Source organism: Neobacillus terrisolis (genome assembly GCF_051233475.1).
GTDB lineage: Bacteria > Bacillota > Bacilli > Bacillales > Cytobacillaceae > Bacillus_BU.
In genome coordinates this window covers 57,672-115,342 of sequence record NZ_JBKFGH010000024.1, presented here as the reverse complement: position 1 = coordinate 115,342, position 57,671 = coordinate 57,672, and the positions used below count along the sequence as shown (strand labels likewise).

61 protein-coding genes and 3 riboswitches (2 of these 64 cut by a window edge) are annotated in these 57,671 nt (G+C 38.5%); of the genes, 45 read left to right on the top strand and 16 right to left on the bottom strand.

The window, feature by feature from the left end:
- The 3 genes from ACI48O_RS15675 to ACI48O_RS15665 form a co-directional block, all read left to right on the top strand.
- On the top strand, nucleotides 1-4 hold the end of the coding sequence (locus ACI48O_RS15675) for a molecular chaperone GrpE (RefSeq protein ID WP_435562773.1). 353 nt of this gene lie to the left of the window's left edge; 4 of the gene's 357 nt are visible here — the last part of the coding sequence; the start codon falls outside the window, past its left edge; the stop codon is at nucleotides 2-4.
- 655 nt (nucleotides 5-659) lie between these two features.
- Entirely contained in the window at nucleotides 660-1,400 is a 741-nt protein-coding gene (locus ACI48O_RS15670) for a sulfite exporter TauE/SafE family protein (protein WP_435562772.1), read from the top strand.
- A gap of 311 nt (nucleotides 1,401-1,711) precedes the next feature.
- Entirely contained in the window at nucleotides 1,712-2,074 is a 363-nt protein-coding gene (locus ACI48O_RS15665) for a hypothetical protein (RefSeq protein WP_435562771.1), read from the top strand.
- A gap of 98 nt (nucleotides 2,075-2,172) precedes the next feature.
- Here the strand turns inward: ACI48O_RS15665 and ACI48O_RS15660 are convergent, their stop codons facing one another.
- Entirely contained in the window at nucleotides 2,173-2,514 is a 342-nt protein-coding gene (locus tag ACI48O_RS15660) for a hypothetical protein (protein ID WP_435562770.1), read from the bottom strand.
- 259 nt (nucleotides 2,515-2,773) lie between these two features.
- Between ACI48O_RS15660 and ACI48O_RS15655 the strand changes: the two genes are divergently transcribed.
- The gene (locus ACI48O_RS15655) at nucleotides 2,774-3,370 is read left to right on the top strand and encodes a hypothetical protein (RefSeq protein ID WP_435562769.1); all 597 of its coding nucleotides are present in this window, start codon (nucleotides 2,774-2,776) and stop codon (nucleotides 3,368-3,370) included.
- A 61-nt stretch (nucleotides 3,371-3,431) separates the two neighbouring features.
- Here the strand turns inward: ACI48O_RS15655 and ACI48O_RS15650 are convergent, their stop codons facing one another.
- The 9 genes from ACI48O_RS15650 to ACI48O_RS15610 form a co-directional block, all read right to left on the bottom strand.
- Nucleotides 3,432-5,462 carry a penicillin-binding transpeptidase domain-containing protein gene (locus tag ACI48O_RS15650; protein WP_435562768.1) on the bottom strand — a complete coding sequence of 677 codons (2,031 nt, stop codon included), beginning with the start codon at nucleotides 5,460-5,462 and terminating at the stop codon, nucleotides 3,432-3,434.
- A gap of 247 nt (nucleotides 5,463-5,709) precedes the next feature.
- Nucleotides 5,710-5,853 carry a hypothetical protein gene (locus ACI48O_RS15645; RefSeq protein WP_435562767.1) on the bottom strand — a complete coding sequence of 48 codons (144 nt, stop codon included), beginning with the start codon at nucleotides 5,851-5,853 and terminating at the stop codon, nucleotides 5,710-5,712.
- A 37-nt stretch (nucleotides 5,854-5,890) separates the two neighbouring features.
- A riboswitch (cyclic di-GMP riboswitch) is annotated at nucleotides 5,891-5,978 on the bottom strand.
- Between the two features lie 380 nt (nucleotides 5,979-6,358).
- Nucleotides 6,359-6,898, bottom strand: a complete 540-nt coding sequence (locus tag ACI48O_RS15640) for a hypothetical protein (RefSeq protein ID WP_435562766.1) — start codon at nucleotides 6,896-6,898, stop codon at nucleotides 6,359-6,361.
- The gene (locus ACI48O_RS15635) at nucleotides 6,882-7,259 is read right to left on the bottom strand and encodes a hypothetical protein (protein WP_435562765.1); all 378 of its coding nucleotides are present in this window, start codon (nucleotides 7,257-7,259) and stop codon (nucleotides 6,882-6,884) included. The genes ACI48O_RS15640 and ACI48O_RS15635 overlap by 17 nt, the downstream gene beginning before the upstream one ends.
- Nucleotides 7,260-8,030: 771 nt before the next feature.
- Entirely contained in the window at nucleotides 8,031-8,828 is a 798-nt protein-coding gene (locus ACI48O_RS15630) for an energy-coupling factor transporter transmembrane component T family protein (protein ID WP_435562764.1), read from the bottom strand.
- Nucleotides 8,791-9,369, bottom strand: coding sequence for a Gx transporter family protein (locus ACI48O_RS15625; protein ID WP_435562763.1), 579 nt, complete (start codon nucleotides 9,367-9,369; stop codon nucleotides 8,791-8,793). The genes ACI48O_RS15630 and ACI48O_RS15625 overlap by 38 nt, the downstream gene beginning before the upstream one ends.
- A 29-nt stretch (nucleotides 9,370-9,398) precedes the next feature.
- Complete coding sequence (locus ACI48O_RS15620) at nucleotides 9,399-9,773, bottom strand: NusG domain II-containing protein (protein WP_435562762.1); 375 nt, start codon at nucleotides 9,771-9,773, stop codon at nucleotides 9,399-9,401.
- A 121-nt stretch (nucleotides 9,774-9,894) separates the two neighbouring features.
- Nucleotides 9,895-11,463 carry an FAD-dependent oxidoreductase gene (locus tag ACI48O_RS15615; RefSeq protein WP_435562761.1) on the bottom strand — a complete coding sequence of 523 codons (1,569 nt, stop codon included), beginning with the start codon at nucleotides 11,461-11,463 and terminating at the stop codon, nucleotides 9,895-9,897.
- 127 nt (nucleotides 11,464-11,590) lie between these two features.
- The gene (locus ACI48O_RS15610) at nucleotides 11,591-12,148 is read right to left on the bottom strand and encodes a cytochrome c3 family protein (protein ID WP_435562760.1); all 558 of its coding nucleotides are present in this window, start codon (nucleotides 12,146-12,148) and stop codon (nucleotides 11,591-11,593) included.
- A gap of 494 nt (nucleotides 12,149-12,642) precedes the next feature.
- Between ACI48O_RS15610 and ACI48O_RS15605 the strand changes: the two genes are divergently transcribed.
- Entirely contained in the window at nucleotides 12,643-14,187 is a 1,545-nt protein-coding gene (locus ACI48O_RS15605) for a PucR family transcriptional regulator (RefSeq protein ID WP_435562759.1), read from the top strand.
- Between the two features lie 42 nt (nucleotides 14,188-14,229).
- Here the strand turns inward: ACI48O_RS15605 and ACI48O_RS15600 are convergent, their stop codons facing one another.
- From ACI48O_RS15600 to motA, 3 genes are all read right to left on the bottom strand, one after another.
- On the bottom strand, nucleotides 14,230-15,525 hold the full coding sequence (locus ACI48O_RS15600) for an MFS transporter (protein WP_435562758.1): 1,296 nt from the start codon (nucleotides 15,523-15,525) through the stop codon (nucleotides 14,230-14,232).
- Nucleotides 15,526-15,843: 318 nt separating this feature from the next.
- A complete protein-coding gene (locus ACI48O_RS15595) occupies nucleotides 15,844-16,563 on the bottom strand; it encodes a flagellar motor protein MotB (protein ID WP_435562757.1) in 720 nt (239 codons plus the stop codon).
- Nucleotides 16,541-17,338, bottom strand: a complete 798-nt coding sequence (gene motA, locus ACI48O_RS15590) for a flagellar motor stator protein MotA (RefSeq protein WP_435562796.1) — start codon at nucleotides 17,336-17,338, stop codon at nucleotides 16,541-16,543. The genes ACI48O_RS15595 and motA overlap by 23 nt, the downstream gene beginning before the upstream one ends.
- 96 nt (nucleotides 17,339-17,434) lie before the next feature.
- Here motA and ACI48O_RS15585 point away from each other — a divergent pair, with 96 nt between their 5' ends.
- The 4 genes from ACI48O_RS15585 to ACI48O_RS15570 all read left to right on the top strand — a co-directional run bounded on the left by ACI48O_RS15585 (nucleotide 17,435) and on the right by ACI48O_RS15570 (nucleotide 20,149).
- Nucleotides 17,435-17,878, top strand: a complete 444-nt coding sequence (locus tag ACI48O_RS15585; protein ID WP_435562756.1) for a YaaR family protein — start codon at nucleotides 17,435-17,437, stop codon at nucleotides 17,876-17,878.
- Nucleotides 17,879-17,918: 40 nt separating this feature from the next.
- A complete protein-coding gene (locus ACI48O_RS15580) occupies nucleotides 17,919-18,332 on the top strand; it encodes a flagellar basal body-associated FliL family protein (RefSeq protein WP_435562755.1) in 414 nt (137 codons plus the stop codon).
- A 174-nt stretch (nucleotides 18,333-18,506) separates the two neighbouring features.
- Nucleotides 18,507-19,352 (top strand): flagellar hook-basal body protein, encoded by an 846-nt coding sequence (locus ACI48O_RS15575; RefSeq protein ID WP_435562754.1) that lies wholly within the window; start codon nucleotides 18,507-18,509, stop codon nucleotides 19,350-19,352.
- A gap of 14 nt (nucleotides 19,353-19,366) precedes the next feature.
- Complete coding sequence (locus tag ACI48O_RS15570; RefSeq protein ID WP_435562753.1) at nucleotides 19,367-20,149, top strand: flagellar hook-basal body protein; 783 nt, start codon at nucleotides 19,367-19,369, stop codon at nucleotides 20,147-20,149.
- Nucleotides 20,150-20,200: 51 nt separating this feature from the next.
- Here ACI48O_RS15570 and ACI48O_RS15565 read toward each other — a convergent pair whose 3' ends face one another.
- Nucleotides 20,201-20,647: a PilZ domain-containing protein gene (locus ACI48O_RS15565; protein ID WP_435562752.1), complete on the bottom strand. Its 447-nt coding sequence runs from the start codon at nucleotides 20,645-20,647 to the stop codon at nucleotides 20,201-20,203.
- Nucleotides 20,648-20,802: 155 nt separating this feature from the next.
- On the opposite strand from ACI48O_RS15565, the gene flgM reads away from it, so the two are divergent.
- The 7 genes from flgM to ACI48O_RS15530 all read left to right on the top strand — a co-directional run bounded on the left by flgM (nucleotide 20,803) and on the right by ACI48O_RS15530 (nucleotide 30,978).
- Complete coding sequence (gene flgM, locus ACI48O_RS15560) at nucleotides 20,803-21,066, top strand: flagellar biosynthesis anti-sigma factor FlgM (protein ID WP_435562751.1); 264 nt, start codon at nucleotides 20,803-20,805, stop codon at nucleotides 21,064-21,066.
- Entirely contained in the window at nucleotides 21,063-21,545 is a 483-nt protein-coding gene (locus ACI48O_RS15555) for a flagellar protein FlgN (protein WP_435562750.1), read from the top strand. The genes flgM and ACI48O_RS15555 overlap by 4 nt, the downstream gene beginning before the upstream one ends.
- Before the next feature lie 48 nt (nucleotides 21,546-21,593).
- Nucleotides 21,594-23,036: a flagellar hook-associated protein FlgK gene (flgK, locus tag ACI48O_RS15550; protein WP_435562749.1), complete on the top strand. Its 1,443-nt coding sequence runs from the start codon at nucleotides 21,594-21,596 to the stop codon at nucleotides 23,034-23,036.
- Between the two features lie 17 nt (nucleotides 23,037-23,053).
- Nucleotides 23,054-23,932 carry a flagellar hook-associated protein FlgL gene (gene flgL / locus ACI48O_RS15545; RefSeq protein WP_435562748.1) on the top strand — a complete coding sequence of 293 codons (879 nt, stop codon included), beginning with the start codon at nucleotides 23,054-23,056 and terminating at the stop codon, nucleotides 23,930-23,932.
- Between the two features lie 519 nt (nucleotides 23,933-24,451).
- Nucleotides 24,452-25,099: a C39 family peptidase gene (locus ACI48O_RS15540; RefSeq protein ID WP_435562795.1), complete on the top strand. Its 648-nt coding sequence runs from the start codon at nucleotides 24,452-24,454 to the stop codon at nucleotides 25,097-25,099.
- An 802-nt stretch (nucleotides 25,100-25,901) separates the two neighbouring features.
- Nucleotides 25,902-27,506 (top strand): flagellin N-terminal helical domain-containing protein, encoded by a 1,605-nt coding sequence (locus tag ACI48O_RS15535; RefSeq protein ID WP_435562747.1) that lies wholly within the window; start codon nucleotides 25,902-25,904, stop codon nucleotides 27,504-27,506.
- 121 nt (nucleotides 27,507-27,627) lie between these two features.
- Nucleotides 27,628-27,710: riboswitch (cyclic di-GMP riboswitch) on the top strand.
- Between the two features lie 52 nt (nucleotides 27,711-27,762).
- Nucleotides 27,763-30,978, top strand: a complete 3,216-nt coding sequence (locus tag ACI48O_RS15530) for an OmpL47-type beta-barrel domain-containing protein (RefSeq protein WP_435562746.1) — start codon at nucleotides 27,763-27,765, stop codon at nucleotides 30,976-30,978.
- 81 nt (nucleotides 30,979-31,059) lie between these two features.
- Here ACI48O_RS15530 and ACI48O_RS15525 read toward each other — a convergent pair whose 3' ends face one another.
- Nucleotides 31,060-31,731 (bottom strand): glucosaminidase domain-containing protein, encoded by a 672-nt coding sequence (locus ACI48O_RS15525; protein WP_435562745.1) that lies wholly within the window; start codon nucleotides 31,729-31,731, stop codon nucleotides 31,060-31,062.
- A 155-nt stretch (nucleotides 31,732-31,886) separates the two neighbouring features.
- On the opposite strand from ACI48O_RS15525, the gene ACI48O_RS15520 reads away from it, so the two are divergent.
- The 28 genes from ACI48O_RS15520 to ACI48O_RS15385 all read left to right on the top strand — a co-directional run bounded on the left by ACI48O_RS15520 (nucleotide 31,887) and on the right by ACI48O_RS15385 (nucleotide 54,823).
- Nucleotides 31,887-33,002, top strand: a complete 1,116-nt coding sequence (locus ACI48O_RS15520) for a flagellar hook-length control protein FliK (RefSeq protein WP_435562744.1) — start codon at nucleotides 31,887-31,889, stop codon at nucleotides 33,000-33,002.
- A gap of 17 nt (nucleotides 33,003-33,019) precedes the next feature.
- Nucleotides 33,020-33,442: a flagellar hook assembly protein FlgD gene (gene flgD, locus ACI48O_RS15515; protein ID WP_435562743.1), complete on the top strand. Its 423-nt coding sequence runs from the start codon at nucleotides 33,020-33,022 to the stop codon at nucleotides 33,440-33,442.
- A gap of 35 nt (nucleotides 33,443-33,477) precedes the next feature.
- Nucleotides 33,478-34,308: a flagellar hook-basal body complex protein gene (locus ACI48O_RS15510; protein ID WP_435562742.1), complete on the top strand. Its 831-nt coding sequence runs from the start codon at nucleotides 33,478-33,480 to the stop codon at nucleotides 34,306-34,308.
- A 60-nt stretch (nucleotides 34,309-34,368) separates the two neighbouring features.
- A complete protein-coding gene (fliM, locus tag ACI48O_RS15505; RefSeq protein WP_435562741.1) occupies nucleotides 34,369-35,304 on the top strand; it encodes a flagellar motor switch protein FliM in 936 nt (311 codons plus the stop codon).
- Nucleotides 35,297-35,668 (top strand): flagellar motor switch protein FliN, encoded by a 372-nt coding sequence (gene fliN / locus ACI48O_RS15500; protein WP_435562740.1) that lies wholly within the window; start codon nucleotides 35,297-35,299, stop codon nucleotides 35,666-35,668. Before fliM ends, fliN (ACI48O_RS15500) begins: the two co-directional genes overlap by 8 nt.
- 136 nt (nucleotides 35,669-35,804) lie before the next feature.
- On the top strand, nucleotides 35,805-37,367 hold the full coding sequence (gene fliD, locus ACI48O_RS15495; RefSeq protein ID WP_435562739.1) for a flagellar filament capping protein FliD: 1,563 nt from the start codon (nucleotides 35,805-35,807) through the stop codon (nucleotides 37,365-37,367).
- A gap of 2 nt (nucleotides 37,368-37,369) precedes the next feature.
- The gene (locus ACI48O_RS15490; protein ID WP_435562738.1) at nucleotides 37,370-37,726 is read left to right on the top strand and encodes a hypothetical protein; all 357 of its coding nucleotides are present in this window, start codon (nucleotides 37,370-37,372) and stop codon (nucleotides 37,724-37,726) included.
- 18 nt (nucleotides 37,727-37,744) lie between these two features.
- A complete protein-coding gene (gene fliS, locus ACI48O_RS15485; RefSeq protein ID WP_435562737.1) occupies nucleotides 37,745-38,122 on the top strand; it encodes a flagellar export chaperone FliS in 378 nt (125 codons plus the stop codon).
- 157 nt (nucleotides 38,123-38,279) lie between these two features.
- A riboswitch (cyclic di-GMP riboswitch) is annotated at nucleotides 38,280-38,373 on the top strand.
- Nucleotides 38,374-38,472: 99 nt separating this feature from the next.
- Nucleotides 38,473-38,856, top strand: a complete 384-nt coding sequence (flgB, locus tag ACI48O_RS15480) for a flagellar basal body rod protein FlgB (protein ID WP_435562736.1) — start codon at nucleotides 38,473-38,475, stop codon at nucleotides 38,854-38,856.
- Between the two features lie 10 nt (nucleotides 38,857-38,866).
- Nucleotides 38,867-39,307: a flagellar basal body rod protein FlgC gene (gene flgC / locus ACI48O_RS15475; RefSeq protein WP_435562735.1), complete on the top strand. Its 441-nt coding sequence runs from the start codon at nucleotides 38,867-38,869 to the stop codon at nucleotides 39,305-39,307.
- A gap of 13 nt (nucleotides 39,308-39,320) precedes the next feature.
- The gene (gene fliE / locus ACI48O_RS15470) at nucleotides 39,321-39,620 is read left to right on the top strand and encodes a flagellar hook-basal body complex protein FliE (protein WP_435562734.1); all 300 of its coding nucleotides are present in this window, start codon (nucleotides 39,321-39,323) and stop codon (nucleotides 39,618-39,620) included.
- 36 nt (nucleotides 39,621-39,656) lie between these two features.
- Complete coding sequence (gene fliF, locus ACI48O_RS15465; protein ID WP_435562733.1) at nucleotides 39,657-41,264, top strand: flagellar basal-body MS-ring/collar protein FliF; 1,608 nt, start codon at nucleotides 39,657-39,659, stop codon at nucleotides 41,262-41,264.
- 1 nt (nucleotide 41,265) lies between these two features.
- Complete coding sequence (gene fliG / locus ACI48O_RS15460; RefSeq protein WP_435562732.1) at nucleotides 41,266-42,267, top strand: flagellar motor switch protein FliG; 1,002 nt, start codon at nucleotides 41,266-41,268, stop codon at nucleotides 42,265-42,267.
- A complete protein-coding gene (locus ACI48O_RS15455) occupies nucleotides 42,254-43,042 on the top strand; it encodes a FliH/SctL family protein (RefSeq protein WP_435562731.1) in 789 nt (262 codons plus the stop codon). Before fliG ends, ACI48O_RS15455 begins: the two co-directional genes overlap by 14 nt.
- Complete coding sequence (gene fliI / locus ACI48O_RS15450) at nucleotides 43,023-44,345, top strand: flagellar protein export ATPase FliI (protein ID WP_435562730.1); 1,323 nt, start codon at nucleotides 43,023-43,025, stop codon at nucleotides 44,343-44,345. Before ACI48O_RS15455 ends, fliI begins: the two co-directional genes overlap by 20 nt.
- Nucleotides 44,345-44,788 carry a flagellar export protein FliJ gene (fliJ, locus tag ACI48O_RS15445; protein ID WP_435562729.1) on the top strand — a complete coding sequence of 148 codons (444 nt, stop codon included), beginning with the start codon at nucleotides 44,345-44,347 and terminating at the stop codon, nucleotides 44,786-44,788. Before fliI ends, fliJ begins: the two co-directional genes overlap by 1 nt.
- A 21-nt stretch (nucleotides 44,789-44,809) precedes the next feature.
- Complete coding sequence (locus ACI48O_RS15440) at nucleotides 44,810-45,376, top strand: MotE family protein (protein ID WP_435562728.1); 567 nt, start codon at nucleotides 44,810-44,812, stop codon at nucleotides 45,374-45,376.
- A 16-nt stretch (nucleotides 45,377-45,392) separates the two neighbouring features.
- On the top strand, nucleotides 45,393-45,734 hold the full coding sequence (fliN, locus tag ACI48O_RS15435; RefSeq protein WP_435562727.1) for a flagellar motor switch protein FliN: 342 nt from the start codon (nucleotides 45,393-45,395) through the stop codon (nucleotides 45,732-45,734).
- A gap of 12 nt (nucleotides 45,735-45,746) precedes the next feature.
- The gene (locus ACI48O_RS15430) at nucleotides 45,747-46,373 is read left to right on the top strand and encodes a flagellar biosynthetic protein FliO (protein WP_435562726.1); all 627 of its coding nucleotides are present in this window, start codon (nucleotides 45,747-45,749) and stop codon (nucleotides 46,371-46,373) included.
- 13 nt (nucleotides 46,374-46,386) lie between these two features.
- On the top strand, nucleotides 46,387-47,136 hold the full coding sequence (gene fliP / locus ACI48O_RS15425) for a flagellar type III secretion system pore protein FliP (RefSeq protein WP_435562725.1): 750 nt from the start codon (nucleotides 46,387-46,389) through the stop codon (nucleotides 47,134-47,136).
- Between the two features lie 16 nt (nucleotides 47,137-47,152).
- On the top strand, nucleotides 47,153-47,422 hold the full coding sequence (fliQ, locus tag ACI48O_RS15420; RefSeq protein ID WP_435562724.1) for a flagellar biosynthesis protein FliQ: 270 nt from the start codon (nucleotides 47,153-47,155) through the stop codon (nucleotides 47,420-47,422).
- Between the two features lie 6 nt (nucleotides 47,423-47,428).
- Nucleotides 47,429-48,205, top strand: coding sequence for a flagellar biosynthetic protein FliR (gene fliR, locus ACI48O_RS15415; RefSeq protein WP_435562723.1), 777 nt, complete (start codon nucleotides 47,429-47,431; stop codon nucleotides 48,203-48,205).
- Nucleotides 48,206-49,303 (top strand): flagellar biosynthesis protein FlhB, encoded by a 1,098-nt coding sequence (flhB, locus tag ACI48O_RS15410; RefSeq protein ID WP_435562722.1) that lies wholly within the window; start codon nucleotides 48,206-48,208, stop codon nucleotides 49,301-49,303.
- Between the two features lie 26 nt (nucleotides 49,304-49,329).
- Nucleotides 49,330-51,378, top strand: coding sequence for a flagellar biosynthesis protein FlhA (gene flhA / locus ACI48O_RS15405; RefSeq protein ID WP_435562721.1), 2,049 nt, complete (start codon nucleotides 49,330-49,332; stop codon nucleotides 51,376-51,378).
- The gene (gene flhF / locus ACI48O_RS15400; protein WP_435562720.1) at nucleotides 51,378-52,538 is read left to right on the top strand and encodes a flagellar biosynthesis protein FlhF; all 1,161 of its coding nucleotides are present in this window, start codon (nucleotides 51,378-51,380) and stop codon (nucleotides 52,536-52,538) included. Before flhA ends, flhF begins: the two co-directional genes overlap by 1 nt.
- A complete protein-coding gene (locus ACI48O_RS15395) occupies nucleotides 52,489-53,367 on the top strand; it encodes a MinD/ParA family protein (protein ID WP_435562719.1) in 879 nt (292 codons plus the stop codon). The genes flhF and ACI48O_RS15395 overlap by 50 nt, the downstream gene beginning before the upstream one ends.
- A gap of 49 nt (nucleotides 53,368-53,416) precedes the next feature.
- Nucleotides 53,417-54,133, top strand: coding sequence for a FliA/WhiG family RNA polymerase sigma factor (locus ACI48O_RS15390; RefSeq protein WP_435562718.1), 717 nt, complete (start codon nucleotides 53,417-53,419; stop codon nucleotides 54,131-54,133).
- A gap of 228 nt (nucleotides 54,134-54,361) precedes the next feature.
- Nucleotides 54,362-54,823, top strand: a complete 462-nt coding sequence (locus ACI48O_RS15385; protein ID WP_435562717.1) for a PilZ domain-containing protein — start codon at nucleotides 54,362-54,364, stop codon at nucleotides 54,821-54,823.
- Nucleotides 54,824-55,168: 345 nt separating this feature from the next.
- On the opposite strand, the gene ACI48O_RS15380 is transcribed toward ACI48O_RS15385, so the two are convergent.
- Entirely contained in the window at nucleotides 55,169-56,395 is a 1,227-nt protein-coding gene (locus tag ACI48O_RS15380; RefSeq protein ID WP_435562716.1) for a hypothetical protein, read from the bottom strand.
- A 332-nt stretch (nucleotides 56,396-56,727) separates the two neighbouring features.
- On the opposite strand from ACI48O_RS15380, the gene ACI48O_RS15375 reads away from it, so the two are divergent.
- Nucleotides 56,728-57,671: the 5' portion of a bile acid:sodium symporter family protein gene (locus tag ACI48O_RS15375; RefSeq protein ID WP_435562715.1), read on the top strand. 13 nt of this gene lie beyond the right edge of the window; only the first 944 of its 957 coding nucleotides appear in the window; the start codon lies at nucleotides 56,728-56,730; its stop codon lies beyond the right edge, outside the window.

Sequence of the window (57,671 nt, the reverse complement as noted above, 5' to 3'; positions counted from 1 at the left end):
GTGAGGAACCTTTTGAGCGTGGATGGGTGGGTGGCCCAAATTTCTGAGCTTTTGAAGTTAATCAAACGTTTGATTAAAGTTTCCCCAACACGGCGCTTAGAAGTTAATCAAACGTTTGATTAATGCGGGAACTTCGTGTGGGTTGGGTAGGTCGGATAGGTCGGGTTAGTTTGGCGGACATGAGGGACCTTATTTCTGGTATTTTCCCCTCTTTTCAACTTTAAGCGGACATGAGGTACCTTATTTAAACAAAAACAAAGGAATAATGCCCCTTTTTTCATGAATAAGGGATTCTGTGTCCGCTTAGCCTATCAAAACATCACTTTTTGTTAAAATAGCGTACCTGGTGTCCGCATAAAAAATGATTAGTGTGTAAACCCCGCCGGCAACCGGCATCGTAGTTTAAAGAACACAAATACTAACTTTGCTGAAAGCAGTGTGATTCCGTATGAGAATCGCACTGCTTTTTTCGCTGCTTTTCCTATGCCGGTGCCGCTTCAAAAGAGAACGGTACAGCATCGCACCATCCTTTTTTATTTCGAAAAGTAGAAAAAGGTTGTACAATAAGTAGATTAATAATAGTAGATTTTGTTATCTCAGAAAAAGTGGAACTGAGGAATTCTCTGAAGCCATGTGAAAAAGGGGTTAATCGACTTTATATGATCTTATTTTTAACGATGCTGATGCTGGGATTATTGTTAGGTTTTATTGGAGCTGGAGGAGCTGGCTTTATCATTGCTCTTCTTGTTACTGTGTTTAACGTTCCGATTCATGCGGCCATCGGTACGGCGGTGCCGGTTATGTTTTTTACGGTCCTGACTGGAAGCTTAAGCCACTTTCGTGAAGGAAATATGTATGTAAAGCAAGGGTTAATGGTTGGTGCGTTTGGTGGAGTTGGGGCTTACTTCGGGATGCGCTTAACACCGCTGATCAATCCGAATGTGTTGATGCTTTTCACGGTTTCTGCGCTTGCTCTTTCAGGGATCCTCATTTGGGCGAAAACAAGGCTGGTCGCTGAAAGTGAACCACAAAGGAAAGAACCAGGCTTCATGCGATATGCAGCGGTTGGTCTGGGAAATGGCCTGATTTCAGGGACATTTGGAATCGGCGCGGCACCGTTCATTCAATTATCGCTGCTTAAATGGCTTCATTTTCCGATGAGGATTGCGGCTGGAACGACGATGCTGGTGATTTTGCCGATCGCCCTTTTTGCATCGATTGGTTCTTTTCAAAATGGATATTTTGACATGGAACTATTTTTGCAGGTAGCGTTAAGTACGATGGCGGGTTCGTATATCGGGGCGAAGTTAACGAAGCGTCTGCCGCAAGTTTTTTTACGGTATGGAATTGTTGCAACGCCAATTGTAAGCGCGATGGTATTGTTGAGTAATTTTTTGTAGGGGAATGTAGGAAGCCCTTATGAATTTATCGATATTTTTAATGAGAATGGGTCCTTTAAAGGCCCTTTTTTTGTAGTCCTTCATAGCCCGGAGCTATCTTGAGGGACGGTTATTAATCTTCTTTGTCTGTAAAAAAATAACTATTTTTTCCATTTAAATTGACATAAAACCCGTGCTTAAAACTTATAAATAGGGTGAAGAGTTTAGCAAGAGGGTGACGAGGATAAGCCAAAAGATTTGTTCATTCAGCTTGCTCTTGTTTGTACCAACAACTATCCTCGGATCGACACTATATTTCAAAGGAGGTAACAATGGAAATTCAGAACCCAACGATTACCGCCCAGAAACTAAATAATGTCAATTGGAAATTTACGATTAACTATACAGCAAGATTCGCGCCACACGAGATAGGCGTTAGATTTCAGGATGCTGTAAGGATCTGGGAGTGGGATACTTCTGATCATGAAGCACTTACACCGTACAAAGATCATCAGAACTTTACGCCACGCCGAAGCAGTGTTCGGCGGACAAAGACCATCGTAGTAGACAGCGGCACACTTGACACCGAGTTGGGTGCAGAGGAAATCCGTGCACAAATTTGGCTCGGGAACCCCCCAGTCCCGCCAGGAGTTCGTATCGAAGTATTTACTCCGATTATTGGCATATCGCCTTAAGGATTAGAGGACGACTTTAATTTGAGATTAACGAGGATGGATGCCCTTTAGACACCCATCCTCACTTTTTTTACATATAAACCTTTCCTTCAAAAAAACTAAAATCTATCGCCTGCGCTAGGAATACCGCTTAATTCAAGTGGTGGGTTACTACCTAAAGGTGTTACAGTGGATAATTTGCGGGCCTTAATCAAGATCGTTTGCGGTGCGGATCTTATTCCAGGAAAAACAGTTAATTCTAATTGCCCTTGGCTACAATTATTAACATATGCAATGACTGATTTTTTTCCTAGCCCTTCGATGTGAGCCCCCAACCCTCTTATGCGGGTATAGATGTATTGCCCTACAAGTTGATCAAAATCCGAACCCCGGCCTCCTAACTGCCGCTCATGATTGTATGTTGCATCAACATTAATTAAATCATCATAACCATACATCAACTCATCGAACTCCTTTTTTATGATCTGTCAATAATAGTATGATATGTGCCCTTACTTTCACGGACTAGGCAAAACAACCGTATATAACAGCCTATTTCATTAAAGGGCTCGTTTTGATAGGAGAATTCTTAATCTTAACCATTGGACAAGTTATTTCATTTCTGTCACAAGAATTTAAGAATAATCCATATTTTTTCCGGAAAATAACAATGTTTGGTTTATAATTTAATTGCCTGAATAATAATTGGGGGTAATTGAGATGAGTAAAAAATTATTAATAGCCGCACTCTGTTTAGTAAGCATTGTGCTAATTTATTTTTTGGCGTTCCGTCCTACAAATCCTACTAGCCCTACTAGTCCTACGAAACCCGCAATTTCTGGTCCCCCTACTACATCCTTGGAAGAAAGGGTCTGTGAAAAAGTATCAACCCAATTTGGTGATTGCAAAAAAATTCTATTGTTTGATGCTAATTCAAATTTAGTCTTTGCCGAGAGTAGTTCAGGAATCATTCCTGTGCTTACCAATAAAGAGTTTACTGACTTTAAAAAGTTTATTTATCCAGAAATGAATTTCCAGGAGTTTAGGGAGGAAAAAGAGGAGAGAGGACCGATAGAGTGGCGCGCCAAAAATAGCGCTCAAAAAGATTTCTCCATTATATACGGATTTGCTGAAGACGAAGCAAAGACGATCGTTATTAATAGTGAAGGGAATATACAGCCAAACAAGTTTTTCGTTCGCGATAACTTGTGGGTTTGGTATGCTACTTTCCAGAAGGATAAAGTGAAATTACCAGTTGATGTAACTGTTTATAATGCTGATGGCCAAATTATTTATGGTGGAAATGAACAGGAATAGAAAATAGGGGCTTCATTAATCCGAATGAAGTCCCTTTTTTTCGATCATCATTTTACATTTTTTATTGGGCTGCATCCACTGAACCTGCCTGCCCAAATTGGCTTAATACATTTTTTACTTTTTCAACAGGGATTTTCGAGCCGCCTCGTTCTTGAACATTTTCAACCATCATAGTAATCAATAAATGCGGATCGTCGGTTTTATAGGCTACAAACCAACCGAGTTCGGCACCTTTTTCATCCTGCTTTAACTTTAATTCAGCTGTTCCCGTCTTTCCGGCAATTGCCATCCCGTTAATTTTTCCTGAATGAGCAGTGCCTTGAGGATTTTCAACCACATTCAAAAGATCGTCCGAAATGATTTTTGCATTTGCTCCACTAAGGACCTCTTTTTTCCAAACCTGGCTTTGCTTATCCTTTGAGGTCAAAATCGGCATGATGATATTTCCGTTATTTAGAAACGGAGTGTAACTAGTAGCCAGATGAAGAACGTTGACCTCGATCTTGCCCTGCCCATAGCCAGAATCCGCCAGCTCAATGTCGCTGTCCAACTTACCAAATACCGAGGATTCCAACGGATATAAGTATGGAATTTCTTCTTCAAACCCGAATTGCTTTAATCCTTCGGAAAATTTATCTTTACCTAGTGAAAGTGCAGCTTGGGCGAAATAAATATTATCAGAGTATAAAAGAGCTTTTTCCAAATTTACAGGAGCGTTCGGGTCCTTAACCCTCGTTACTACATAATTGCCCCAAGATTGATCTTTTTTCCAAGTCAGCCCATTGACGTTGATGGTCGTATCCGGAGTTAGCGTTCCCGCCGTTAGGCCAATCGCAGCTGTTATCGGTTTGAGGACAGAGCCGGGTGCATATGTGCTTTTAAATCGATTTAGAAGCGGCTTTTGCGGATTAGTTTGGAGCGCATCCAGTTCCGCCTGGGACATGCCGATCGCCATTTGATTCGGGTCGAAGCTCGGGCTGCTTACCAATGCTAATGTTTCACCAGTCGTCGGGTCAATCGCGGCTGATGCACCCGCTTCTCCTGCCAACTGCATGAAAATTTGCTGCTGCAGAGTGGTGTCAATGGTTAACGTTATATTTTCCCCATTCTGAACAGGCTCTTCTGCAAGCAATACTTCTTTGCCATCCGCTTTTTTTATAAAAATCTTAACCCCGTTCTTACCTTTTAAGCTTTTATCTAAGACCTGCTCAAGTCCTCTTTTTCCAATCACATCGGAGGCAGAGTAGCCCTCTGAAGCCAGTTTTTCGAGCTCTTCTTGGGTAATCGGGCCGGTATAGCCGATGAGATGGGCGGCAGATTCTTTAAAAGGATAGATTCTTGCTTTGGTATTCTGTTTGTCCACACCTGGTATTTGATACAGCTTGGCCAGCAGGTCTGTTTCTTCGGCAGAAATGGTTGCCACCGGAACGAAGAAGTTCGGTTTTACCCACTTGGCATTTAGGGCATTTTGGATGCGTTCAGGTGTAAGTTGCAGCAGTTCAGCCAGCTGGCTGATTACTGCATCTGGCTGCGGTCCCATCTTTTCTGGAATAACTCCAATTTGAAAGGCGGTGCCGTTTATAGCCATAGGATCGCCATTCCGATCAAGGATCTCCCCGCGCTCAGCAGGCGTTGTGGCGAAGCTGATTTTATCGTCCGCTTTTAATTCAGGAAATATGTAACCTGTATTCCAGGCGATATACCAATTTTCTTGATCCTTTCGCTTCTCTTTGACAAGCTTGGCGGTCTGGTCGAATTCAATCGGACCTGCAACAGTATTCATTTTTACGGAAAAAGGCAGCTTGATTGTGTCTTCTTTTGTCTTTGTCTCTTCGTCCGGTTTGAAAAACTGGACATCCAAGTTGGAAATTTCCAAATCACCGTATATTTTTTTATAGCGTGTTACAAATTCTTCTTCCGTAATTGTCTTTTTTGTATCAGTTGATAGATAATCATACATTTCGGAAAATTTTTGTCCGTTCCATAGCTTTATATATTTTGAGAATTGATTTTCCGGGCTTGCTTCTTTGCTGCAGCTTGTGAGCAAAACCAGAACAATAAAGCTTATTAATCCTAGATATATTTTTTTCACAATAGCATCCCCTTTCCCACTTATCTATCATTTTAACATAATCTGGAATATGGTTGGTCCTGAAAACTGCAATAAGGGATAATTAATGGCGATTTTTGTCAAGTTACGGATTAGGTCAATTTGTTTTGAGACACTCGACTGTTTTGTCCCTGGAAGAAAGTGGAGGAGTAGGGCCAGATAAATAACCGGAAATGAAAAAGGAACCAAGCGACTTGGTTCCTTTTTCTTTGTATTTTTTAAAAGGCGGTTAGCTTCCAACCTTTAAATCTAGCTTTCCTTGTTTAGCTTCCAATCGTTTACTTTCGTACCATTCAACAATTTTGCGTTCTTTGGCAGTCAAATACCCCATTTTCGCTCTCGGTGCATTTTTTCTCATGTTTTTTCTATTCATTTTTTCCTCCTAATGGCTCGTACGGAGGTTACCTGTATTCGGGAACTGGCAAGCATGGTCTATGACAGACTTTAGCCCCTATAGTTTTGCGTCACCACTTTTCAGTGGTTTTGCCCTTTCGTACGATAGTTTTAATTTAATATTAAATAAAATTTTACAAAAAAGGAAGATAATTTTAGTTGATTTAATTGAATTTTATGTGTTTACACACTATATTATTACTATTTTCCCAAAACATTTTAAAATGAAACCGGAGAAAGTGGCACTGCTATGTAGGTTGCTTATTTCCAATTTTAGTCAAATTATTGATATATTGATTTTTTTACAGATATATTGTGGATTTTTCTTGATATATTTGCTTTTTTACAGATAAACTATCGTTTTTTCTTGATATTTTCTTATTTTTACAGATAAGCATTAAAAGAGGGGGGAGCGAGATTGGAATTGCACCCTGAATTGCCCGGATATCAAAAAAACAGCCGGGATCAGGTCCCAGCTGCATTCTTTATTGTTTAAAAATAGTCGAGATAATCTCGTCCATTGTCATTCCGCTTTTGATTTCATAAACGCCAGGACGCAGGGCGTTTGCTAAGCCTTTTGATTCTACAAGATTTGAGAACTCCAGTGCATTCCCGATAATTTTCCCTTGAACAAGCGCTTGGCCCACATCACTACCTGTCATACCTTCAGATACAGATAATATCATCCGGTATTCAACCTTTTCAGCGGGTACTTCAGTTTGAGGTTGGCTATTGTTTTCTTCTATTTTTTTATTTGCTTCTTTCAGCTTCTTTTCAGCTGTTTTCACAGCAGCAACCTGCTTGTCCCACTCTGCCTTTTTATGAATAACATACCCTTCAGCGGTTAATTGGCTCTTCATTTCAGCGGTTGATAGTTTTTCTACGGTTTTTACTTCCTTTTGGTCTGGTGCATCCTTTTGGCCTTGCGCTTCATTAGGACCTGAGAAGTAAACTACGCCTAGTATACTTGTTGCGAGGATAATTCCTCCAGCAAAACTCCGCATCGTATTAGCTTTCACTTCCATCGGTGACTGAGCCCCTTTCCTGTTTGTCTTTCATATAAGGAGTCAGCAATCGCTCGATTTCATCCGTCGTTTGTTCCATTTTGTTTGCAATGCTTTCCATGGAATACCCACGACGATGCATGTCGAGTATCTCACGCTTAAATAGTTTTTCATCAGCATTTCCGGCTTCTTGCGCGGCTATTTCTGCATCCAGCTCAAGATTGCGAATTTGCTCCTTCATTTTGTTTACTTCATCCATAAAAGAAAAGGTAAGATGATCTATTTGTTGCTCCAGCTCTTTGGAAGTTTTCTTCGTTTTCATATAAGACAAAATAAGCAGCACGACACCTACGCCCAATAAAACGGCTATAGTCCATTCCATCCTTTTAATCATCCTTTACTTAAATCGTTTTTTACATTTCCCTATTATACATCGATAACCAAAACAACAAAATACGACAAAAGTTCTAGATTAGTTGTTTTGTATGAATTGGGTTTTGTCGAAAAATCTGCGAAAGTGTTTGCAATTCGCTTAACGGAGGGGGCTGGGGGATTTTGATTTAACAGAGTACAAGGGTGGTTTTTTCCGGTAATTGGCAATTTTTTGTTGGTGTTTATTTTGGAGGGAGGAGGGGGTCATATCGTTTGAGGGGTTTGAATTTTGAAGAATGACCATATGTTGTGGAAATGGAGCATATGTTATAGGACTTGTCCCATATCTTGAGAACTTGTCCTATATATTTTCAGGGTTGTCCGATAAATTTAAAAAGTTGTACCATAAATTTGAAAAGTTGTCCGATATATTTTAAAAGTTGTACCATATAATTTTTGAAATGTCCCATTTCCACATTTGAACGGGCATAAGGACCTTCAAACGAGCAAATATTTTTTGAAAAAAGTAGGAAACTCTCAAATAAATAGATGTTTTCTTAAGAACCATACATTTTTTTTAAAAAAATCGCCCAATTAGCATAAAAAAAGTTGTTTTTTTCAAAAAAATAAAGAAAAAGTAGCTGACATATGAATTTTTTCTAATAAAAAGGAAAACTTCTAACATAACTACTAGACAATTAGCTGATTTCCAACACAACAGTACTGATTTTTAACATTATTCTAATCTCCATTACAAAGAAGCTTGTTCAACGGCCCCGCCCTACAACCAATGCCCTTGCTCCACCATTAAAACCAAATATATTAACAAGAAAAAGCTAAATATTGAAACCCCATCACTTACGGATAGTTTAAAACGGTAATGGTATAAATCATCCGGCTCGGCTTTTTCTATGAAACTTTCGATTCTATCCAGTTTGTCAAAGGAATTCACGATTAAGGAAACGATAATTTGGGAAACTCCATTGATATTAACTCTAAATTTCCGTCTTGATTCACCCATTACGGAACGCATACTTTCTGCTAAACTCTTTTTTACTTCTGATCCCATCTCAGTAAGCTCTAAAACAATACACATGATTACTTTTAAGTAGTCTGCTACGGGAACTCCAATCAACTTCAGTGGAGATAAGAGTTTATCAAACATTCCGATCACTGTTTTCGTATCAGTAGTGTGAAAATAAAGAATGCTAACATACCAAATAATAAATAATCTAAATAGTCTTAGAAAAATTTCATAGGGGCTTTGTTGAAGTGCGAATACATCATTTCCCGATAAGAAATACAATAGAGAATTTATTAGTAATCCAAAAAGATAAGGGAACAAAAAGACAATACAATAAGAAAAAGCGCTCATAGCTATGGTACGTCTGTTCATTCTTAAAATGAAGGTTATAATTAATAAGTACACGGTTAGAAGGACAAGACTCATAGGTTTAAAAAAAAGAAACGGTATGGCCGTAATCATTCCAGCCTGAGTAAGTTTGATGAGCCCATCAAGTTCTGAGACCCTTACGTTTTTTTTAATGGATAGATTGTTCAAAGTCACATCGTTTGCCATAACCGATAGCTTCCTTTCCGCTTATTTTTCCTTCGCTGAATATATCTTTTTGTTTAACTTCAAAAATGGCTAATTCTCCGATTTTTCCAGTGATGAATCCGGTGATGACAGAGGAAATTAATAAAATTGGAAGATAGAACATAACGACGGCTTGACCTAAGATCATTGATGCAACCACAATTTGGGCCGTACTATGAACAATGGCTCCGGCCATACTAATCCCTTTGATACTAAAAAATTTCCTTAGTTTTTTATACAGGAACCACATAACTAAGGCACTTAAAATACCGCCGCTTAAACTAAAGGCCAGCATCGTTACGCCTCTTGTTAAAATGGCTACGACTAAACAGCGCACGACGACAATAAAAATGACATCATTCAGTCCAAGGAAGGCAATCCCAATCATCGTAATAATATTACCAAGGCCCAGCTTTACTCCGGGGACAGGGACGGGGATGGGAATGAATGCTTCAAGAAAAGAGATCAAAATGGCATTGGTTACTAAAATAATGATGACGGCAAATTTTCTATTTTTGTTCATTTAAAGTTACCTACTTAACTAGAAGTGTATTATTTTTCTACGCCTTCGATCATGACGATGATTCTTGAAGGCACACAGATCGCATTATCACCAGGTTTCGTCAGCCATCCAAAGTTTTTACAAATTTTATCCGGACAGTCTGCATCAAAGACTCGGATTTTCCCCTTTTCTGCTAATACAGTTAATTTATAGCCATTATTATTCAGCAAAATGGTTTGAGGTTTGGTAACCTTATTTAGGTCAATCTTTTGAATTACTTTTCCATCGCGTGTTATATCTGCAACCAGGCTGTTTTGTTGGGCTTCACTGTGGGAATTCATCCAAAACAGTGAGATGGAAACGATGATTCCAACTAACAGCACTAAGATAAAATCACCACGTTTAAATTTGGGCAATGCTTTCATTATAGGAATTACTCCCCTTTTCACAGTAATCGATTATTTATGATAAATCGGCAAGGAATAGAGTATCCCTTGCCAATTTATCGATTATTTTTTGTTCAAAGTGCTACTGCTTTAATTATTGCTATTTTTTTAAATAAACTGCTGCATGTTTAGCAGCAAAACGGCCAGAGTTCACGGCCCAACCTTGCTGAGAGCCTGGAACTAAACTAACATCGTATGATTCTCCGTTAAGACCGCCAGCGTCACCGCCACCAGCATAAAGTCCAGGAATGACTTTGCCTTTCATATCTAATACTTGTGCATCAGTTGTAATTGCTAGTCCATCTGTTGTAGCGTAATAGCCTAAATCTAATTTAAAGGCATAATAAGGACCATTTTCCCCAGGCGCAATTAAAAATTTCGGGTCTTTTCCGAACTGTGAATCAACGCCTGCCTGACAGTCTGCATTATATTGATCAACTGTTGCCTTTAATTGCTCTTCATTCATATTGAGCTTACTTGCTAATTCTTCGATCGTATCTGCAATAACAACGTGAGTTTTTTCCTTTTTCATATACTTATCTAAATCTTCGAAGAAGGTAGGTATTTTACCCTCAGGTGTCATATCTCTTGGGAATTTGTTCTGAACAAAGTTATCTAAATTAGCTTTAGAGGCAATTTGATAGACTGTTCCTTGTAATCTATGAGCTGCACCATAAGCACCCCAGTCACGTGCTAGCAAGGACTCATCTGTGAAGCGCATACCATCTTGGTTAATACGCAACAATGGCTGTCTGCCAATAGCATTGTGAAGCGTTCCTCCATAAGGAGCACCTTTCATCATTGCACCGAAGGCCATTAGACCACCTTTTAGGTTTTTATCTGATGCCCCTACTTTTAAAGCCATATTGATTCCGTCTCCGGTTCTTCCAGGAATCCCTGCATCGATAACATTGTCGGCATTAACTTTTGCATACTTCTCAAGCATTTCAGGGTTGTCGGAATATCCACCTGTCGCTAAAATTACTACGGGGGCTTTGATTGTTAGGCTACTTCCGTCACTATGTGTTGCCTTAATACCAGCCACTTTTCCGTCTTTCATAATCAGTTCTTTACCACTAGTATCGGTTAGAATCTCAACACCCATTTTTTTAGCATTTTCCGCAAGGGTTTCTGTTAATGCTTTTCCTCCCCCATCATAAAGATGCCAAGTATTGAGTTTGTTTGCTCCCAAATTTCTTAATCCAGAAAATTTTACACCTAACGATTGTAACCAACTGAAGGTTTCTCCAGAGTTTTCGTAAAATTTCTTTAAAAGATTGGCATCAGCAAACCAGTGATGATAACCCTCCGCTTGTAATAGAACATCCTTAACATCGTAATGGATTCCTTGTTGCGTTTGTAATTCAGTATTGATACCACCATATCCTTCAGTTACAGCACTCGTTCCACCTAAGCCGGGATTTTTTTCAATCATAATTACGTTTAGGCCGAGTTGTTTTGCTTGTACAGCAGCTGAGACCCCAGTAGATCCAGAACCAACTACTACAACATCTGTACTCATTGTTTTCCCATTAGCTTCGCCACTAGATTTTTCACTCTTAGTAGAACTAGAACTAGAATCAGAACATCCTTGTAATAGCATTGTTATCATTAAAAACATCATTGTAATGACTTTGAGAGTTTTGTTGCCGGAAAATATTTTATTCATATGACTACTCCTTTTTCATAATGAATTCCAAAGATACAATATAGTTCACGAACATATTAGGAATTAAACCACTGCAAAAAAAGACACCATAAATCGGCTCTTATCAGTGTGTTGCTCCATTATGCCTTTATTCTTCTGAATTAAAGGCAGCAGGTAGTTTATCCATCCATTCAAACTCATGACACTCGGAACAATATACGGTTGATGGTTCATGCAATTTATGGCATTTGTTACATTCGAGCTGCCCATTATGTGATTTATGAGGGTTTGATTCCTCGAAATTGGTTTTGGCGATGACTTTGTCATAGTCATGGCATTTAAGGCACATTTCCTTTGAAAACTTTCTCGTTTTCATCGGTGTCTCGTAATCTCCCTTAACATACTTAATTCCTTCTTGGGCCTTAGCGGTTAGTGAATCCTTGTGGCAATCATGGCAGACAACATCTGCCTTGGCGTGCGCATTCGCTAACAAATTACTATGTTTGTAGGAGTTATACATTGGCTCCATATTGTGGCAGAAGGTACTGCAAAATGCTGGGTGATCGCTGGCCTTAACGAGTGCCATTCCTCCGAGTCCAAAAAAGGAAAGTGCAAATAGTAGAATAAAGATTACTTGTTTCTTTGAAAGATTTTTAAAAAACCTTTTTTTGGTTTTTTTTCCTTTCGTTATTTGTTCAGTTGCCATTATATCCCCCTAATTGAATTTGACACTGCTTTATAATTTCAGAAGGAGATGATATAATCTAGGAAGGTTTTTTTAACCATTAGATCTAACATAGCAGTATCCTCTATAGAGAAAATCCGACTTTTCTTTATAGTTTTTAGGTATCTATACTGCTTACACATTTCTTAAATCTGGGTCGATTGAGCTGTTTTGTCATTACGGTTCTTTACGTTCCCAGACAAATATCATTCCGGATGGCGATAGCTACTGCAATAGCTATTGCCTGTTTTTTTGTTTTTCACCTCCATGGTCATCTCTGTACTCTTCTGCTGAAATCATTCTATGAAAATAATTTCTCACTCATTTTATTTCATCCTCATTTGTTATTCATCGTACAAATGTTAGAAGTTTTTTTCTCCTCATCGTACAATTGTTAAAAGATTCACATTCACTTCAATATGTATATACACACATAAATGCGTATAATATAATACCGCTAAAGGAGGTGCTGGCATATGAAGATAACGATTCCGATGTTATTAGAAAGAATAACGGATATAAAATTTTCCTATTTTCCAGGAGTGGTTTCTGAAGAAAAACATATTTCAAGTATAAGATTTCTTAAAAACAGCCAACGGTCAATTAACTCTGATGTTCTCTATATTACAAACCAAACTTATTTGATATCAGATTACAAAGGCGTTATCCCTCAAAAAATCGTTTGTATAAAAGATGGGGATTTTAACTTTGATCATAAACTTTTCGAGACTTCAGAAGTAATCTTGATTGAAACCTTTATAGATACTATTGAGTTAGCAGATTTACTTCAGGATATATTCAGTTATTATTCTGGTATTTGGGAAGAATTGCTAGAGATCGTGGAAGAGAGTAAAGGATTACAATGTTTAGTTGATAAAATTTCAACCATATTCAGCAATCCTGTAAGGATAAATGACTGGAACTTTAAAATACTTGCAATGACCAGTTTCGAATCTGAAAATGTTGAGCTGCGGAGAAGAATTGATGATAGAACGATCGTTAATGGATATATAATGAATTCAGATGGATTCTATGATGATATGAAGAATTATATTTCTAAAATGAACGAGAATGATCAGCCCGTGTTATTTTCTGGAAGTTATACATGTCCTATGATTTCACATAATTTAAAGTTTCAAAATAAAAAAGTTGCTATGGTTACTGTCTATGAAGTTGATAATCTTTTCACGAATGCAACTTCCGATTTAATTGTCTTTTTTTCAAGAATCATCACACTGGAATTGCAAAAAAATGAAATGTTACTTCTAAATGATAGTATGAAGTATGAGTACCTTTTTACTGACCTGCTTAGCGGTAAAAGTCTATCTCAAAAAGAAATTGAGAAAATTTCCAGTTATCTTAATTATTCTATGAGCAATCAGTACTTTTTGGTTGTTGTTAGTACACCTGTTTCTGAACGGAATTGTGAATTAACTTATTTAAAAGCAAAGATTTTGCATAATGTGAAGTGTAATTTTTGTATCATGTATGAACGGAACATTGTCATGATTTTTGAATCTTCATCAGATAGTACATTTGCACAGGATGTGCTTTCAAAATTGACCGAATTGTTATCGGTTAGAAATATGTTTGCGGGGATAAGCAGAGACTTTTCTAATCTTTCAGACATCAGAAGAAAATATATCGAAGCTAAAAAGGCTGCGGAGTTAGGACAAAGAATTAATATGAAGGGGCATATTTTTCGGTATTTAGATTTGCAGTTTTACCACTTAATTGATTTATGTGCAAATCAGGAGGATATCAAAAGCCTTTGCCATCCTGCGCTTTTGAAATTAATTGAAGAAGATCCAGAACTTTCAAGGACCTTATTGTTATATTTGAAAAATGGAAAATGCCAGACAACAACAGCCAAAGAACTACATTTGCAACGCAGTTCTTTACTGTACAGATTAAGAAAAATAGAGGAGATTTTGGATATTAAACTCAAAGATTATCACTTATTATTGCATCTTCAGCTTTCCTTTGAGATTCTTAATTATTTGAATTTCGAGATGTTTTAATTTTTACCCCATCAGGTAGAGGGGTATTTGTTTTTTTCATCATTATTCAATTGCTCCAATATTTTTGGGAAGTAATAATGATGCTAAAAATCCAACGGTTAATACTCCTCCTAAAAAATACATCCCGGCAGTTGTCGATCCTGCAACTGACATCAAATTGCCTACAACATATGGTCCAATAAACGCACCTAGGCCCATTGCGGTTCCTATAACCCCCCGAGCTGGTCCATCTTGTTCCTGAATAAACAATAAAGAAGGAAGGGTATAGTAACTTGGCATATGCCCTAGCATGAAAAATGAAGTTAAACACATCATGGTAATACCTAAAATTAAATTTCCAGATAAAAAAGTACCCAAGACTAAAAAGAAACCAAGTAATAGTATTGGAATACCCGTTGTAAGTCTTCGATCCTTTACTTTAGTTGAGATGAAAGTCCAGACCCATAATCCAAGAAGAATGACGATACTTGGTAAAACAGCAATCCAGCCAATAACAGCCATATTGTCAATTCCTAGATTTTGAATCATCACCGGCATCCACATACTGAAACCGAACTGTCCAAAATTAACAGAAAATCCGATAATACACAAAATCCAAATGTATTTGTTTCTTAATAGCATTCTTGGAGGTAATTTATCACTTACATTATCAACGCCGCTTTTTTGTTTAACAAATTCTCGTTCTTCGTTAAGTGAGGTTACAATATAATTTCTTTCCTCTTTGCTAAGCCACTTAGCTGTATCCGGGCGCTCAGCAACGAAAATCATCCACAAAATAGCTGTCAGCATCCCCAAAATACCTAATATGATAAACAAAAAGCGCCAGTTCGTATATTCTATAATCGTTCCTGAAAGAGGTCCGGTACAGATGCCGGCTACAGACACTGCGGTAAAAAAGATAGAGGTAGCTTTTGCTCTTTCACCGTTCTTATCAGGAAACCAAAATGTTATTAGTGTAACGACAGCAGGAGATAAAGCACCCTCAAATACCCCAAGGAAAAACCTAACAGCTAGCAGTTGCCACGCATTTTGTACAAATCCAGTTAACAGTGAGCATATACTCCAAGCGATGATTGAAAAGGTGACAAAACTTTTCACTTTGCCTTTTGCAGCCAATTGTCCTGCTGTTACTTGTAAAAATAAAGCGCCTGCAGCAAAAATACCTGATGCAAGCCCAGCAATAGTAGCAGTCAGTCCGAGATCACAGATCATCCCACCTGGTAATGCAAAAGAAATAACGTGACGATCCATAAAGCCAAAGAAATTAACTAGAAAAAAAACTGGTAATAGATAATACCATCTAGCCTTGGGAATCTCTTTCCTTGTAGATTGATTCATTAGAGTTCCTCCTTGAAGATAAGCAAAAAAACTGTTTCTGGATACAAAGCGTCAGCAAACAAAAACACCTTATCTCTTGGTATAGGTTAATTACCAATAAGAAGAGGTGATCATTTCTAAATATAGCGAATATTGATTTAGTAAAGCAACAAGCTAAAGAGGTAAAAAATGACCGTTTATTGAAATGAAATAATTCCATAATTGGGTGATTATGTAATACTCCTGTTGATTAAACGTAAAAAAGATGACCTCTGTAAAGCACAGAAATCATCTTCATTGTATGTCAGAAGCCTTTTTTCAATTTATGCCTAATAATAACTACTCGGTCTTTAAAATGATGATATCTACTCTTCGATTAGCCGCGCGATGGGCACTTGTATCATTCGAAAATACGGGCTTTTGTTCACCGAATCCGGCAAATTGCAGTTTGCTGGAAGGGATGCCCTGTTGCTCAAAAAAGTATAGAACAGAAAGAGCTCGTGCCGCAGACAATTCCCAATTGGATTGGAATTGAGCTCCGGTAATCGGTACGTTATCGGTATGGCCCTCAATGCTGATTGGATTTTGAACCTGTTTAATTAAGTCCAATAACCCCGCCAAGATCGTTAACGAATCTCCTTTTAACTCGGCACTGCCTGATTCAAACAGGATTACGTCTTTTAAAGAAAGCTTAATCCCTTTTGGCTCATCCTTTAACGTAATGACGTTCTCCAAACCACGTTCTTTAATGTACTTGTCTATTTCAAGATATAAACCTTGTAATTTTTTTGCTTCCTCACTATTTTCTTCCTGTTTATCTTCTTTTTCGTCATTACCTTTTTTAGGAATGATCACTTCTTGTTTAATCGAGCTATTTCCTTGCCCGCTTAAGGCATTGTTCATCGAAATCATGATTTGTTGGTATTTTTCCATGCTGAGATTGCTGGAGGCAAATAGAACGATAAACAAAGCAAGTAGTAATGTTAAAAGGTCAGCGTAGGGAATGAGCCAGCTTTCGTCAATATGTTCTTCGTGATCATGCTGCTTCCGCTTCTTCACTTGTTTTTTCCTCCTGCTTTAGGCGTGCTCTTGAAGGTAAATAAACCGATAATTTTCTTTCAATGACTTTAGGAGACAAACCATCTTGAATCGCCAGGAGCCCTTCAATCATCATGATTTTAACATCCTGTTCTTTTTTAGAAATCCGTTTTAATTTATTCGAAATCGGATGCCAAAGAACATAACCAGAGAAAATACCTAAAAGGGTCGCGATAAAGGCGGCGGCGATCGAATGTCCTAATTTATCCATATCTTGTAAATTTCCTAATGCTGCAACCAGTCCAACAACCGCGCCCAATACGCCGAGGGTCGGTGCGTACATTCCTGCCTGACTGAACAACAAACTGCCGACCTTGTGCCGTTCTGAAGTTGCCTCTAATTCATCCAGCAGAATTTCCTCCATTTGATCGCGGTCACTTCCGTCGACAATCATCTCCAGTCCATTTTTTAAAAATGGATCTTCAATCGAATCGGCTATTTCTTCTAAAGCCAATACTCCTTCCGTTCTAGCGACGATCGACCATTCTACAATTGTTGCGATTACTTCTTTTTCAGTAGGGAGCTTTGGTTCAAATAAAGCGATTTTTAATAAAATGGGAAATTTCTTGATCTCACTGAGCGGAAACGCAACAAATAATGCAGATAACGTTCCTCCGAAAATAATTAAAAAAGCAGCGGGATTGGCCAGTGCCTCAACTGAAACCCCTTTTAACAACATTCCTAATCCAATAAACACAAATGCAAGTATAAGACCGATAATGGTAGTCATTAAAATCTCCTTTTCTTTTTATCTTTATAATTTTATAATTTCATTGTATTTAAAGACCCATTTTTCGACAATCATATATTGGTGCTTGAAAGGAGCATGAACATGAAGGTAGGTCAGGGAATTAGTGTCACTAAGGAGAAATTGTTTACCCCAAAGGAAGTAAAAACAACTGATTCATCCTCTTTTCAAAAAATTTTATTAGAAAAACAAACAGATTCCGTAAAAGAACATTTAGATGCCCTTTTGGAAGAGATAACGAAACAAGGTGAAAGGCTCGTACGTTCTCGTACGTTAAAAGATCTTCATACATATAAGCAAAAAATTAAGACTTTTTTACAAGAAGTTGTCAAAAATGGACTCTCTTTAGAATTATCGACATCTTTTTCCTCAATGACTAGCAAAGAACGGTCGTTATTAATAATTAAGGAGATTGATACTAATTTATTGGAGCTTTCCGAGGAGATTTTGGAAAAAGAAAGCAACAATATTAGTTTGCTAGATAAGATGGGGGAAATTAGGGGTCTGCTACTCGATCTGTATTTATAATTCTCCTTTCTAGCAATAATAGCGGCGAGGGAGTTAAAAGATGAAAAAACTTAAGAAATCTTTATTGATCAGTGCTATTTTATCTGTTTTGGTTTTGGGTGGAATGTTTTACTTCCAAAATAAGAATGAAGCTTTGGCGAAATCAGATGGAGTGACTCTCGAAGAGCTTGCAGAACAAACAATTGAGACAAAACAAATCAGCACGAATTTAAACTCGGACCATTTAATCCAGGTTAAGTTTTCGATTGAGATGGATTCTAAGAAAACAAAGAAGCAGTCAGAAAAAGTCGTCCCGATTATCGAAAGCGATATTATTAAGCTCCTTTCTAAATCGACAAAGGAAGAATTTAAAGATATTGAATCCTTTGAGAAAAAAATAAAGGAAACGTTGAATGAACGATTTGATCAAGGTCAGGTTGTCAATGTTTACACGACTGAATTACTTATTCAATAGGCTCTGTTGATTTCCGCTCCAGGCGCTCGCTTTCCGCGGGGGAGTCCGGAAGCCTCCTCGGCGCCTTAGCGCCTGTGGGGTCTTCCGCGACACCTTCTCCCGCAGGAGTCTCGCGCCTGCAGCGAAGATCAACAATGAGCATTAACAGCCATTTAATAAAGGAGAATAACTATCATGCTTAGAGGGATAGACTCAGCGGCTTCAGGAATGTTGGCTTTGCAAAGACGACAGGAAGCTTTATCTAATAATTTAGCAAACGTGGAAACACCGGGTTATAAAAAAGTAGATACTACGATGAGAGCATTTCCTGAATTTCTTCTGCAAAGAGTCAATGATTTAAACGAAAGTGCAAATACAGTTCCAAAAGGATATTCGTGGATTGGCTCGATGCAGCAGGGAGTTTACGCACAAGAAAATATTTCTAGTTTTATCCAGGGTGATCTCGTTACAACCAATAATCCGCTTGATGTCGCAATTGATGATCGGAATATACCGATGCAAGCTGAAGGGAAACCGAGTGTTTTTTTCGCGGTGGCCAATCAAAATGGAGAAATTCGCTACACTCGTAACGGAAGATTTACAGTGGATGATGCCGGGCAACTGCGGACGATGGATGGATCCTTTGTTTTAAACAATCTCGGTCAACCTTTCAAAGCTCATTCAGAGCTTGCCTCCGGTAACATTGCGATTACCGCTTCAGGTGAGATTGTTCTATCACCGGATGACCCTGCCAAGCGGGAAGTACTCGACACGATTGGAACCGTCTTGATTGATAATCCCAATAACTTGATCAAAGAAGGCAATGGATTATTCAAGCTTGACGGGCAAACGCCCCCGATCGAAAATCAACTGCCAGCGGGTGTTCAGCTACATCACAAAATGATTGAAAAATCGAATGTTGATGGGGCGATGACAATGACCAATATGATGGAGAATGTGCGATTATATGAGGCTAATCAAAAAGTGCTCCAGGCCTATGACCGTTCTCTCGAATTGTTAAACTCAATCGGAAGATTATAAAAGGAGATTCATACATGAGCAGCTCTCTTTATATTGCAGCTAGTGGCTTAAATACGTATCAAAAAAAGTTAGATACGATTTCAAATAATATTGCCAATGTCGATACGACTGGATACAAACGAAGAGAAACTTCTTTTGAAGAAAATTTAGCGATTTCTATCGAAAATCAAAAGGCAAGGCAACAAGAGATTGGAAGAGGAACCCCCTTTGGTATCCGCGAGGGATTTGGGGTCCATGTTAGTGGGAATCAATTGATATTAGATCAAGGGGTCCCAAAAGCTACCGATAATCCATTCGACCTCATGATTATGGGAAAAGGCTATTTCCGGGTTGGTAAGCAACAAGCAGGCGGAAATGAAGTCCTATATACAAGGGATGGAGCTTTCCAAAAAAGCCCGACAACCAATAACTCCTATCGATTAACCAATGCCCAGGGATACTTTTTGTTGGATCAAAACAATAACCCGATTGAAATACCAAATGGGTCTGATTTTATCGTAACGGAAAATGGGACGATTGGAGCAACAAACCAGCAACTTGGCGTCACAGATTTTATTAACCCACAAAAATTAAGCGGTGAAGGTGGAAATATGTATCGCTTTACTGGAAATGAAAATGAGCTCATCGTAATGAACACCTCAGAAGTCAAACAAGGATATTTAGAGTCATCCAATGTCGATTTAAGCAAAGAAGTGACCGACATGATCACAACACAGCGTGGGTTTCAGTTTAATTCACGGTCGATTTCGTTCGCCGATCAGATGATGGGAATTGCCAATGGCATTATCAGAAGCTAAGTCTTCTGGAAACAAGCATAAAAAAAGAGCCAATTGGCTCTTTTTAGCTTGTTAGATGATTACTTTTTCCCTGCTCTTATCCCAAAGGATTTTAAATAACCTTTGTTCAGTATCCTCATCTAGAGAAACAAACTCAATCCCATATTCAAACGTATCATTTTTTAACGGTTTTTTTCTTTTAATGACTCCATTTATTGAAAACACTTCTTCTAATTCAAAAATGACATTCACTTTATACAAGCCGACTAAGTCCTCGTAAGAAATGACTTTCATCCCGCTTGAGCTGATGTCACGGAGGAATCCGTCAAACGTAGGCTCAACAGACGCGGTTGGTCGAATCGTACATTCTTTATCAATAAAACTAAGGCGGAACGCTTTTCGCTTATTTTTTCGTTGCAGATGAAGTTTGCGTCTTTTCCTTGAAATCATGCGGAAAGAAAAAATACTAATGAATAATAAAAGAGCAATTAACGCAATGATGGCATAAGTAGTATTCAAGGTATCCACTCCTTGTAAGATATTGACATAAAAAACATATCATTAATCGTTCATTCTGGAAAGACCTTTACGCAAGGTCTAAACACTTCTCGAAAAAATGTCGATAATAAATAATAAATAACTTGGATTCGGTCAATTAGAAAGGGGAGAGCAATATGAAAATTAATGATGTAAATCGAATAAATGCCTATCAATCATATAAAAATCAAGTCAATCGAGCGAGTAATCCAGAACCGGTAAAAAAAGTTCAGCTTGATAAAATTGAATTTTCATCTACTGCACAAGAAAAATTACAGGTTGAAAAAGAGAAAAGAATTCAAGATTTGAAAAATCAAATCGAAAATGGGACATACAAAATTGACAGTGAAAAGATCGCCGAAAAATTAATGGCTGATTGGAAAAAAGGAACGGAACAATGAAATCACTTGATCAACTAAAAGCAATTCTTAAGGAAATGGTATCGGTTTATGATCACCTTTTAGCCGTCGGAAAAGAGAAGCAAGAGGCATTAATCAGTGGAGACAATGAGCGGCTGCTGTCTGTTTTTCCAAAGGAGTCAGCTTTGATTAAAGAAATTAGTTCTCTTGAAGAACGCAGGCAGGAAGAAACCCTTTCTTATCAATCGCTATCCCTTACCAAGATTATTGGGGATCGTTCTATTTTAAAAGAAAAAGAAGAGCTGATCTCCTATCAAAGTCAATTGAAGTTAAAGCTTAATGAACTTGAGACTCTGCATGCAACTAATAAGCAGCTCATTCATTCCGCTTTACTATATACCAATAGAATGCTGGAGCTGTTTGCACAGAGGCAAGAACAGCCGCTTACCTATTCGGCGAAAAATAACGTAAATAAAAAAGAAACGAATTATTCCAGGAGCTATTTTGATTTAAAAGCGTAAGCTCCATTTCACAGCTTGTACATAGCAACATAATTGGGAGGAACTCAAATGCGTTCTACATTTCATGGGATAGAAATTGGAAAACGAGCCATTTTTAATCAGCAAACTGCACTAAGTGTGACAGGTCATAATATCGCGAATGCGAATACGGTAGGTTACACTAGGCAAAACGCGGTGTCGGAAGCTACCAATCCTCTTTCTTACCCAGGTTTGAATGTAGGAAAAAGTCCAATGCAGATCGGTACCGGTGTTGAAACGAAAGAAATTATCCGAATGAGGGATTCCTTCTTGGATGGACAATTTCGTAGTCAAAACCAGCAGCTTGGCTATTGGAATATTAAGCATGATACCCTTTCAAAAATAGAGCAGACTTTAAACGAACCATCTGATAGCGGCTTGCAAACGTCGTTTGATCAGTTTTGGCAGTCTTGGGAGGATTTATCGAAAGAGCCTGACAGCATTGCAGCCCGGGCCGCAGTCCTTTCCAAGGGAATAGCATTAGCTGATAAATTTAATCAAATCTCTAATTCAATTGAAAATATAAGCGAGGATTTAAAAAACAATATTTCAACAAGAGTAGCAGAATTAAATAATACAACGAAGCAGATTAGTGAATTAAATCTGCAAATTGCTAGAATTGTAGCCACGGGAAATCAACCTAATGATTTAATGGATAAACGAGATGTGTTAATTGATCAAATCTCGAAGCTGGCCGATATTCAAGTCCAACCTGCTGAAAACGGAATGGTCAATATTCTAATTGGCAAGGAGACCTTAGTTCAGGGTAATCAAACATTCCCAGTTTCATATGATCAAGCTAATAACACGGTATTATTGGCCGGAAACAACATTTCACTGACATCAGGTGAAATAGCGGGAATGCAGGAAGCTTTAAATGAAGACATTCCTGCTTTTATGTCAAAAATTGATCAGCTTGTTGAGGTTTTTAGCAGGGAAGTTAATCAAATTCACGAAACTGCTTTGAATTTAGATGACATTCAAAATAGAAAAGCAGATCCAAATGCGACGATAGATGGTTTTTCATTTTTCGTCATCAAGGGTGAAACAGGATATCCAACAAAAGCCAGCGAGATTACCGTAAATCCTACTATCATGGCATCTTTAAATAAAATTGCAGCCGCTAAAGAGGCGAATGCAGGAGATGCACAAAACGCTAATTTAATTAACAATCTAAAGTTTAAAAATATAAACTTTTCTAATCAATCGACAACGATGAATAATTTTTATCGTTCCATTGTAGGCGAAACGGGAATCAAAACCCAAGAGGCAACCCAAATGGAAAATAACTTCGAAATACTCGTTCAACAGGCTGAAAATCAGCGCCAATCTGTTTCCGGTGTTTCGATTGATGAAGAAATGACGAATATGGTCAAGTTTCAGCAGTCCTATAATGCGGCTTCACGATATATTTCGGCAGTCGATGAAGTATTAGATAAATTAATAAACGGAACCGGAAGAGTCGGAATTTAAGAGCGGAGGTAAGCGGGTTGAGAATCACTCAAAACATGTTAAGCAACCAGGTAATCAAGAATATTCAGCAGAATTATCGATCGATGAGCAAGTACCAAGAGCAAATCGCTTCCGGTAAAGCGATTAATAAAGCATCTGACGATCCGGTTAAAGCGGTTCAAATTATGTCCCATCGCTCTGCCTTAACAGAAATTGAGCAATTTAAACGGAATACGGAAGACGGTTTAAATTGGCTGGAAAAAACAGATAATGCCCTCAATGAATTAACGCAGGTAATGCAAAGGGTACGAGAATTGACGGTTCAAGGCAGTAATGAGGTAAATAACCAAGATTCTTTAAACACGATTGCTACAGAAATTCGCGCTTTAAAGGACCAGATTGGCAATATTGCCAATGCGAGAATGGGAGACCGCTTTTTGTTTGCCGGTACCGATACGGATACGGCTCCCTTTTTGAATGGAGCTTTCGCAAGTACAAACACGAATGTTCTTTCATGGAATATTGGACAAGACCAATATATGAAAGTGAATATTAATGGTACCGATGTTTTTAATTTCAAGAGCGAAGATGCAAATTTGTTTGAAACTGTCGAGCAAATCGCGCTCGAGCTTGAAAATGGAAATAATCCAGAAAGATTTTTAAACCGTGTCGATAAACAGATGAATAATTTATTGGCACACCGCTCCATTGTGGGTTCAAATGTTAATCAATTGGAAATGGGTTTAAACCGCCTGCAAGAGACCGAGCTTAATACACAAAAACTGCTTTCTAAAACAGAGGATGTGGATTTAGCGAAGGTGATAACCGACTTTACAACACAGCAAACGATTCTCAATGCAGCCTTATCTTCAGGGGCAAAGGCGATTCAGCAAACACTCGTTGATTTTTTAAGATAAGGAACTAACATGTGTAGTCTCTCCCGACTCAGCATGAATCTCCGCCCCTTTTATATATAAGGGTGAACCAAGGGAAAGGAAACTGCCTTTGGTTCACCCTTTACAATTATAGCTTCCTCTACGAATTTCCTTTAATAGGAATCTCCTAAAAATAGGCTTATATATAATAGAAGAAAAGTTTTCTTAAACTAAAGGTTTTGTTAAAGACCGATGTTGATTTTAGAGCATTTTGTTGATTGGAGCGGAGGGCACTCGACTCCTGCGGGATATAGAGGTCACTGGAGACCCCACAGGCGCCAAAGCGCCGAGGAGGCTCCAGGAGCTCCCCGCGGAAAGCGAGTGCCCGGAGCGGAAATCAACAGACTAAATTAACAGAGTAAAACCACAAAGGACCAATGATGATCGGAGGGAATTCCATTGTCTAATAAATATACAGTCGATTTTGGAGTAATCATTATGAGCTCCATGATCTTTATTGGTTTAGGGTATTTTTTTTTAGAAGAAAAGGTGTTTTCTTCTATGGTTATTAGAGTAAATCCACCAATAGCAGAAGCGAAAGAAATCATTACGAATGAAATCGTGCACGAAATCAAGCTGGATGTACCTCTGTTGAATCAAAATGATCCCCCGCGGCTGTATAATGGCTGTGAGGTTACTAGTTTAGCAATGCTGTTAAATTTTAAAGGAATTCACGTTACAAAAAATGAATTGGCAGAAGCGATTGCAAGAGTTCCGTTACAATATCAAAATGGAGAATTCGGCAATCCCAATTTAGGCTTCGTCGGCAATATGGAAGAAGGGCCCGGCTTAGGTGTGTATCATCGTCCGATTTTTGAATTAGCCAAAACTTTCAGTGGCGACAGGGCGGAAGTGGCAGACCTCACCAACCTGCCGTTTGAGAGAATCCTTGAAGAGGTAGGCAAAGGGAACCCGGTCTGGGTGATTTCAACTACTACCTTGGCGCCGTTGGAGGATCTGCAAACATGGCAAACTCCGCAGGGCTTGGTTGATGTTACTTATAAAATGCATAGCGTTGTGATAACCGGATATGACAGAGAAACGATTTATATCAATAATCCGTATGGGATTAAAAATCAAAAGGTAGCTAGGGAAAGTTTCATAAGCGCGTGGGAACAAATGGGCAGTCAGGCTATTGTTGTTCGGTAATAGTTTTGGCCAGTGGGAACCTCCTATTGGCCACTTTTTGGGTTTGTTAGCTTTGTTTTGGCCAGTGGGAACCTCCTATTGGCCACTTTTGCGTTTTGTTAGCTTCATTTTGGCCAGTGGGAACTTCCTATTGGCCACTTTTTGTGTTTGATAGCTTCGTTTTGGCCAGTGGGAACCTCCTATTGGCCACTTTTTGGTTTTGATAGCTTCGTTTTGGCCAGTGGGAACCTCCTATTGGCCACTTTTTAGGTTTGTAAGCTTCGTTTTGGCCAGTGGGAACCTCCTACTGGCCACTTTTGGGGTTTGTAAGCTTCATTTTGGTCAGTGGGAACCTCCTACTGGCCACTTTTGGGATTTGTAAGCTTCATTTTGGCCAGTGGAAACCTCCTACTGGCCACTTTTGCGTTTTTCCAGCTCCGTTTTGGCCAATTATGGACCTATTCTACATGTCCGTCTTCTAGTATATATTCACATGTGACCACTTTGGCGATTTTTCCCTTCTATTTTGGTCACATGACCACTTCAAATGACCAACTTTAACAATTTTGGCCGGACGACGAGCCCGCGGAAAGGGAGCACCTCTCTCTGCAATCAACAGCCCAGCTCAATTTAAAACAGCCTAATAGAAAAATAAGCAAATGTTTCCGGATACATCAAGCGTTCTGGGTACATTTGCCTATTTTATTTTTATTTTTTCACAAAAACATTCAACAGCCCCTCGTCACTGTAAAACAAAGTGTCGTTAATTAATATTAGCAAGACAAAAAATAAAAATATAAAGCAACTGGGAGGAAAAGAAGTAATGAGAATTAATCACAATATTTCAGCTCTTAATGCGTTTAATCAACTTAGTTCAAACTCAAATGCAGCAGCAAAAAACCTAGAAAAATTATCTTCAGGTCTTCGAATCAACCGTGCAGCAGATGATGCAACTGGTCTTGCAATCTCTGAAAAAATGAGAGCGCAAATCCGTGGCTTGGATCAAGCACAGCGCAATGCGCAAGACGGGATTTCGTTAATCCAAACTGCTGAAGGTGCAATGAACGAAACACACAGCATTCTTCAACGTGTTCGTGAGCTTTCAAACCAAGCAGCAAACGGAACATCAACTACACAAGACAAAGAAAACATCCAAACAGAAGTAAACCAATTAATCGGTGAAATCGACCGTATTGCTTCTGATACAGAATTTAACAGCTTTAAAATCTTAAACGGTGATATTTCTAAAACTGCGAAATTCGCTCAATCAACAGGCGGTTCCGTTGATAATGTAGTAGCTTCTGCAACAGCTGCTGCTGGAACAACAACAGTTACAACATCTGGCCCACTTGCTAGTGCTACTGCAGCAATGTGGCAAACAGGAACATTAATGGATCACAGTGGCGCAGCTGCACCAGTAACGGGTGGAACGAAGATGACTGATCTTGGTGACGGAATTTCAAACTATGGTTTGCAGGTTGGCGACGAAATCACTCTATCTGCTGTTGTTGGTGGTGAAGTAAAAACTTCTGTGTATGTTGTTACCGCAGAAAGCACGCTAGACGACTTTATGTCTTCTGTTAAAAACACATTAGGTGCAGCTGACGTATCGATGAGTGCAGCACCAGGAGATTTCACTTCTCTTGGAACAGGTGCTGAGGGTCTAGATGGATCAGCTTCCGTTGCTAATGCAATGGTCATTTCAGGTCAATCAGGAGCTGCCAATGATATTAGCGCATTAACGATTAATGCAAAATCTTCAGAGGGAATCGACCGTTCTTCTTTTAACACTGAAATGAACGGTGGTCTAAATGGTGGACTAGAACAACTTCAAGTTGCCGGAAATGCAAATGACTTCATCGCACAAGTTGATATCAATGGAGACGCTGCTGCTGGAACTGGAGATGGCAGAATTGCTGTTCGTTCCAACTCTGTTGTGGAAGTTTCAAATTTACAATTGTCATTTAAAGATACGATCGCAGCTGCTTCTACTTCAACAATTACAGTAGGATCTTCTAACAATACGGTATCAATCCATGTAGGTGCGAACGCTGGACAAACATTGGAAATTGGCATTAATGCGATGGATTCAGTAGCTTTAGGGCTTAAGAAAGACGGCGTAAACATTTCACTAATGAGTGAAGTTAGTGCTGAAGACGCATTAAAGGTGTTAGATGGTGCAATTGGTAAAGTATCCTCTGAGCGTTCTAAATTAGGGGCAATCCAAAACCGTTTAGAGCACACGATCAACAGCCTTGGTACTTCATCTGAAAACTTAACAGCAGCAGAATCTAGATTAAGAGACGTTGACATGGCGAAAGAAATGATGCAATTCACGAAGAATAATATCCTTTCTCAGGCTGCACAATCGATGCTTGCGCAAGCTAATCAACAGCCTCAAGGTGTATTACAGTTACTTCGTGGTTAATAGCCTAACACTCTAATTACTCTATTTACTCAAATGAAAAAGAAGTCTCTTAGAAAAAGGGACTTCTTTTTACCCTGTATTTTGGGGAAAGGAGTGATGTGGAACTTTGATTTCCTTAGAAAGTGAAAAAGGGCAAATTACGGGAAACTGTAAGACGCAAAGCTGCGGGACTAACCTTTCTAGTATGTCAGCCGGGCTGCCACAATAGAGTGCCTTTTTCGCAAATGCTTTTCACATTTTAATAGGAGGAAAAGGTATGCGATTAATAAGGAAAAAATTAGCTATTTTTGTTTTAGCCATCCTGTTTTTGCAGTTAGTATTACCGATTACTTCGGCATTTGCTGCAAGTAATCTAACAGCACCGCTCAATTTACGTTACTATCCAGATGGAGTAGATAATGTATTGTTGAGATGGGATGCGGTGACCGGTGCGACAAACTACCGGGTTTATGAAATTAAGGACGAAGAAAAAGTTTTATTATTCCAAGTAACCAATAATTATAAGTATTTAACAAGTGTTACTGAAGGAACTCATACCTATGCGGTAACTGCCGTTAATAGTACCGGAGAGTCTCCTCTTTCAGCTTATTTACCCGTTGTGATTAAATATCCTGTTATGCAATCACCTAGTGGATTGACTTCAACAATCACAAATGGCAATGACGTTACATTAAAGTGGAATGCAACAGAATTTGCAACAGGTTACAAGATTTATGAAGTTAAAAATGGTATAAGGGAATTATTAACTACAACCACGAAAACTGGTCAATATTATGCTAATGTTTCAGAAGGTGATCGTGTTTATGAAGTCACTTCTTACAATACCCAATTCGGAGAATCAGCGCCAAGCTCTGTTGCTGTAAACATTGTTTTTCCGGAAATGGCTGCTCCAGCCGGCTTAAATGCCTATATTAATGATATTAATAATGTGTTGTTAAGATGGCAGGCGGTATCTTTTGCTGAATCATATAAAGTGTATCAGCTTGTTAATGGTGAAAGAACATTAGTTGCAACAACAACGGAGTTAAAGCAATACATTTCTGGCTTACCTGCTGGTGAAAATGTTTTTGAGGTGACTGCTTATAATGCCCGTTACGGGGAGACAACAGTAGGAAGTAAAACGGCAGTTAATGTCGTTTATCCAGTCATCAATGCACCTGAACAAATTTATCCGTATTTTTATAACGGAAATGACTTGTTATTAATGTGGTCTGCTGCACCATATGCAGATCAATATAAATTGTATCTAGTTAAAGACGGTGAAAAGGAATTACTTACGACCACTTCAAACCGTTCTCATTATTTAAGTAATCTTCCAGAAGGCGATTATACATTTGAACTAGTTTCCGTTAGTGAACGGTTTGGTGAATCACCTGCAAAACCATTTACCGTTACGGTAGACTTTCCTCAAATGCAGGCACCTAAAATTTCTTTATTAATGGATACGAATAATAGTGGCTTGATTGGATGGTCGTCTGTACCGTATGCAACAGAATACGAGATTTACAAAATTGTAGATGGGGAACCGCAATTAATCACAACAACGGATAAAACCTCCTACTATGTTTCAAATTTAGAACAAGGCAATCATGAATATACTGTAATTGCTAAATCGGACCGTTTTGGTAAATCAGGCTATTCCAATATTGTCGTTGCGGAGGTTAAGCCGCTATTGGATGCACCAAAGCCAGCCGAACCAGCGGTAAACGGAAATGAAGTAACGCTTGCTTGGGAAGAAGTACCGGAAGCAAGCTTCTATAATGTTTATAAAGTAGTTGACGGTGAACGAATCCTAGTAGGAGGAGCATCTGATACAAGCTTTACCGTAAAAGAGGAAGAAGAAGGCTCTTATGTCTATGTTGTTGTTCCTGTTACAGCGGATGGAACAGAGTCGATTGCATACGCAGAAATCCCTGTTGAAATTGGTGCACCAACCCCTACGGATGTAACAGCACCAGTTACAGTAGCCGAACCGACTCTAGACTGGTCAAATTCTGATGTTGCTGTAACGCTTAATGCAACAGACGACTTAAGCGGCGTAAAGAGCACTTTTTATGCTGTTGATAATGGAGAGTTTGTGGAAGGAACCGAATTGCTTATAAGCGAAGCTGGTATTCATACCGTCTCTTTCTATAGCGTCGATAATGCTGGAAACGTTGAAGGAGTTAATACAGTTCAAGTTAAAATCGATAAGGAAGCACCAATCACAACGATTGATACAGCTGACTATTGGTATAACACAAATGTCAATGTGAAATTAACTGCAGTCGATCAGCTTTCTGGTGTGAAGGCAACTTACTATTCCGTTGATGGTGGAGAATTTGTTAAAGGCACAGATTTTGCACTGAACGAAGAAGGGGTTCATACCATTCAATTCTATAGTATTGATAATGCTGGTAATTTTGAGGAAGCTAAGACTGTTGAGGTAAAAGTGGACAACCATGCACCAGTCACATCTGCTAATACAAATGTAGATTGGTATAACCACGATGTCCTTGTTGAGTTAACAGCAGTCGACGACCTTTCTGGTGTTTATACAACCTATTATTCTGTGAATGGTTCTGAATTAAAAGAAGGAACCAGCTTCATCGTTGATCAAGAAGGAGTAAACACTGTTACCTTCTATAGTGTCGACTATGCCGGCAATATTGAAGGCGAGAAGACGATTGAGGTAAAAGTGGACAAAACTGCTCCAACTACAGCAAGCAATGTAGAGGATAAATGGTATTCAGATATAGTTAATGTAGAACTATCCTCCAGTGATGAATTAAGTGGAGTAAAATCGACCTATTATTCTATTAATGGCTCTGAATTCACCGAAGGAACGACCTTCACTCTGGAAGCAGAAGGTGTTCATAACATTACATTCTACAGTATCGATAATGCTGGAAATGTTGAGGAAGCAAAACAAATTACTGTAAAAATAGATAAAACCGCTCCAACCATCAGCGCAAGCATCGACAGCCAATATTCTTTAGGAACGGTTCTAGACTTAAACTATGAAGGAGTAGATAGTTTATCAGGAATTAAAGAAACCTTTGTCGAAGTGAACGGTGTTTTAAACACTACTGGAAAGGTTAGCTTTGATAAACCTGGAGAATATGTTATTAAAATAACAGCAATCGATCAAGCTGGTTTAGTGACGGTTGTAGAAAAAACAGTATCTACTTTCATTCAGGCAACAATTGAAGTTTTACCAAAGGTAATCAACGGGAATAAAGGCGAATTTATGGTACAAGTAATATTACCAAAAGGTCTAACTTTCTCAAATGTTGACTTATCAAAGGTTACTTTAAATAATATCCCAGCTCTTAAAGGCACAAAAGGCTTAGAAAACCAAGCTAAAAAAGGTCAATTCAAATTCAACCGAGAAGATTTTGTTTGGGATGAAAGTGAAGAGCTTTTAGAATTACGTGTGGTAATGGATGGCCAAGTTGTGGTAGGAAGTAAAACAGTCAAAGTCATTAAGTAATATTCGTTAAGGAACTCTGCTCCTTAAAAAAAAGAGGATGTCCCAAAAGCATAAGCTTTGGGACACCCTCTTATAGTTATATTAGGAAATAAATGAATGGAAGTAATTATTTACACCTTTTACCCAATGATTATTTAAACCGGTTGGGTCGTTGCCGGCGCCAATTGGTGCGTATTTTGCGCCAATTTTTGCAATCGTATCTTTTCCTTGACTCAAGTAATTTTCTCTTAAGTTTCGGGCCATATCATAGATACTTTCTTCAACCGAGTGATATTGCTTTAAACCGTTTTTGCCCATCATTCCGGCAATATTAAGCTTTTCAACAGCAGCTCTCGATTTTCCGTTCCCGGTTTCGTGGATCGCGATTGAAGCAAGCAGGTTCGGGTTAATATTATATTTTCTTCCTGCTTTGATAAAATGTTCACCCATACTGCTTAATTTACCTTTTAGCGTTGAATTTAACTTGCTTAATGAGACGTCTGAGTAATCCAAACTCGTTTTGGTACTTGAAATATTAGTATCCTTTATGTTTTGGAGAATGGGAGATGGAAGGCTAAAGAAATTGCCTTCTAAAGTTTCAGGCTGTTTCATAGTAAGGTTCGCTTGATCACCAAGAAATACTTGCATCATTGTTTCAAACATTTCTCCTTGTGGGAGTGGATTGGTTTCATTATTCTTCAGGCTGAGACTTTTGGAGATGGACAGCAAAGCCATATTTTTAAACCAATCTGTATTAATTGGACTGAAGCTCATGATTTATTCCCCTATAAAAAGTATTTTGAATGTGTTTCAATCTATTATTTTATAACGACAAAAAATGAAGATGGGTTTAATAGTTTACATTTTTTTGGCCGAGTAGCGTTTGTTATTTTATAAAAACTACCTTCCGCTTGAAAGGAGAGCAATTTGTGATTCAATTAGCTTCTATGATGCCCACAAGTCCTAAAATATTGGAAAATAACAGCAACAACAATTCTCTCGAAAATAATGCTTCTGCATCATTTATGGACCTGTTTAATGAGCTTATGCAAGAAAATGAGCAGCAGGGAGAACAAGAAAATGATCTTATGTTTTTAGTCAATTTATTGATAGAAAAAACAATCGATCAAAGTAACACCCCGGTTAAATTAGTAGGCTCAGAGCCTAGTGATGAAAACAAGCAGGAGGCAGCTGACAAAGTAAGTACGTTAATGAGCTCGATTCTCGAAGCTGTCGACGACCCGAATGGGCTAGTCAATAAAAGGCTTGTTGAAAAATTAAAACAGCTACTGGAGTCAAATAACACTATAGAGAATACAACAGTGGAAAAGTTCGCCAAACTGTTTTCAGAAGAGGTTTCGAAAAGTGGCAAACAGGATTTTCAAACGATCCAATCCTATCGAAAATCTGTTAAAGAGCAAATTGAAAATATTCGATCAGGAAATAACAAAGCAATATTTTCACCAATGATTGAGCAAAAATTGGACATGAATAAAGACGGTAAAGAGGTAGTGTTTCAGTCTCTTAACCGAGTCAACCAGAACATTTTTACCGGAAGTAATCCAAACCATGATAACAATCAAACAGCGAAGGTTCCAGCCGAAAACTTTGCTGCTGAAGTAATGAAGTTAATCGAGAATAAAGCCCAACTTACAAAGGCTAATGATTTGATACAAGCCAGGTTTTCCCTTACGCCTGAACAACTCGGCGACATTGATGTGAAAATTACCATCCATAAGGGTCAGGTGCTTGCACAATTTATTGCTGATACCGCAATCGGGAAGGATGCCCTGGAATCACAAGTATCCTTATTGCGAACTTCTTTGCAGCAGCAAGGCTTTCAGGTTGATAAAATAGAGATTTCTCAAAACAGTCAAATGCTTCAGCATTCTTTTTCTCAACAAGAGGAAAGGTCGCGACAGGAACAATCCCAACAGCGCTTTTCCAAAAAGAAGAATAATCAAGAAGAATTTTATCAAAGTCATGCCGTTATCGATGATCTAAAAAATAAAGGTGTGGAAAGCACACTCAACTTACTTGCTTAAAAGGAGGAACAGTCATTTTGACCACAATTGATTCTTCTAGAATAACAACAAGCACAAGTACAACCAGTCAAACAACCCAAAAGAACAATGAATTAGGGAAAGATGTTTTTCTGAAAATCTTAACCACCCAATTAAGAAATCAAGACCCGACCAACCCGATGGACGACAGGGAATTTATTACGCAAATGGCTCAGTTCAGCATGCTCGAACAAATATCTAATTTAAACCAAGGATTTACTAATTTTGCCAATAACCAAAAAGAAGACATCAGCCAATATTCTAATATGATTAACAAAGAAGTATCGTGGGTTAACAGTGAGACGGGCCAAACAGAAACAGGAGTCATTAAAGGTATTGTAAAAAAGGATAATCAGTTTTATTATCAAATTAACGAAGCTGAGATTCCTGTAGGCGATATTATATCCGCAAAAGAAATGTAATTATAAAAACTAACATCAATCAGGAGGTCATATAAATGCTTCGTTCATTAAACTCAAGTGTGTCTGGTATGAAAGGGTTCCAAAATAAATTAGATGTTATCGGTAATAATATCGCCAACGTCAATACAGTTGGCTTTAAAAAGAGCCGGATTATGTTCCAGGACGTGTTAAGCCAAACTGTCCGAAGCAGCTCAAACCCGGTCCCAGGTGGGGCTGGTGCGATCGGTTCAGGTGGAACAAACCCTGTGCAAATTGGTTTAGGTGTAAAAACGGCTTCAATTGATACGTTGCACACTCCAGGAAGTCCAACAACCACTAACCTTGCCTCAGATTTATATATTGATGGAAATGGATTTTTCGTGGTTCAAAACGATAATGGAGCTAAATACCTTACGAGAGCAGGAAACTTCGACCGTGATGGTGCGGGGAACTTAGTGAATCCTCAAGGTTATAAAGTATTGGATGCCAACCGTAATCCAATCGTTATTGATTCTGATGCTTATGTCGCTTATACAATCGATTTCAATGGGGTTATCAAAGGGATTGCAGCAAACGGCACCTCCACAGAAATTGCCACGCTTGGAACTGTTGTGGTATCCAATCCGGGCGGATTAAAGAAAGTGGGCGGTTCACTGTATGAAATTACAGGAAATTCCGACACGGAAACAAATATTGATAACTTGATTAAACGCCGAACCGATAATAATGCAGGTCAAATTGTCTCCGGGCAGCTAGAAATGTCCAATGTTGACCTTTCAGAAGAAATAACCGAAATGATTATTGCACAGCGCGGTTTTCAGGCAAACTCAAAAGTAATCACGGTTTCCGATTCGATTTTAGAGGAGTTAGTGAACTTAAAACGATAATAGTTAAACAAATGAGGGGAAGTATTTAAGCTTTCCCTTTGTATCTTTTTGTGGTGGTGAGTGAGAAAGTTGAAATCAAGAATCGTACAAAATAATAGTGACATTAAAGTATATGATTTTAAAAAAGCACTTCGTTTATCTATGGAGCAGGTCCGAGTTTTAACGAGAATTCATGATAATTTTGCTTATCAGCTTGCTTCGTCTATTTCTACTCAGCTCAGAACAATTGTTGAAGTGGAAGTAGCTTCTGTTAATCAAATGTTATACGAAGAATTCATTAAACAATTACCGGCGTTTACGATTTTAAACGTGTTCGAGACCTCTGAAAAAGGCCGAATGATCATGGAATTGAAGTCTGAAATGGCTTTTGCCATTATGAATCGCCTCCTTGGCGGCAGTGAAATGCCGGCTTATCCTGAAGATAAAACAACTTTAACTCAAATTGAAAAAAATATTCTTCACAAGCTGTTTGAGGGATTTGTCGTCAATTTAAAGAAATCCTGGAAGGACCTAATGAATTTAAATTTAGAAGTGATTGAGATTGAAACTAATCCTCAATTTTTACAGGTCGCGATTCCAAATGAAACGGTAATTGTTATTGCTTTTAATATTAAAATCGGCGATATGTCGGAGCTCATGCATATTTGCATTCCTTATATTATTTTAGAACCGTTTCTGCCTAGATTATCATCCTATCAATTATTCTCCACCCGTAATAAAACGAAAAGCAAGGAAGAAACCAGTGTCCTAAAGAACAAAATTGAAGAACTGAAAATCCCTTTAAGCGTGGAATTAGGACGGGCGAAAGTATCGATTGAAGAATTTTTATCGTTAAATGTTGGCGATGTGATCCAGCTCGACCAATTATCGGACGAACCGTTAAAGGCCATGGTCGGAAGGGAAGTCAAGTTCCTTGTCAAACCGGGAATAAAGAAAACTCGCCTTGCAGCTGAAATCGAAACTGTTTTAGAAAAAGAGGGAAAAAAAGATGAGTAATGACGCGAAAATTTCTAAAGAAGAATTAGAAGCGCTCCTTGGGGAAAGCGAGCAGGAAACGAAGCCCTTTTTATTTGCCGATTTAGAAGAAGAGTCTTCTAAAAGTGGACTGGAGGATTCGGTCAATTTAAACCTGCTAATGGATATATCGTTAGAAATCGTGGTTGAATTGGGAAGAACAAAGAAAAAAATTAATGAGATTTTAGATCTGTCACAAGGGTCGATTATCGAGTTAGATCGTGTTTCCGGCGAACCAGTTGATTTATTAATTAACGGAAAAATAGTCGCCAAAGGAGAAGTTGTTGTTATTGACGAATATTTCGGCATAAGAATAACGGAAATTTTAACTAAAACGGTAAATTAATATTAGAAGAATGGGTGCTCCAAGTCCAATGGCTGTGGGAACACCCATTTTTTGTTGATGTAACTAGAACTAAACGCTTTAAAGAAAATGCCGTTATTCTCTATTAGACAATTTTACAAGCAGTTCGGAGGAATAAATGATGATTTCTAATGATCTTCGTTTTTCTGGATTAGTATCAGGAATGGATACTGAGACACTTGTTTCGAAATTAATGGACGCGGAAAAACTACAATTAAATAAAGTTTTGCAAAATAAAACAAGAACGCAATGGAAAATGGATGCGTATCGTGACATCAATACGAAATTTTTAGATTTACGCTCTTCGATGCAGGATCTGAGACTTGAATCAACCTTTAAACGGAGTAAATTGTCTTCGTCTGATACAAGTTTAGTAGACGTATCATTAAAAGGGACTCCATCCAGAGAAGAGTATGTTATTTCCTATGCCAAGCCATACCAAGCGGGAACGCCTGCCTCAGTTAAATTTGCTGCTGCAGGTGTAAGCAGTGATTCCGCTCAGTTTGGTACTGGGAAGGGATTTAGTTTTACCTTGAATAATGAAACGGTTGAACTTACCAGCAGCGATACAATGAAAAGTTCGATTTCAAAGATTAACGCTCTTTCGGACAAGACTGGGGTAACGGCAAGCTATTCAAGTGGTGACAATGCGATTATTTTCACTTCTAAAGACCCGATGACTAATATAAATATTGCTAATCTTTCCAATAGCAGCAATGTATTAAACATCGCAGCAGGTATGGTCAGTGAAACACAAAATGACTTCCCGTCAGGTAATGCGACTGGTGCAATTGGAAGCTCATCAACCAAATCGGTAGATGGTGAGGTAACCATTAACGGGGTTAGCATAACGATTAAAAGTAATAACTTTACCTATGATGGAATCGCCTTTAATTTAAAATCAGCCATTCCAACGGGCAGTACTCTGACCGTTACGAAAAAAGCTGATGTGGATTCTATCTTTGATGGAATTAAAAGCTTTGTAGATAAATATAACGAGACGATTAAAACGTTGCACGAGACAATAGATCAAAAGCGCTACCGAGATTTCAACCCCCTTTTAGATGAGCAAAAAAAGGAAATGAGCGAAAAAGAAATCGAACAGTGGGAAGAAAAGGCGAAAAGCGGCCTCCTGCAAAATGACCGGAACATTGCTGGAGCAATGGATAAAATGAGAAGTGCACTAAGCGCAAAAGTAAGCGATAAAGACTCAGCAACAATAAATAGTAACTTTGATACATTAGCTGAAATTGGTATTACAACGAGTACGAATTATCGAGATAATGGCAAGCTGGTTATTGATGAAGCCAAGTTAAAAGAGGCGCTCGAAAATAATATTGAAGATGTATCCCGTTTATTTTCAAAGAAATATGAGACAAGCAATGTTGAGAATGATACAGTGAATAGCTCCGAGGAATTTCAATTTAGTGGTGTTGCTTGGAGGCTATATGACCAAATCAATGAAACGATCAAACAAATAACAAAAACGGCAGGTATTACGAGTGATTCAACCTTGTCTAAAGCTTTAAAAGGCTTGGATGATCAAATTGACTCTTGGGAGAAGAGGCTCGAAAAAAAGGAATCGTATTATTGGAAGCAGTTCACGGAAATGGAGAAAGCGATCCAAAAGGCTAATACGCAAAGTGGATGGCTAATGCAGCAATTTGGTGGGGGAATGTAATCTTGTTTAAGAGGAAAGAAGAATTATTAAGAGAGTACTACCACCTTTCTTTACTATTAAATGAAATGAACCCACAATCGATTGATCCTATTCAACGGCTTTTAGATGAACGAGAACAATGCATTACAGAAGTAAACAGACTGGATCGGGTTTATGGAAGAATGATTATGAATCCAGTTATTAAAGAGCAGTTAATAAAAATTATCAAAGTAGACAGGGCGATAAAAGAAAAATTACAAGCAATGAGGCAATCTGTTCTTGCTGAATACTCAGCTGTTAAAAAAGAGCAAACGATAAAGCATCATTATGGAGAGCCCTCAGTCGTAAATAGCGGCTTCTTCTATGACAAAAGAAAATAAGGCGAAGGATTGAAAACAATGTCATTGAAAAACCCTTATCAGGCTTATGAAAATAATCAAGTATTATTGGCCAAAGGTGAAGAACTGACGCTCCTTTTATATAAAGGTGCAATCAAGTTTATTGAACAAGCCAAAATGGCCTTGGAAAAAAATGATTTTACAAGAGCGAATAATCGGATCAGCAGAGCGCAAAACATTATCAGTGAATTAATGGTAACGCTAAAAATGGACATTGAAATTTCTCAATCATTGATATTACTATATGACTATATGAAACGAAGATTAATTGAAGCGAATTTAAAAAAGGATCCGCTTATTTTAACGGAAGTTCAAGAGATGCTCTACGAAATACAAGACACTTGGGCAGAGGCAATGAAGCTAGCAAAACCTTCTTAACGTGAACATTTTGTTAAGAAGGATTTTTTTTGCTTTTTTTCATTGTTATATTTGGAATATCATTGTAATATTATTTTAATAGACAATATTCGATAATAATCGATAATTTATGTCCGTAATTTTGCGATTTTTTTAAAACAATAATTAGTACATTACAATCCGATAAAGGCAAACCTGGGGAAATCCAGCGACGCAAAGCTACAGGGGCTAAGGTCACCAATTATGGGTGATGATGCCAGCCAGCTACCGAAGAGAAGAGTACCTTTATTAACTATTCTTCGGAATAGTTTTTTTTTGTCCAAAATTCCTTTATAAAGAACGACAAATAATTCCAAAACAGGTGATAACTCGTGCAAACAAACTTTACTATTCTCCAAAACGCACTTGATGCTTCTGTGTTGCGACATAATACCATTTCAAACAACTTAGCGAATGTCAACACTCCAAACTATAAGCCACAAAAAGTGATCTTTGAAGAAATTCTAAGAGGAGAAATATCAAACTACAGCTTCAGTGGCAAGTTGACGAACTCGAAACATATTCCGTTCGGGAATAATTCAATAAACAAGCCATATGTGGCCGACCAACCTTTCACGATGCAAAATAACGGCAATGGTGTAGATGTTGATAGTGAAATGAGTGATTTAACAAAAAACCAAATTTGGTATCAAACATTAACCTATCAAATAAGTGAAGAGTTTAATCTATTAAAAACAGCTATTAGAAGTAGATAGGAGATAGATTATGTCAATGTTTCATTCATTAAACATAAGTTCTTCTGGTTTAACCACGCAACGTTTAAAAATGGATGTTGTTTCAGCAAATATCGCTAATGCAACGACAACACGAGGCAGATTTGTCAACGGTGAATGGGTTCCATATCGCAGAAAAATGGTTGAAGTACAACCACAAGGTACGGCGCCGTTCAGCAAATATTTAAACAGTGAAATGAATGTGAATGGTGTCAAGGTGACCAAGATTTCTGAAGACAAGACTCCGTTTCGGCCAGTCTATGATCCCACTCATCCAGACGCAAATAATGAAGGCTATGTCATGATGCCAAACGTTGATATTACGAAAGAAATGGTTGATCTGATGAGTGTTTCAAGGGCATATGAAGCAAATGTTACAGCATTTAATGTTGGCAAAAACATCGCAATAAAAGCATTGGATATTGGAAAATAAGGAGCACTGAACGATGAATATAGATCAATTAACTACTTATCAAACACCATTGTTTGAAAATAATCGGGATATTAAGCCTGCTTCAACTTCAACCACCTCATTTTCATCTGCTTTAGGAGAAGCAATCGGAAAGGCAAATGAGATGATTGTTCAATCAGAAAAGCTTTCAGAAAAAATTGCAACAGGTGAAATAAAAAATATTCATGATGTGACGATCGCTGCTCAAAAGGCGCAAATAGCACTGCAGTTAACTACGCAAGTAAGAGATAAGGTCGTTGAAGCTTATCAAGAAGTCATGAGAATGCAAGTATAAATACGGCTTATCTTTTATGAAAATAGCGGAGGATATATGAATAAATTCGTTGATTTTAAGGAAAAGATTACACAGTTTTGGAAAAACGTAAGCAAAAAAAATAAAGCGATTTATATTGGATCATTTTTGGGGCTTATTGTCATTCTGAGTGTGGCGATCTTCTTTGTTTCTAAGCCTAATTTAGTTCCGTTATATGCGAATAATTTAAGTCAAAAAGAAATAGGTGAGATTAAAGGCGTTCTCGATAAACAAGGGTTTACCGAGTATGAAATAGCAAGTAATGGGACCCAAATTCTAGTTCCTAATGAAAACGTTCCCGACCTCATCGTAAATCTAGCCTCGGAGGGTTTGCCGAAAAACGGTTCAATCAGCTTTTCCGAACAAACAAAAGACTTAAAGTTCGGAGTAACAGAACGCGAATTAGATGTAATGGAAAGGGAGGTTATCCAAGCTCAATTGGCTAACCTTATCAGCAAAATCAGTGGGGTAAAAAGCGCTGAAGTCATGATTACCCTGCCAAAAGAAAGTGTCTTTATTCGGCCTGAGACAGAGGACAAATCGAGCGCATCGATTATTGTGAACTTGGAGCCGGGTGAGGAGTTGGATACAGGTCAGGTTAAAGCGCTGTACCATTTAGCTGCAAAAAGTATCCCAAACCTGCCAGAAGAAAATATCATCATTACCGATCAAAACGGTCAATTGCTGGCATTGCCAAAAACAGATGATTCAACCTTTGAAGAATTGGATGGCTACGAGAAGCAAAGACAAATCAAGCAAAAGGTAGAGGCGGATATTCAGCGCAGTATTCAGCAAATGCTTGGTACGATGCTCGGACAAGATAAAGTGTTAGTCCAAACCTTTGCAAAACTAAACTTTGATAAGGTAAAAACAAATCAAAGCTTAGTAGAGCCTGTTGATCCAGAGGCGAATGAAGGAATCGCTGTCAGCGTAGAAAAGGTTACCAAAAGCTACAGCGGGCAGGGCGCTGTGCCGGGCGGAGCGGATTCTCCTGCAGAGGATATTGAGTACCCTGCGGCGAGTGAATCAGAAAATAACGAGTACGAGGAAGTTCAAAATCGAGTCAACTACGAATTTAACCGGATTACGAAGGAAATTATTGAAAGCCCTTATACGATTGAGGACCTTACCATTAATGTTGGGGTGGAGCCACCGGAACCTGATGATCCACAGTCGTTAACCCTTGAAACACAAAACAATATAAAAAGCATTATTTCAAATGTAGTTCGTACCGCTATAGATAATAACGGCAATTCGTTAGAAGATGACGAGATAAATAATCGAATTACGATATTCCCAAGAGAGTTTTCCGGAAAGACAGCGAGTGCAGCCGCTTCGTCTTCAGCCGAGGAAAAAGCTTCTTATTTATCCTATATTCTGTGGGGAGTTTTAGCCCTTATCTTGATTGCAGCGGGTGTCTTTTTGTGGAAATATCTCAGTCGCAAAAGCAAGCTTTCTGCTAAACCGACCTCTGAATATTTGGAAGTCAAGAACATTAATGAGCTGGAAAAAGCGTTGCAGGAAACGAAGCCAGTCGATAAAGAGATCCACCATTTAGCCGAAGAAAACATCGATGAATTCGTCAGCTTATTAAGGTACTGGATAAAAGAAGAAAAGGAGGGATAGGATGCGCCAATTAACGGGACTTCAAAAAGTGGCAATATTATTGGTTTCTTTAGGAAAAGAAGGTTCTGCTCCCATTTATAAACGCTTAAAGGAAGATGAAGTGGAACTTATTACGAAAGAAATTTCACGCTTGCAATGGATCGATTCCAAGGTTAAAGAGGATGTTTTAAATGAATTTTATAGCATGGCTGCCGAGAAAAACTCAGTATCAACAGGCGGGGAACACTTTGCAAAAGACTTGCTGGCCCTTTCTTTTGGAGAAGAGAAAGCAAAGGAAATGTTAAAACGGTCTTCGGTAAGGAACCGCAAAAAACCGTTTAATTTTGCTCAAAAAGCAGAACCGGTTCAGATATTAAATCTTTTGCAATATGAAAATTCCCAAACCATTGCCCTTGTCCTTTCCTATCTGGATCCTAAAAAAGCGTCAACGATTCTTTCTTCCTTTTCTCCAGAGAAACAAACGGACATCGCGATGAAAATCGCGCTAATGGATACCGTATCACCGGAAGTGGTGCGCCAGGTGGAGGAAGTGCTTCAAGAAAAACTATCTACGACTACTGCCCATGATTACTCAGTAAATAATGGGATTGATAATATTGTCGGCATCTTAAATGGAGTAGACCGAAGCACTGAAAAGAATATTTTAGAATCCTTATCACAGCAAAATTCAAATCTTGCCGAAGAAATAAAAAGCAAAATGTTTATCTTTGAAGATATTGCTTTACTGGATAATCATTCGATTCAAAGAATCTTACGCGATGTCGATACAGAGGATTTATTCTTATCGTTGAAAATTGCCAGCGAAGATCTGAAGGATGCCATTTTCCGAAACATTTCGAAACGACGCGCTGAATTGTTAGAGGAACAACGGCAATTTGATAAGCCTGTGCGGCTTAAAGAGGCCGAGGATGCACAGAGTCGTATCGTCAGCATTGTTCGTAAGCTTGAGGAAGAAGGCTCGATCATCATCGAAAGAAAGGGTGGCGAGGATGTTGTCATCTAAGATTTTTAAGTCTAGTTCGATCCCGCCTATCATGGAAACGAAATTTTTACTTTTGAGCAAGGAATCGGACCTTTCATTGCCTACTGAACACCAAACCAATGAACATATTGAGGAGCTTCTGCAAAGGGCAGAACATCAAGCACAACAGATTGTTAGTGATGCTCAAGAGAGTATGGAAAAACAAAAGCAAATCGCAGAACAGCAATTCGAGGAATGGAAACGGATTGAGCAGGAAAAATTGCTCGTTGAAATGGAAGAAATAAAAAAGGTTTCGTTTAATCAAGGCTATGAAGATGGTGCTCAGCATGCACAACAAGAATTTTGCTCGAAAATCGATTTAGCAAAAGAAGTTATTGAACAAGCTTATGAAGAAAAAAAAGAAATTATTAGAGAAGCTGAGCCGTTTGTTATCGACTTATCGATTCAAATTGCGGAAAAGATCATCAAAAAGGAACTGGAGACCGAGCCAAATCTGCTCATTGAAATGATCAAGCAAAACCTTTTATATTCCAATGAACGTTCGATGATCACAATCTGTGTAAGCCCGGATGACTTCGATTTTGTCCAAAATCAACGCAATCAGTTATTAGAGTCCATCGAGGGGCAAGTTGAAGTAAAAATTGTACCGGAGCATTCGATTGAAAAAGGCGGTTGTGTCGTTCGCACCTCTTATGGAAGCATCGATGCTCGGATTGATGTTCAGTTAAAAGAAATCAAACAAGCGCTGTTTAGAACATTACAGGAAGATACGTACAATGAAAATGCTGGAAATTGATAAGTATTTACGCACCCTACAGACAATCAATCCGATCAAGTTTAATGGAAAAGTAACCCAGGTAATCGGGCTGACGATTGAGTCGCAAGGACCCGATGTAAAGCTTGGCGATGTGTGTCATATTTATCCTTCCCCTAATGAAAAGCCGTTAGAAGCTGAGGTGGTCGGTTTTAAAGGGAATCGGGTCTTGTTAATGCCTTTAGGTGAAATTGTTTCGATTGGACCTGGTTGTGAAGTAGTTTCTACAGGCAAACCGTTAACCGTTAAAGTGGGAATGGAGTTATTGGGCAAGGTTTTAAATGGACTGGGAAAGCCGATGGATGAAAGCCCTCTGCCTTCAGGACTAGTTGAAGTGAACACGAATAATAACCCTCCTAATCCGTTAAAACGACCACGAATCCATGCTCCGTTAAGTGTCGGTGTCCGTTCGATTGATGGATTGTTAACAATCGGGAAAGGGCAAAGAGTCGGTATCTTTGCCGGAAGCGGCGTCGGAAAAAGTACTTTATTAGGGATGATTGCCCGAAATACAAGTGCAGATGTAAATGTTATTGGATTAATCGGGGAACGTGGAAGAGAAGTCCTTGATTTTATCGAAAGAGATTTAGGCAAAGAAGGATTAGAAAGATCGGTTGTCGTCGTGGCGACAAGTGACCAGCCGGCCTTAGTGAGAATAAAAGGGGCGGTTATTGCGACAGCGATTGCTGAGTTTTTCAGAGATCAAGGACTGAGTGTCAATCTAATGATTGATTCGGTTACCCGGTTTGCGATGGCACAACGAGAAATCGGACTGGCGATTGGTGAGCCGCCAACTACGAAAGGGTATACTCCTTCCGTGTTTGCGATGCTGCCTAAGCTGCTTGAACGGGCTGGAACCGGCCCAAAAGGAGATATTACTGCATTCTACACGGTTCTTGTTGATGGTGATGATATGAATGAGCCGATTGCCGATACGACTCGAGGCATTCTCGATGGTCACATCGTTTTAGATCGTAAATTAGCACAGCAAGGACACTTTCCTTCTATTAATATATTGAACAGCGTAAGCCGGGTGATGAAGGATATTGCTGCTCCTGAGCACATTCATTCGGCCGAAAAATTAGTAAAGCATCTGGCCGTATATAAAGAAGCAGAGGATTTAATTAAAATTGGAGCCTATAAGCAAGGCTCAAATTCCGAAATTGATTCAGCGATACAAAACAAAGGTTGGATTGACCATTTCCTTAAACAAGGTGTTAAAGAACCATCCGATTTAGAGGATACCATTATCAAAATGAAGCAACAATTTGGAGAGATGGCATAATGACGTTCACGTTTCGCTTTGAAAATATACTGACAATGAAGGAAAAAGAAAAAGAAGCGGCTTTAAATGAAATGAATACATTTAGAAAAAGCAAAGAAATCGCTGAAAATCAGCTGCAGGAGCTGGTTGAAAAAAAAGACAGCCTTATTCGTGAAAATCAAAAACTAATGGAACGATCGTTGATGATAACGGAGCTCCATGAAAGAGAACAATATGTATGTTTTATCGATAAACAGATCGAAAAGGCAAAGATAAAACTGGCTGAAGTAACGAAGGAATTCGAATGTAAAAAAGGTCAATTACTAGCCAAGAATCAAGAGGAAAAGATTTGGAGTTCCTGGCGGGAAAAGTCTTATGAAGAATACAAAGAACGGGTAAAAATAGAAGAACAAAATTTGCTTGATGAAATGGCGACAATTAGATATTTGCAAAACAAAATTTAGTAGCTTTGCGGAGTTGGTGGTATGGGAAAGATATTCAAAAAATTAGATGGATTGTTCTTTAATTTTCTTATCCCTCTATTGTTTACAATCGGAATTCTCTCAATCTCTTTATCCTTTTTTGGATTTGATGTAAAAGGCAGCTTTGCCGATGTTTTTAAAAATATACCGTTTATCGGAGACCAGTTCTTCAGTAAAGATGAGACGAGCGTGGCTCAAAGTAAGGAAACGGAATCGGAACTTGATCGATTATCAAAGGCTTTGAAAGAAGAGGAAGAAAAGTACAAAGAACTGAAACAAAAAAATGAACAAAATGAACAAGAATTAACGCAATTAAAATTAGAGCAAGAACAACAAGAAAATAGTGTTGAATCAGAAAGCTCCGGTTCCAATCCGTATAAGAAATTATCAAAGGTATACCAGGAAATGAGCCCGAAAAAGGCAGCAGCCATTCTCGATCAATTGGAAAAGAAAGAAGCCGCCTTGCTTTTAGCAGAAATGTCTACAAGTCAGCAAAGCGAGTTATTGGCTAAAATGCCGCCGGAGAAAGCTTCTGAACTATCAACATTATTATTGGACGAAAATGATTAAAGGGGTGCAAACCGCAATGAATGCTAAGCAAACGAAAATGATTAAAAACGTTCAATTTGCACCAATTTTAGGAGACATGAAAACCTCCGGATCTGGTAAAGAGTTAAATTTAATTGATGATGTTAACTTACAGGTCATCGTGGAATTAGGAAAAACAAATATGAAGGTAAAGGATATCCTGAAAATAAAACCAGGTGTCATTATCCCCGTGGAAAAGTTAGCTGGAGAGCATGTCGATGTGGTGATTAACGAAGCATCCATTGCCGAAGCTGAAGTAGTCGTTGTCGATGAGAAATTTGCGATCCGGATTACCGATATCATTTCCAAGCAAGAACGGGCAGATAAAATGCAAGATTAGAGGTGCAGTCTTTTGAAAATAGAGCAGTTTGCGAAAAAAATGACAATCATGCTTGTAATCATTTTGCTCGTTTCTCAGTTTCATGGTGGAAAAGTAGTAATCGGGAAAGCAGAGGCTGCCACCGTTTATGATTCCTATACAAAGAATAGCAGTCAAAAAGAACCGGATTCAGCGGATTCGAAAAAGATCGCTGCAGAGGACAACACGTCATTAGCACCTTCCTTTATTAAGTTTGTGTTTTCCTTTGCGAGTATCATTATTCTACTACTCTTGTTACTAAAGTATTTAAAATCGAAAGCAAGACAGCTTCAATCTCGAGGGCCTTATCATTCATTGGGGGCTTTTCCATTAGGGAGTAATCGCTCACTGCAAATGTTAATGATCGGAAAAACATTATATATCTTAGGTGTCGGCGAGGAAGTGCGTCTTATTCGCACGATTGACCCGGGAGAAGAGCAGGATTTGATTATCCAATCTCTTGTAGAAGAGGAAGAAAACAAACAGCAGGGAAGGCGGTTACCCTTTAAAAAGGATACAGCTGCCAATCACCTTGAAAAGTGGGAACACGCGCTAGCCTCCCAAATAACGCAAACGAAACAAACAAAAATCCCAATCAAAAACATTCACGACGAATCATAAATGGGGGGTTCCATTGCTTAAGAAACTGATAATTATATTACCGTTTATTTTTTTGCTTTTTTCCGATATTGGTCATGCAGCCCCCAATCTCTCAATACCGGGATTAGACCTTGATGCCGGTTCAGCTTCTGAGCCAGAAGAAGTGGCAACATCTATTAAACTAGTTATTTTGTTAACTGTTTTATCAGTGGCCCCGGCGATTTTGTTACTGATGACTTCGTTTACAAGGGTTGTAATCGTATTATCATTTGTTCGAACCGCTTTAGGTACTCAACAAATGCCGCCAAACCAGGTCATTATCGGTTTGTCATTATTTTTAACGATGTTTATTATGGGACCGATTTTTTCCGAAATAAATGAAAAGGCGTACCAGCCGTTTGTTGAAGGAGAAATAACTCAACAACAGGCATTTGACTCAGCCAGTCAGCCTTTAAAGGAGTTTATGGCAAAGCATACTCGGGAAAAGGATTTGTCGTTATTTTTGGATTACGCCAAGAAGGACAAACCGGCAACGATAAAGGATATTCCAATAAATGTGCTTATTCCAGCCTTTGCCATCAGCGAGTTAAAAACTGCTTTTCAAATGGGATTTATGATTTTTTTACCTTTTTTAATCATCGATATGATTGTGTCCAGTATTTTAATGGCCATGGGGATGATGATGCTTCCGCCTGTGATGATTTCGTTGCCGTTTAAAATATTGCTGTTTATTCTCGTTGATGGTTGGCATTTAATCGTTAAATCGTTATTGATCAGCTTTTAAAAAGAGAGGGATTTTGATGACACCAGAGATGATTTCCGAAATAGCCAAGCAAGGTATTTATGTAACGATCCTTGTTCTTTCACCCATCCTAGGAATCGCATTAGTGGTCGGTCTTATCATAAGTATTTTTCAATCGGTGACTCAAATACAGGAGCAAACCTTAGTGTTTGTCCCAAAAATTTTGGCTGTTTTCTTAGGGATATTATTTTTGGCACCATGGATGTTAAATCATCTATTAAATTTTACGCAGAACATTTTTGCTAATCTTTCGAATTATGCAGGGTAGGGCAGAATGGATTGGTTAAATGATATTCCGTTCTTTTTACTCGTCTTCGTTCGAATCACCTGTTTTTTCATTCCCGTTCCCATCTTTATGATGAGGACAATACCGAACATTTATAAGATTGGTCTCTCTTTTTTTATCGCCCTGATCGTATCATTATCGATTGACCATAGTCCGATTCCTGCTTTTACCGGAGAGTACCTTGTTCTTGTTTTAAAGGAATCGTTAGTGGGCCTTGGGTTAGGCTTTATCGCTTTCATCACGTTTAGTGCGATTCAGCTGGCCGGCACCTTTATCGACCTTCAGAGTGGCTTCTCTATGGGATCGATGTATGACCCGCAGTCAGGCACAAATGTTAATTTAACAGGAAGGTTTAAGAACATGTTGGCGACGCTCTTTCTCCTCTCTGTTGACGGGCATCACTTGCTCATTCAAGGGGTGCTGGAAAGCTACAATTGGATCGGTGTAGGTGCACTCGTTCCTTCCTTTACGGATGGCAGAATCTCAACTTTTTTACTTGAAACGTTTGAACATTCGTTTATGATTGCTTTTTTAATCGCGGCGCCGATTGTGTTTATTTTATTTTTAGTCGATGTCATTCTCGGTATCATCGGGAAAACGACACCGCAAATTAATCTGTTAGTGGTAGGGTTTCCTTTAAAAACAGGGGTTTATCTTATCGTTATGTTCTTATTATTGCCCGGTTTTTTTCTGATCCTGACCACATTGTTTTCACAAATGTTTGAATCCGTTGAGGATATGATTCGCATTATGGGAGCGGCTTAAATGAACAAGAGCACAACCTTTTTATTAAGATTAGATTTGCAGCTTTTCTCAGGAGAAAAAACAGAGAAGGCCACTCCGCAGAAACGAAGAGAAACGAGGAAAAAAGGACAGGTCGCCAAAAGTATTGAGGTATCTACTGCTCTAATGTTCTTGTCATTCTTTCTTTTCTTGACCTTTTATGGGAAATACCTGGGTTCTAATATCATGCTTATGTTCCGCGGCATATATTCTACTTTTTTGTTATTGGAATTATCTCCGGAAAGTACACAAGAGATATTCATGGGCCTTTCTATTAATGTGCTGAAAACGATTCTACCGCTGCTGTTCGTGACCTATCTTGCAGCTTTATTATCCGGTTACATTCAAATAGGCTTTTTATTTACAACGGAGAACTTAAAGTTTTCTTTGAATAAACTTAACCCGATTGAGGGAGCGAAGCGTATTTTTTCGTTGCGTTCGATTGTGGAACTCATTAAGAATCTTTTAAAAATAACGATGATCGCCGGAGTTTCTATTTTTCTGTTAAAAAAAGAACTGCCCATGCTGATTCGCTTATCTGAGATGAGTATTGGAAAAATCGTTGAGTACCTTTTCTCTCTCATTACTAAATTAGGACTTTCGATATCTGGCTTGTACGCCATCTTAGGGATTGCCGATTATATGTATCAAAGATTTGATCATGAAAAGAAAATGAAAATGTCTAAACAAGATATTAAAGATGAAATGAAAAAAACGGAAGGTGACCCGTTCATTAAAGGAAAAATTAAAGAAAAACAAAGAGAAATGACCTATAACCGAATGATGCAGGAAGTTCCAAAAGCTGATGTGATTATAACAAACCCAACACACTACGCGGTTGCCATCTCATATGATTCAAATGGAACAAAAGCACCTGTTGTAGTGGCGAAGGGTGTCGACTTTATCGCCCAAAAGATTAAAGAAATTGCCAAGGAAAATGGCATTATTACAACTGAAAATAAGCCATTGGCTCGAGCATTATACGCCAATGTTGAAATAGGTCAAGAAATACCGGAAGAACTGTTTAAAGCAGTCGCAGAAATACTAGCTTACGTTTATCAATTAAAAGGCAAATATTAAAGATTGGAAGGGAAGAAGGTGAAAATATGAAATTGAAAGATATTACTGTCTTAATTTCGGTACTAATGATTGTTGTAATGATGGTTATCCCGTTACCAACACATTTATTGGACTTTTTGCTCATTATTAATATTTCCTTATCGATGACGATTCTTCTAGTTTCGATGAATACAAAGGAAGCTTTAGATTTCTCTATTTTCCCTTCTCTATTATTATTAACGACGCTGTTCCGGCTGGCGTTAAATGTTTCAACTACTCGTTCTATCTTAACAAAGGGTGATGCAGGGAGTGTTGTTGCAACCTTTGGTGAATTTGTTGTCGGTGGGAATCCAGTCACAGGATTTATCGTCTTCCTTATTTTAGTCATCATTCAATTCTTAGTTATCACAAAAGGTTCTGAACGGGTTGCCGAAGTCGCCGCCCGCTTCACCTTGGATGCCATGCCCGGGAAGCAAATGAGCATAGACGCTGATTTAAATGCCGGTCTAATTAGTGAAAAAGATGCACGGGCCCGCAGAAAGAAGATTGAACAGGAATCTGATTTTTATGGGGCAATGGATGGTGCCAGTAAGTTCGTCAAGGGAGATGCGATTGCCGGGATCATTATTTTAGTAATCAACATCCTCGGTGGTTTTATCATTGGGATGACGATGTTAGGGATGAGCTTATCACAAGCGGCAACTACTTTTACTTTACTATCTGTCGGTGATGGTCTTGTCAGTCAAATTCCGGCCCTGTTAATTTCAACGGCAATGGGGATCATTGTAACTCGAGCAGCCTCTGATGGAAACCTCGGAGACGACCTAACCCGCCAACTGTTTGCTTATCCTAAGTTGATTTATGTTGTTGCAGGTTTCATTGCATTGTTTGGGGTAGTAACGCCGATTGGTATTTTCTTAACGTGGAGCATCGCGGGGTTACTCGTATGGGGTGCCTATACAATGCAAAAAGCTCGAGAAAAGGAAACAGAAGAACAAGAAGAGATTAATGAGGTGCCAATCGAGGAAGAAAATAGTCCGGAAAACGTCCTGAATCTCCTCCAAGTTGATTCACTAGAGTTAGAGTTTGGCTTAGGTCTAATCCCTTTAGCAGATAGCTCGCAGGGAGGAGATATTTTAGACCGGGTCATCGCGATCCGCAAGCAAATTGCTTTGGAGTTTGGTTTAGTTATCCCGATTATCCGAATCCGGGACAATTTAAATTTAGAATCAAATGAATATGTCATCAAACTAAAAGGCAATGAAATCGCTAAAGGGGAAATATTCTTGAATCATTTTCTGATGCTCGCCCCTGAGGATGATGAACATGGAATTGTCGGGATTGAAACAACGGAACCAACATTTGGTCTGCCCGCTTTATGGATTAACGAGGAAATGAAAAGAAAAGCAGAGCTTTATGGTTATATCGTCGTGGATGCCTCTTCGGTTATTTCCACCCATCTAACCGAAACGATTAAACGGTTTGCCCATGAGATTTTAGGCAGAGAAGAAACAAAGCAATTAATCGAAAAGACGAAAGAAACATTCCCTTCAATCGTGGAAGAGCTGGTACCGCAATTATTGTCTGTCGGTGAAATTCAAAAGGTACTGCAAAAGCTGTTAAAAGAAAAAATATCGATAAGAAATTTGTCTGTGATCCTTGAGACGCTTGCCGATTGGGCTGTTTTTACAAAGAATCCTGACTATCTTACTGAATATGTAAGACAAAGCTTGTCACGGCAAATTACGAAACAGCTGACAGTCAATAAAATGGTCCAAGTTATTACGGTACATTCATCGATTGAAAAAATCATTTCCGAAAGTGTTCAGGAGACAGAGCAGGGTGTTTATTTAACCTTAGACCCACCAACGATTCAACAATTAGTAGGTTCATTAAACGAAACCATTCAAACTGTTATGAATGTGGGAATTCAACCAGTGATCTTAACTTCCCCAACGATCCGAATGTATTTAAAACAAATTGTTGAACGCATTAATGGAGACATTCCCGTTATATCTTTTAACGAGTTAGAATCGGATGTTGAAGTTCAAAATGTTGGGGTCGTAAATTTTCAAAATCTTGGAGTGGTTAGTTAATGAAAATTAAACGATACATCGTAGATTCATTACCACAAGCTATTCAGCAGATTCGCTTGGAATTAGGGGAAAATGCGGTTATTTTAAACACGAATGAAAAGAAAACAGGCGGTTTTTTAGGGCTTTTTAAGAAAAAACAACTGGAAGTGATTGCCGCTTCCGAGGTGGCCAATCCGACACATGAGCAGAAGAAAGAAAAACAGGAAGAGGCGACCGTTCCAACGCCAATGCGGACGGAAACAGAGGTCCTTAAAAGACTTTCCCATATGGAAGAAATGCTTAAAAATTTTTCAAAAGAAAATGATTCATTTACGGATTCAAGTGCCGGCAAATTACAAAAATGGATTGATCGCTTAGAGGACCAAGAAGTAGATAAAGCGGTCATTCAATTTATTGTTAAAAAGGTGAAAGCCCAAAACCCTCATTTGGAACAACAAACAGAACTTGAGATTCAGGAAGCAGTCTTTTCAGTTCTCATTCAGCTGTTTGAAGATGGGATTTCCCGAGAGGGTTTAGATCCGAGTGTAAATATTATTACTCTGCTTGGTCCGACCGGGGTTGGCAAAACGACGACGATCGCCAAGCTGGCATCAAGACAAGTGTTATATCAAAGAAAGAAAGTTGGGTTTTTAACAGCAGATACCTTTCGGATTGCAGCTGTTGAACAGCTGAAAACATATGCCAATATATTAAACATTCCAATTGGCGTAGTGGAGAGCCCGAGGGATTTTAAAGTCGCCTTTGATCATCTAAAGAATTGTCAGATGATTTTTATGGATAGTGCAGGCCGGAATTATCTTGAGGAACAGTATATTGAAGAAATTAATGATTTCTTATCCCACTCATTAAAGCAAGAAAATCACCTTGTTCTCAGTATGACATCGAGGTGGAAGGATATGCAGCAAATCGTCGACCGAATGAAGTCGGTTAAGATTGACAAAATGATCTTAACAAAATGGGATGAAAGCACCTGTTATGGTGCCGCGCTAAATTTACTTTATCACTACCCTTACCCCTTATCATTCATAAGTATGGGACAAGGTGTTCCAGAAGACATTATCGTTGCAGACCCGCAGTTTATGGCTAAAAAGATTTTGGGAGTAGATGAGGATGAAGCAGGATCAAGCACAGAGGCTGCGAGAATTGTATCAGCAATTTAATAGCCCACAACAAGAAAGAGCAACAAAGGTAGTGTCGATAACGAGTGGCAAGGGCGGCGTCGGAAAATCCAATTTTGCCTTAAGCTTTGCCTTAAGTCTAATCGAATCCGGTCAAAAAGTGGTGCTCATTGACTTAGATATTGGGATGGCGAATTTAGATATATTAATTGGGTTGACTCCGAAGTATCATCTCGTCGATATGGTTAAGAAAAGATTATCTATTTGGGATGTTATAGAAAAGGGACCCAACGGCTTAGAACTGCTCTCCGGCGGGAGCGGCTTTGAAGAAATGTTAAATTTGAGCGATCAAGAAACAAACTATTTATTTGAGGAACTAGAAAAATTACACGGATACGCTGATATTGTGTTGTTTGATACGGGTGCAGGGCTTTCCAAGGAATCGCAACGCTGTCACATCGCCGCAGATGAAATCATTCTTTTGACAACACCTGAACCAACAGCGATTACAGATGCCTATTCCGTGATAAAAATCTTGCATAACCAGGATCCTACGATCCATTTCCGCTTAGTCGTCAATCGTGTGGCGAATGTAAAGGAAGGGATGGCTGTTGCCAACAGGGTGAAGGTTGTCGCTGAGCGATTTTTACAAAAAAACATCGAGGTTCTTGGATTTCTGCCGAATGATTCGCATGTATCACAATCCGTGCTTGAACAGTCGCCTTTTTACTTAAAGTATCCGAAATCTCACGCAGCCAAATGGATGAAGGATTTAGTCAATGTGTATTTACATCATTACCAGAATCACTCCAGAAACAAAGGGATTAAAGGATTTGTCGATAAGCTGTCAAGGGTATTAATTAAAAGATAAGGCTCATTACTTTGAGCTCGGTTTGCTGATATTGGGAGGAGGGAGATCCATGTATCAAAATTCCGAAGAGGAATCTTTAACTCAATATGTTCCATTGGTTCATAAAATCGTGAAAAAGGCGAGACGAAGTCTGCCCCATAATATCGATGAAGATGAATTGATTTCATTTGGAATGATGGGGTTATTGGACGCATTTCGAAAATATAATCAACGTGAAGATGTAAAATTCGAAACCTATGCCACTCAAAGAATTCGCGGTGAAATTTACGACGGCCTGCGCCGAAACGACCCGCTATCGCGGACGTTAAGAAAAAAGGAAAAAGAAGTATATAAGGCGTACGAGAAATTAGAACAAAAGTTTTTCAGGCAGCCAACGGTTAAAGAGGTAAGCAGTTTTTTGAATATCAGCCCCGAGGAATGCGAAAAGATAATTACTCAATCTGCATTTGATAAGCAATATTCTTTATATGAACCTATCGAAAATGGGGAAGAGAGTCAAATGAAAATCGATTTGATTCCTGACCAGTATTTCGATGAGCAATCAAAAATAATCGAAGAAAAAGAGCGAAAACAGCAATTGATTTCCCTCATTGATGAACTGCCCGAGAAAGAAAGAATTATTCTATCACTTATTTATTATGAGAATTTAAGTATGAATGATATTGGTAGAATATTAGGGCTTCATAAATCAAGAATTTCGCAAATCCACTCACAAGTTCTAAAGAAATTAAGAAAAGTGCTTGAAAATGAAAGAGAATATATTTGATGTTGAGCTCACCCTTTGATTTGGTGAGCTTTTTTGTTTTTTATGCGGGATTCCTTGCTTAGCCCCTTTTTTAAATGGGTTGGGAAATATTGTTTAAGGGCTCAACGTTTTAGGATAAAGTGTCGTTATTTATACATAGTTATATTTTACTAGATAAAACCCATTTAGATGGATGTCTGGTGGATATTGAGTTTTATTGGAATCTTTTTTTACAGGGGGATGTAAGAAATGAGTTTAAAAACGTTAACTTTAAATAACATAGAGCGATTGAATGAAAGTATGGAGGGAATCACTGAGGGCAGGAAAACTGTGATTAGGGTTGGAGAAAACAGTCAAAATGAAGATAAACAAAATTTCTTGCGAATAAACGTAAGAAACCCGATTGTTTCAGAAATGACCTTGATTAATATGGATGATATTGAGATTGGGAAAACGGAATTGGTATTGGAGAATATTGGTCCAGGAGGATTGCGGTTTTTATCTAATTTAAATCTATTAGTCCATCAAAAGGTCATTTATTCTTTTGAACCAGCTTTTTTAGGAGAGAAAATTCACTTGTTTGGGGAAATTATTTGGAGTTATGAATTGCCTGACGGTATGTACCAGTACGGGGTCCATTTCACCCTGCCGGAGGACAGACGGGTATTTTTATCGGAATTGCTTAATGATTATTCTAAAAGATATTTTTAGTTGGCCGGGGTTTTGGCTGAAATGACTTATTCAATTATTGGATAGGTTGTTTTTTTTTGTAGGGTGTGGGGTTGAGGTGGCTGCGCTGATTAGTGTCCTAATCTGTGGTGAAATTGGAAAAAGAGGGAACTAAGGGATGTGTTAGTGCCCTAAATTGTGGTGAAAACAGAAATAGAGGGCACTAAAGGATGTATTAGTACCCTATATTGCAGGTGAAAGCGGAAAACAGGGTACTAATCCCTCTTATTGGTTACAAAACCGGCAAGAGCCATCAAAGAAAATGCACCCAATCCCACTTATCGATTACAAAAATAGCTTCCCACTGCATAATGCAGGGAAGCTATTTTAATACATAAACTGACCTTTTGGTTTAGGATTGCCCAATTGATTTATTTCCAATGTAGCTCCATCCACAACAAAAGCACTTATTTGTCCTTGCTGGTTCCATTCGAGCTGAACCGTGTTGCTTTCTTCAAGCTTCATTCGATTCATATACTCGGTATATTCATTAACAGAAGCAAACGGATATTTTTGAGTGATGTGTTCATCGCCGATATTAAATTCAATATCTAGCATTTTGGCATTTTTATTTAAGTAGTCTGAAGAAGTTTTGATCATTTCACTAATATCCATCGTAAAACCTGCATCTACGACTCCTTGGTGTCCTTCAATTTGAAAATGAATCTTTAAAGAGTTTATGACAGAAATATCAAATGGAACGCCCTTTAAATAAAACATTAATTTAGGGTCGAAACGATCGTTTTCCAACATATGATGAAGATCGAAATTGTTTTCTTTTGAAAACCGGATTCTTTGATTAATCGCGATCTGTTCAGGAGTTAATCCAATCTCATTATCTAGGATATAAAGATTTTGGTCGTGATCAAATTGTGCATCGAGCATCATTCGAGGAATCGGATAGTCTTCTTTTTTAACCCCAAATTCCATGCTGCATAAACGAATCGTTACATTTTTTAGCGGTAAAAACGTCCCAAGGTAAAATTGAAATATAAGACCTTTTTCAGGAGTATAGAAAATATATAGTTTGCTTTTTAATGTAGTGGCAGCAAGAAAAACCGTATTTAATTTTTTTTCGGTAAAATCAGCATTGAGTAAGTTGTGAAAAGAGGGCAAGGATGATACTTTATCTACCTGCTTTAAATCCTGCAAAATTGCCGCAAATTTGATAAAAAGGTACCATATTAGGCTGGAAAATATCGTCACGATAAGGTATTCATACCATTTAAATCGAGTGATTGAAATAATATTCATACCGACAGTTATGATGATAACAAAGTAGATGGTAAGTCTGCAGATTTCAATGACCCGAGTGGTGAATCGTTCTTTATCATGAAAGATACTTTCATATAAATGTAGGTTTTCGAGCAGATCTTGGCGGTTCATTGGTTTTAATAGAGACCAATACAATTCTCGGCATTTTTGTATTTTATGGTGGCTGTTCAATGAGACAAAAATTGAAATTAGTCCGACTAAAGTTAAAATGCTTGCAATAAGTCCAAAAACGATCGCTACAATCATGTCGAATTTGGGAAATATATTTTCGAATATCAAAAGCATCCACCTCATTGTAAACAGTGCGATGACTGAAAACGTTCATTTCACAACCCGTAATGAAAAATGGGTAATAATAGTTTTATATTACTATATTAAAAATAGAGTGTCACCTGCTGGAAAGTGAGGGGGTAGCTGATGAATGGTGATAAAGAAGGGATTCACGGGCACCATCTTCTTAAACCCCTTATGAACAATATGTGAATAATTTTAATTTTAAAACATTATTTCGAGGTAAATTTATATCAAAATAGTTTAATTATTATAATTATATTGAAAATTTTTATTTTAATAGTATAATAAAAACTAAATTTTCAGGAGGTGTTTAGTTCGTGAAAGCATTAGAGAAGGTGAGTGTGTTTGCCGGAAACACTTTTGCATATTGGGTGTTGATTGTTGCCGGTCTTGCATTTTTTATCCCGGAAGGATTTGTTTGGATTGGTCCATACATCCCTATTCTGCTTGGAATTATTATGTTTGGGATGGGTTTGACATTATCGTTGAATGATTTTAAGGAAGTATTTAGTCATCCAAAATCTGTGCTGATTGGTGTTGCGGCACAATATTTGATTATGCCATTATTGGCCTATTTATTGGCCGTTATTCTTCGTTTGCCGCCTGAGATTGCTGTTGGAGTTATTTTGGTTGGTGCATGTCCTGGGGGGACTTCTTCAAATGTCATGACCTTCCTGGCCAAAGGGAATACAGCATTGTCCGTTGCGGTCACATCTGTTTCAACTCTGTTGTCTCCAATCTTGACTCCGGCGATTATTCTGTTATTGGCAAGCAAATGGCTGCCTGTGTCTGCCGGGGACATGTTTATATCGGTTGTGAAAATTGTCCTTGTTCCGATCATCCTTGGACTTATCGTTAAGGCGTTATTCCACAAACAGGTGGAACAAAGTGTCAAAGCATTGCCGTTAGTGTCTGTGCTTGGAATTGTGGCGATTGTCGCAGCGGTTGTAAGCGCGAGTAAGGAAAGAATTGCCGAGACAGGATTAATCATCTTTGCGGTTGTTATTTTACATAATTTATTAGGTTATACATTAGGATTTTTTGCAGGAAAATTGTTTAAAATGGATTTTGCAGATCAAAAAGCGATTTCAATCGAAGTGGGGATGCAGAATTCTGGATTGGGAGCGGCACTCGCAACTGCGCACTTCTCACCACTTTCGGCCGTACCTAGTGCGATCTTCAGTGTTTGGCATAACGTATCAGGCTCGCTTCTGGCAAGCTTCTGGGGAAGAAAAGTGAACGAAGAGCAAAAAGAGATAGC

Excerpts from the sequence above, each read along its gene's own strand:
- ACI48O_RS15600 (WP_435562758.1), bottom strand. The coding sequence starts at position 15,525 with ATGAATCAATCTACAAGGAAAGAGATTCCCAAGGCTAGATGGTATTAT.
- ACI48O_RS15440 (WP_435562728.1), top strand. The coding sequence starts at position 44,810 with ATGGGAAAGATATTCAAAAAATTAGATGGATTGTTCTTTAATTTTCTT.
- fliD (WP_435562739.1), top strand. The coding sequence starts at position 35,805 with ATGATGATTTCTAATGATCTTCGTTTTTCTGGATTAGTATCAGGAATG.
- ACI48O_RS15510 (WP_435562742.1), top strand. The coding sequence starts at position 33,478 with ATGCTTCGTTCATTAAACTCAAGTGTGTCTGGTATGAAAGGGTTCCAA.
- fliI (WP_435562730.1), top strand. The coding sequence starts at position 43,023 with ATGAAAATGCTGGAAATTGATAAGTATTTACGCACCCTACAGACAATC.
- flgC (WP_435562735.1), top strand. The coding sequence starts at position 38,867 with ATGTCAATGTTTCATTCATTAAACATAAGTTCTTCTGGTTTAACCACG.
- ACI48O_RS15570 (WP_435562753.1), top strand. The coding sequence starts at position 19,367 with ATGAGCAGCTCTCTTTATATTGCAGCTAGTGGCTTAAATACGTATCAA.
- ACI48O_RS15615 (WP_435562761.1), bottom strand. The coding sequence starts at position 11,463 with ATGAATAAAATATTTTCCGGCAACAAAACTCTCAAAGTCATTACAATG.
- fliJ (WP_435562729.1), top strand. The coding sequence starts at position 44,345 with ATGACGTTCACGTTTCGCTTTGAAAATATACTGACAATGAAGGAAAAA.
- flhA (WP_435562721.1), top strand. The coding sequence starts at position 49,330 with ATGAAATTGAAAGATATTACTGTCTTAATTTCGGTACTAATGATTGTT.
- ACI48O_RS15395 (WP_435562719.1), top strand. The coding sequence starts at position 52,489 with ATGAAGCAGGATCAAGCACAGAGGCTGCGAGAATTGTATCAGCAATTT.
- fliS (WP_435562737.1), top strand. The coding sequence starts at position 37,745 with ATGTCATTGAAAAACCCTTATCAGGCTTATGAAAATAATCAAGTATTA.
- ACI48O_RS15585 (WP_435562756.1), top strand. The coding sequence starts at position 17,435 with ATGAAGGTAGGTCAGGGAATTAGTGTCACTAAGGAGAAATTGTTTACC.
- ACI48O_RS15670 (WP_435562772.1), top strand. The coding sequence starts at position 660 with ATGATCTTATTTTTAACGATGCTGATGCTGGGATTATTGTTAGGTTTT.
- fliF (WP_435562733.1), top strand. The coding sequence starts at position 39,657 with ATGAATAAATTCGTTGATTTTAAGGAAAAGATTACACAGTTTTGGAAA.
- flhF (WP_435562720.1), top strand. The coding sequence starts at position 51,378 with ATGAAAATTAAACGATACATCGTAGATTCATTACCACAAGCTATTCAG.
- ACI48O_RS15535 (WP_435562747.1), top strand. The coding sequence starts at position 25,902 with ATGAGAATTAATCACAATATTTCAGCTCTTAATGCGTTTAATCAACTT.
- flhB (WP_435562722.1), top strand. The coding sequence starts at position 48,206 with ATGAACAAGAGCACAACCTTTTTATTAAGATTAGATTTGCAGCTTTTC.
- ACI48O_RS15575 (WP_435562754.1), top strand. The coding sequence starts at position 18,507 with ATGCTTAGAGGGATAGACTCAGCGGCTTCAGGAATGTTGGCTTTGCAA.
- fliE (WP_435562734.1), top strand. The coding sequence starts at position 39,321 with ATGAATATAGATCAATTAACTACTTATCAAACACCATTGTTTGAAAAT.
- flgK (WP_435562749.1), top strand. The coding sequence starts at position 21,594 with ATGCGTTCTACATTTCATGGGATAGAAATTGGAAAACGAGCCATTTTT.
- ACI48O_RS15665 (WP_435562771.1), top strand. The coding sequence starts at position 1,712 with ATGGAAATTCAGAACCCAACGATTACCGCCCAGAAACTAAATAATGTC.
- fliQ (WP_435562724.1), top strand. The coding sequence starts at position 47,153 with ATGACACCAGAGATGATTTCCGAAATAGCCAAGCAAGGTATTTATGTA.
- ACI48O_RS15605 (WP_435562759.1), top strand. The coding sequence starts at position 12,643 with ATGAAGATAACGATTCCGATGTTATTAGAAAGAATAACGGATATAAAA.
- ACI48O_RS15390 (WP_435562718.1), top strand. The coding sequence starts at position 53,417 with ATGTATCAAAATTCCGAAGAGGAATCTTTAACTCAATATGTTCCATTG.
- ACI48O_RS15540 (WP_435562795.1), top strand. The coding sequence starts at position 24,452 with ATGGTTATTAGAGTAAATCCACCAATAGCAGAAGCGAAAGAAATCATT.
- ACI48O_RS15640 (WP_435562766.1), bottom strand. The coding sequence starts at position 6,898 with ATGGAAGTGAAAGCTAATACGATGCGGAGTTTTGCTGGAGGAATTATC.
- ACI48O_RS15610 (WP_435562760.1), bottom strand. The coding sequence starts at position 12,148 with ATGGCAACTGAACAAATAACGAAAGGAAAAAAAACCAAAAAAAGGTTT.
- ACI48O_RS15630 (WP_435562764.1), bottom strand. The coding sequence starts at position 8,828 with ATGGCAAACGATGTGACTTTGAACAATCTATCCATTAAAAAAAACGTA.
- ACI48O_RS15530 (WP_435562746.1), top strand. The coding sequence starts at position 27,763 with ATGCGATTAATAAGGAAAAAATTAGCTATTTTTGTTTTAGCCATCCTG.
- fliR (WP_435562723.1), top strand. The coding sequence starts at position 47,429 with ATGGATTGGTTAAATGATATTCCGTTCTTTTTACTCGTCTTCGTTCGA.
- ACI48O_RS15620 (WP_435562762.1), bottom strand. The coding sequence starts at position 9,773 with ATGAAAGCATTGCCCAAATTTAAACGTGGTGATTTTATCTTAGTGCTG.
- flgM (WP_435562751.1), top strand. The coding sequence starts at position 20,803 with ATGAAAATTAATGATGTAAATCGAATAAATGCCTATCAATCATATAAA.
- ACI48O_RS15645 (WP_435562767.1), bottom strand. The coding sequence starts at position 5,853 with ATGAATAGAAAAAACATGAGAAAAAATGCACCGAGAGCGAAAATGGGG.
- ACI48O_RS15385 (WP_435562717.1), top strand. The coding sequence starts at position 54,362 with ATGAGTTTAAAAACGTTAACTTTAAATAACATAGAGCGATTGAATGAA.
- fliN (WP_435562727.1), top strand. The coding sequence starts at position 45,393 with ATGAATGCTAAGCAAACGAAAATGATTAAAAACGTTCAATTTGCACCA.
- ACI48O_RS15555 (WP_435562750.1), top strand. The coding sequence starts at position 21,063 with ATGAAATCACTTGATCAACTAAAAGCAATTCTTAAGGAAATGGTATCG.
- ACI48O_RS15655 (WP_435562769.1), top strand. The coding sequence starts at position 2,774 with ATGAGTAAAAAATTATTAATAGCCGCACTCTGTTTAGTAAGCATTGTG.
- ACI48O_RS15525 (WP_435562745.1), bottom strand. The coding sequence starts at position 31,731 with ATGAGCTTCAGTCCAATTAATACAGATTGGTTTAAAAATATGGCTTTG.
- fliG (WP_435562732.1), top strand. The coding sequence starts at position 41,266 with ATGCGCCAATTAACGGGACTTCAAAAAGTGGCAATATTATTGGTTTCT.
- ACI48O_RS15625 (WP_435562763.1), bottom strand. The coding sequence starts at position 9,369 with ATGAACAAAAATAGAAAATTTGCCGTCATCATTATTTTAGTAACCAAT.
- fliN (WP_435562740.1), top strand. The coding sequence starts at position 35,297 with ATGAGTAATGACGCGAAAATTTCTAAAGAAGAATTAGAAGCGCTCCTT.
- ACI48O_RS15635 (WP_435562765.1), bottom strand. The coding sequence starts at position 7,259 with ATGGAATGGACTATAGCCGTTTTATTGGGCGTAGGTGTCGTGCTGCTT.
- ACI48O_RS15455 (WP_435562731.1), top strand. The coding sequence starts at position 42,254 with ATGTTGTCATCTAAGATTTTTAAGTCTAGTTCGATCCCGCCTATCATG.
- ACI48O_RS15580 (WP_435562755.1), top strand. The coding sequence starts at position 17,919 with ATGAAAAAACTTAAGAAATCTTTATTGATCAGTGCTATTTTATCTGTT.